The 54,907-nt window shown below is 73.0% G+C and carries 54 protein-coding genes and 1 riboswitch (2 of these 55 running past the window's edge); of the genes, 27 read left to right on the top strand and 27 right to left on the bottom strand.

Annotated elements, in window-relative coordinates:
• The 14 genes from sufB to ACZ4MH_RS29690 form a co-directional block, all read left to right on the top strand.
• Nucleotides 1-1,415 carry the 3' portion of a Fe-S cluster assembly protein SufB gene (sufB, locus tag ACZ4MH_RS29755; RefSeq protein ID WP_351587645.1) on the top strand. Its footprint begins 7 nt before the window's first position, so only the last 1,415 of its 1,422 coding nucleotides appear in the window; the start codon falls outside the window, past its left edge; its stop codon occupies nt 1,413-1,415.
• 84 nt (nt 1,416-1,499) lie between these two features.
• Nucleotides 1,500-2,681 (top strand): Fe-S cluster assembly protein SufD, encoded by a 1,182-nt coding sequence (gene sufD / locus ACZ4MH_RS29750; RefSeq protein ID WP_351587647.1) that lies wholly within the window; start codon nt 1,500-1,502, stop codon nt 2,679-2,681.
• Nucleotides 2,678-3,001 carry a bifunctional 3-phenylpropionate/cinnamic acid dioxygenase ferredoxin subunit gene (locus tag ACZ4MH_RS29745; protein ID WP_351587650.1) on the top strand — a complete coding sequence of 108 codons (324 nt, stop codon included), beginning with the start codon at nt 2,678-2,680 and terminating at the stop codon, nt 2,999-3,001. Before sufD ends, ACZ4MH_RS29745 begins: the two co-directional genes overlap by 4 nt.
• 7 nt (nt 3,002-3,008) lie before the next feature.
• Nucleotides 3,009-3,773, top strand: coding sequence for a Fe-S cluster assembly ATPase SufC (gene sufC / locus ACZ4MH_RS29740; RefSeq protein WP_351587653.1), 765 nt, complete (start codon nt 3,009-3,011; stop codon nt 3,771-3,773).
• Nucleotides 3,770-5,026 (top strand): cysteine desulfurase, encoded by a 1,257-nt coding sequence (locus tag ACZ4MH_RS29735; RefSeq protein WP_351587656.1) that lies wholly within the window; start codon nt 3,770-3,772, stop codon nt 5,024-5,026. The genes sufC and ACZ4MH_RS29735 overlap by 4 nt, the downstream gene beginning before the upstream one ends.
• A gap of 20 nt (nt 5,027-5,046) precedes the next feature.
• A complete protein-coding gene (gene sufU / locus ACZ4MH_RS29730; RefSeq protein ID WP_031065219.1) occupies nt 5,047-5,505 on the top strand; it encodes a Fe-S cluster assembly sulfur transfer protein SufU in 459 nt (152 codons plus the stop codon).
• Nucleotides 5,502-5,867 carry a metal-sulfur cluster assembly factor gene (locus ACZ4MH_RS29725; RefSeq protein WP_351587659.1) on the top strand — a complete coding sequence of 122 codons (366 nt, stop codon included), beginning with the start codon at nt 5,502-5,504 and terminating at the stop codon, nt 5,865-5,867. The genes sufU and ACZ4MH_RS29725 overlap by 4 nt, the downstream gene beginning before the upstream one ends.
• 95 nt (nt 5,868-5,962) lie before the next feature.
• Nucleotides 5,963-8,830 carry an ATP-binding protein gene (locus tag ACZ4MH_RS29720; protein WP_351587662.1) on the top strand — a complete coding sequence of 956 codons (2,868 nt, stop codon included), beginning with the start codon at nt 5,963-5,965 and terminating at the stop codon, nt 8,828-8,830.
• A gap of 129 nt (nt 8,831-8,959) precedes the next feature.
• The gene (locus ACZ4MH_RS29715) at nt 8,960-9,361 is read left to right on the top strand and encodes a hypothetical protein (protein ID WP_351587664.1); all 402 of its coding nucleotides are present in this window, start codon (nt 8,960-8,962) and stop codon (nt 9,359-9,361) included.
• Nucleotides 9,362-9,392: 31 nt separating this feature from the next.
• Entirely contained in the window at nt 9,393-9,785 is a 393-nt protein-coding gene (locus ACZ4MH_RS29710; protein ID WP_351587667.1) for a hypothetical protein, read from the top strand.
• A 67-nt stretch (nt 9,786-9,852) separates the two neighbouring features.
• Nucleotides 9,853-10,173 carry a DMT family transporter gene (locus tag ACZ4MH_RS29705; RefSeq protein ID WP_351587670.1) on the top strand — a complete coding sequence of 107 codons (321 nt, stop codon included), beginning with the start codon at nt 9,853-9,855 and terminating at the stop codon, nt 10,171-10,173.
• Nucleotides 10,173-10,748, top strand: coding sequence for a TetR/AcrR family transcriptional regulator (locus ACZ4MH_RS29700; protein ID WP_351587673.1), 576 nt, complete (start codon nt 10,173-10,175; stop codon nt 10,746-10,748). Before ACZ4MH_RS29705 ends, ACZ4MH_RS29700 begins: the two co-directional genes overlap by 1 nt.
• A 43-nt stretch (nt 10,749-10,791) precedes the next feature.
• The gene (gene dapD / locus ACZ4MH_RS29695) at nt 10,792-11,775 is read left to right on the top strand and encodes a 2,3,4,5-tetrahydropyridine-2,6-dicarboxylate N-succinyltransferase (RefSeq protein WP_351587676.1); all 984 of its coding nucleotides are present in this window, start codon (nt 10,792-10,794) and stop codon (nt 11,773-11,775) included.
• A 95-nt stretch (nt 11,776-11,870) separates the two neighbouring features.
• Nucleotides 11,871-12,677, top strand: coding sequence for an EI24 domain-containing protein (locus tag ACZ4MH_RS29690; protein WP_351587678.1), 807 nt, complete (start codon nt 11,871-11,873; stop codon nt 12,675-12,677).
• Here the strand turns inward: ACZ4MH_RS29690 and ACZ4MH_RS29685 are convergent.
• Nucleotides 12,667-14,496 carry an endonuclease/exonuclease/phosphatase family protein gene (locus ACZ4MH_RS29685; RefSeq protein WP_351587681.1) on the bottom strand — a complete coding sequence of 610 codons (1,830 nt, stop codon included), beginning with the start codon at nt 14,494-14,496 and terminating at the stop codon, nt 12,667-12,669. The genes ACZ4MH_RS29690 and ACZ4MH_RS29685 overlap by 11 nt on opposite strands.
• 245 nt (nt 14,497-14,741) lie before the next feature.
• Between ACZ4MH_RS29685 and ACZ4MH_RS29680 the strand changes: the two genes are divergently transcribed.
• A complete protein-coding gene (locus ACZ4MH_RS29680) occupies nt 14,742-16,223 on the top strand; it encodes a hypothetical protein (protein ID WP_351587684.1) in 1,482 nt (493 codons plus the stop codon).
• A 51-nt stretch (nt 16,224-16,274) separates the two neighbouring features.
• On the opposite strand, the gene ACZ4MH_RS29675 is transcribed toward ACZ4MH_RS29680, so the two are convergent.
• Entirely contained in the window at nt 16,275-16,718 is a 444-nt protein-coding gene (locus ACZ4MH_RS29675; RefSeq protein ID WP_351587687.1) for a hypothetical protein, read from the bottom strand.
• A gap of 14 nt (nt 16,719-16,732) precedes the next feature.
• Entirely contained in the window at nt 16,733-17,890 is a 1,158-nt protein-coding gene (locus ACZ4MH_RS29670; RefSeq protein WP_351587689.1) for a chymotrypsin family serine protease, read from the bottom strand.
• Nucleotides 17,891-18,213: 323 nt separating this feature from the next.
• Here ACZ4MH_RS29670 and ACZ4MH_RS29665 point away from each other — a divergent pair, with 323 nt between their 5' ends.
• The gene (locus tag ACZ4MH_RS29665; protein ID WP_351587779.1) at nt 18,214-19,650 is read left to right on the top strand and encodes an alkaline phosphatase PhoX; all 1,437 of its coding nucleotides are present in this window, start codon (nt 18,214-18,216) and stop codon (nt 19,648-19,650) included.
• Nucleotides 19,651-19,696: 46 nt separating this feature from the next.
• Here ACZ4MH_RS29665 and ACZ4MH_RS29660 read toward each other — a convergent pair whose 3' ends face one another.
• Entirely contained in the window at nt 19,697-20,560 is an 864-nt protein-coding gene (locus ACZ4MH_RS29660; protein WP_351587692.1) for a class I SAM-dependent methyltransferase, read from the bottom strand.
• 95 nt (nt 20,561-20,655) lie between these two features.
• On the opposite strand from ACZ4MH_RS29660, the gene ACZ4MH_RS29655 reads away from it, so the two are divergent.
• Entirely contained in the window at nt 20,656-21,693 is a 1,038-nt protein-coding gene (locus tag ACZ4MH_RS29655) for an MsnO8 family LLM class oxidoreductase (protein ID WP_351587695.1), read from the top strand.
• On the opposite strand, the gene ACZ4MH_RS29650 is transcribed toward ACZ4MH_RS29655, so the two are convergent.
• Complete coding sequence (locus ACZ4MH_RS29650; RefSeq protein WP_351587698.1) at nt 21,678-21,902, bottom strand: GntR family transcriptional regulator; 225 nt, start codon at nt 21,900-21,902, stop codon at nt 21,678-21,680. The genes ACZ4MH_RS29655 and ACZ4MH_RS29650 overlap by 16 nt on opposite strands.
• 137 nt (nt 21,903-22,039) lie before the next feature.
• Here ACZ4MH_RS29650 and ACZ4MH_RS29645 point away from each other — a divergent pair, with 137 nt between their 5' ends.
• A complete protein-coding gene (locus tag ACZ4MH_RS29645) occupies nt 22,040-22,330 on the top strand; it encodes a hypothetical protein (RefSeq protein WP_351587701.1) in 291 nt (96 codons plus the stop codon).
• Here ACZ4MH_RS29645 and ACZ4MH_RS29640 read toward each other — a convergent pair.
• The 3 genes from ACZ4MH_RS29640 to ACZ4MH_RS29630 all read right to left on the bottom strand — a co-directional run bounded on the left by ACZ4MH_RS29640 (nt 22,305) and on the right by ACZ4MH_RS29630 (nt 24,912).
• Nucleotides 22,305-23,585, bottom strand: coding sequence for a TerD family protein (locus tag ACZ4MH_RS29640; RefSeq protein ID WP_351587782.1), 1,281 nt, complete (start codon nt 23,583-23,585; stop codon nt 22,305-22,307). The two genes, ACZ4MH_RS29645 and ACZ4MH_RS29640, sit on opposite strands and share 26 nt — an antisense overlap.
• Nucleotides 23,586-23,690: 105 nt before the next feature.
• The gene (locus ACZ4MH_RS29635) at nt 23,691-23,963 is read right to left on the bottom strand and encodes a GlsB/YeaQ/YmgE family stress response membrane protein (RefSeq protein WP_351587703.1); all 273 of its coding nucleotides are present in this window, start codon (nt 23,961-23,963) and stop codon (nt 23,691-23,693) included.
• Nucleotides 23,964-24,102: 139 nt separating this feature from the next.
• Entirely contained in the window at nt 24,103-24,912 is an 810-nt protein-coding gene (locus tag ACZ4MH_RS29630) for an NAD-dependent epimerase/dehydratase family protein (RefSeq protein ID WP_351587706.1), read from the bottom strand.
• Nucleotides 24,913-25,093: 181 nt separating this feature from the next.
• Between ACZ4MH_RS29630 and ACZ4MH_RS29625 the strand changes: the two genes are divergently transcribed.
• A complete protein-coding gene (locus ACZ4MH_RS29625; RefSeq protein ID WP_351587708.1) occupies nt 25,094-26,293 on the top strand; it encodes a hypothetical protein in 1,200 nt (399 codons plus the stop codon).
• Between the two features lie 37 nt (nt 26,294-26,330).
• Here the strand turns inward: ACZ4MH_RS29625 and ACZ4MH_RS29620 are convergent, their stop codons facing one another.
• Nucleotides 26,331-27,101 carry an IclR family transcriptional regulator gene (locus ACZ4MH_RS29620; RefSeq protein WP_351587711.1) on the bottom strand — a complete coding sequence of 257 codons (771 nt, stop codon included), beginning with the start codon at nt 27,099-27,101 and terminating at the stop codon, nt 26,331-26,333.
• A 121-nt stretch (nt 27,102-27,222) separates the two neighbouring features.
• On the opposite strand from ACZ4MH_RS29620, the gene ACZ4MH_RS29615 reads away from it, so the two are divergent.
• Together ACZ4MH_RS29615 and ACZ4MH_RS29610 are read left to right on the top strand one after the other, a co-directional pair.
• Nucleotides 27,223-28,749 (top strand): aldehyde dehydrogenase (NADP(+)), encoded by a 1,527-nt coding sequence (locus ACZ4MH_RS29615; RefSeq protein ID WP_351587714.1) that lies wholly within the window; start codon nt 27,223-27,225, stop codon nt 28,747-28,749.
• Between the two features lie 23 nt (nt 28,750-28,772).
• The gene (locus ACZ4MH_RS29610; RefSeq protein ID WP_351587717.1) at nt 28,773-29,303 is read left to right on the top strand and encodes a GNAT family N-acetyltransferase; all 531 of its coding nucleotides are present in this window, start codon (nt 28,773-28,775) and stop codon (nt 29,301-29,303) included.
• Here ACZ4MH_RS29610 and ACZ4MH_RS29605 read toward each other — a convergent pair.
• Nucleotides 29,278-29,931 (bottom strand): class I SAM-dependent methyltransferase, encoded by a 654-nt coding sequence (locus ACZ4MH_RS29605; protein WP_351587720.1) that lies wholly within the window; start codon nt 29,929-29,931, stop codon nt 29,278-29,280. The genes ACZ4MH_RS29610 and ACZ4MH_RS29605 overlap by 26 nt on opposite strands.
• A 181-nt stretch (nt 29,932-30,112) precedes the next feature.
• On the opposite strand from ACZ4MH_RS29605, the gene ACZ4MH_RS29600 reads away from it, so the two are divergent.
• Entirely contained in the window at nt 30,113-31,198 is a 1,086-nt protein-coding gene (locus ACZ4MH_RS29600; protein WP_467754771.1) for an aminotransferase class V-fold PLP-dependent enzyme, read from the top strand.
• Between the two features lie 95 nt (nt 31,199-31,293).
• Complete coding sequence (locus ACZ4MH_RS29595; RefSeq protein WP_351587725.1) at nt 31,294-32,361, top strand: alkene reductase; 1,068 nt, start codon at nt 31,294-31,296, stop codon at nt 32,359-32,361.
• Nucleotides 32,362-32,445: 84 nt separating this feature from the next.
• Here ACZ4MH_RS29595 and ACZ4MH_RS29590 read toward each other — a convergent pair whose 3' ends face one another.
• Nucleotides 32,446-33,753 (bottom strand): alpha/beta fold hydrolase, encoded by a 1,308-nt coding sequence (locus tag ACZ4MH_RS29590; RefSeq protein WP_351587728.1) that lies wholly within the window; start codon nt 33,751-33,753, stop codon nt 32,446-32,448.
• 139 nt (nt 33,754-33,892) lie between these two features.
• Here ACZ4MH_RS29590 and ACZ4MH_RS29585 point away from each other — a divergent pair, with 139 nt between their 5' ends.
• Nucleotides 33,893-34,459 (top strand): sigma factor, encoded by a 567-nt coding sequence (locus ACZ4MH_RS29585; RefSeq protein WP_351587731.1) that lies wholly within the window; start codon nt 33,893-33,895, stop codon nt 34,457-34,459.
• Nucleotides 34,459-35,517, top strand: a complete 1,059-nt coding sequence (locus tag ACZ4MH_RS29580) for a maleylpyruvate isomerase family mycothiol-dependent enzyme (RefSeq protein ID WP_351587734.1) — start codon at nt 34,459-34,461, stop codon at nt 35,515-35,517. Before ACZ4MH_RS29585 ends, ACZ4MH_RS29580 begins: the two co-directional genes overlap by 1 nt.
• Nucleotides 35,518-35,644: 127 nt before the next feature.
• Here ACZ4MH_RS29580 and thpD read toward each other — a convergent pair whose 3' ends face one another.
• The 4 genes from thpD to ectA form a co-directional block, all read right to left on the bottom strand.
• A complete protein-coding gene (gene thpD / locus ACZ4MH_RS29575) occupies nt 35,645-36,544 on the bottom strand; it encodes an ectoine hydroxylase (protein ID WP_351587737.1) in 900 nt (299 codons plus the stop codon).
• Between the two features lie 74 nt (nt 36,545-36,618).
• Nucleotides 36,619-37,023, bottom strand: coding sequence for an ectoine synthase (locus ACZ4MH_RS29570; RefSeq protein WP_351587740.1), 405 nt, complete (start codon nt 37,021-37,023; stop codon nt 36,619-36,621).
• Between the two features lie 84 nt (nt 37,024-37,107).
• A complete protein-coding gene (ectB, locus tag ACZ4MH_RS29565) occupies nt 37,108-38,376 on the bottom strand; it encodes a diaminobutyrate--2-oxoglutarate transaminase (RefSeq protein ID WP_351587743.1) in 1,269 nt (422 codons plus the stop codon).
• 55 nt (nt 38,377-38,431) lie between these two features.
• Nucleotides 38,432-38,998, bottom strand: a complete 567-nt coding sequence (gene ectA, locus ACZ4MH_RS29560; protein ID WP_351587746.1) for a diaminobutyrate acetyltransferase — start codon at nt 38,996-38,998, stop codon at nt 38,432-38,434.
• Nucleotides 38,999-39,408: 410 nt separating this feature from the next.
• Between ectA and ACZ4MH_RS29555 the strand changes: the two genes are divergently transcribed.
• Nucleotides 39,409-40,500, top strand: a complete 1,092-nt coding sequence (locus ACZ4MH_RS29555) for an amidohydrolase family protein (protein ID WP_351587749.1) — start codon at nt 39,409-39,411, stop codon at nt 40,498-40,500.
• A 119-nt stretch (nt 40,501-40,619) separates the two neighbouring features.
• On the opposite strand, the gene ACZ4MH_RS29550 is transcribed toward ACZ4MH_RS29555, so the two are convergent.
• From ACZ4MH_RS29550 to ACZ4MH_RS29530, 5 genes are all read right to left on the bottom strand, one after another.
• Complete coding sequence (locus ACZ4MH_RS29550; protein WP_351587752.1) at nt 40,620-41,642, bottom strand: bile acid:sodium symporter family protein; 1,023 nt, start codon at nt 41,640-41,642, stop codon at nt 40,620-40,622.
• A gap of 72 nt (nt 41,643-41,714) precedes the next feature.
• Complete coding sequence (locus ACZ4MH_RS29545) at nt 41,715-42,746, bottom strand: cytochrome d ubiquinol oxidase subunit II (RefSeq protein ID WP_351587755.1); 1,032 nt, start codon at nt 42,744-42,746, stop codon at nt 41,715-41,717.
• Between the two features lie 11 nt (nt 42,747-42,757).
• Nucleotides 42,758-44,152, bottom strand: coding sequence for a cytochrome ubiquinol oxidase subunit I (locus ACZ4MH_RS29540; RefSeq protein ID WP_467754775.1), 1,395 nt, complete (start codon nt 44,150-44,152; stop codon nt 42,758-42,760).
• Nucleotides 44,153-44,340: 188 nt separating this feature from the next.
• A complete protein-coding gene (gene cobC, locus ACZ4MH_RS29535; RefSeq protein ID WP_351587761.1) occupies nt 44,341-45,378 on the bottom strand; it encodes an Rv2231c family pyridoxal phosphate-dependent protein CobC in 1,038 nt (345 codons plus the stop codon).
• Nucleotides 45,375-45,857: a cobalamin biosynthesis protein gene (locus ACZ4MH_RS29530; protein WP_351587764.1), complete on the bottom strand. Its 483-nt coding sequence runs from the start codon at nt 45,855-45,857 to the stop codon at nt 45,375-45,377. The genes cobC and ACZ4MH_RS29530 overlap by 4 nt, the downstream gene beginning before the upstream one ends.
• Before the next feature lie 152 nt (nt 45,858-46,009).
• Between ACZ4MH_RS29530 and ACZ4MH_RS29525 the strand changes: the two genes are divergently transcribed.
• Nucleotides 46,010-46,702, top strand: coding sequence for a ZIP family metal transporter (locus tag ACZ4MH_RS29525; protein ID WP_467754774.1), 693 nt, complete (start codon nt 46,010-46,012; stop codon nt 46,700-46,702).
• Between the two features lie 23 nt (nt 46,703-46,725).
• Here the strand turns inward: ACZ4MH_RS29525 and ACZ4MH_RS29520 are convergent, their stop codons facing one another.
• The 7 genes from ACZ4MH_RS29520 to ACZ4MH_RS29490 form a co-directional block, all read right to left on the bottom strand.
• The gene (locus tag ACZ4MH_RS29520; RefSeq protein WP_467754770.1) at nt 46,726-48,087 is read right to left on the bottom strand and encodes a cobyrinate a,c-diamide synthase; all 1,362 of its coding nucleotides are present in this window, start codon (nt 48,085-48,087) and stop codon (nt 46,726-46,728) included.
• Nucleotides 48,088-48,115: 28 nt separating this feature from the next.
• On the bottom strand, nt 48,116-48,712 hold the full coding sequence (cobO, locus tag ACZ4MH_RS29515) for a cob(I)yrinic acid a,c-diamide adenosyltransferase (protein WP_351602275.1): 597 nt from the start codon (nt 48,710-48,712) through the stop codon (nt 48,116-48,118).
• Nucleotides 48,712-50,814 carry a putative cobaltochelatase gene (locus ACZ4MH_RS29510; protein WP_467754769.1) on the bottom strand — a complete coding sequence of 701 codons (2,103 nt, stop codon included), beginning with the start codon at nt 50,812-50,814 and terminating at the stop codon, nt 48,712-48,714. Before ACZ4MH_RS29510 ends, cobO begins: the two co-directional genes overlap by 1 nt.
• A gap of 50 nt (nt 50,815-50,864) precedes the next feature.
• On the bottom strand, nt 50,865-52,433 hold the full coding sequence (locus ACZ4MH_RS29505) for a cobyric acid synthase (RefSeq protein WP_351602103.1): 1,569 nt from the start codon (nt 52,431-52,433) through the stop codon (nt 50,865-50,867).
• Complete coding sequence (locus tag ACZ4MH_RS29500) at nt 52,430-53,398, bottom strand: cobalamin biosynthesis protein (protein ID WP_467754768.1); 969 nt, start codon at nt 53,396-53,398, stop codon at nt 52,430-52,432. Before ACZ4MH_RS29500 ends, ACZ4MH_RS29505 begins: the two co-directional genes overlap by 4 nt.
• Nucleotides 53,399-53,535: 137 nt before the next feature.
• Nucleotides 53,536-53,734, bottom strand: a riboswitch (cobalamin riboswitch).
• Between the two features lie 155 nt (nt 53,735-53,889).
• Nucleotides 53,890-54,138: a hypothetical protein gene (locus ACZ4MH_RS29495; protein ID WP_351601684.1), complete on the bottom strand. Its 249-nt coding sequence runs from the start codon at nt 54,136-54,138 to the stop codon at nt 53,890-53,892.
• A gap of 31 nt (nt 54,139-54,169) precedes the next feature.
• Nucleotides 54,170-54,907, bottom strand: partial view of an inorganic phosphate transporter gene (locus ACZ4MH_RS29490; RefSeq protein WP_351601687.1) — the 3' portion only. The gene runs 510 nt beyond the window's last position; 738 of the gene's 1,248 nt are visible here — the last part of the coding sequence; the start codon falls outside the window, past its right edge; the stop codon is at nt 54,170-54,172.

Genomic DNA, 54,907 nt, shown 5'->3' with positions numbered 1-54,907 from the left:
TCCCCACGGAGACTGCTCACCCCGAGCTCGAGGGTCTGGGCAACTACGAATACGGCTGGGCCGACTCCGACGTCGCCGGCGCTGCCGCCAAGCGCGGCCTCTCCGAGGAGGTCGTCCGCGACATCTCGGCGAAGAAGAACGAGCCGGAGTGGATGCTCAAGCTCCGCCTGAAGGGCCTGAAGCTCTTCGGCAAGAAGCCCATGCCGAACTGGGGCTCGGACCTCTCCGGCATCGACTTCGACAACATCAAGTACTTCGTCCGCTCCACCGAGCAGCAGGCTGCCAGCTGGGAGGAGCTGCCGGAGGACATCAAGAACACCTACGACAAGCTCGGCATCCCGGAGGCGGAGAAGCAGCGCCTGGTCGCCGGTGTCGCCGCGCAGTACGAGTCCGAGGTCGTCTACCACCAGATCCGTGAGGACCTGGAGGAGCAGGGCGTCCTGTTCCTGGACACCGACACCGCGCTCAAGGAGCACCCGGAGCTCTTCAAGGAGTACTTCGGCACGGTGATCCCGGCGGGCGACAACAAGTTCGCCTCGCTGAACACCGCGGTGTGGTCCGGCGGCTCGTTCATCTACGTGCCCCCGGGCGTGCACGTCGACATCCCGCTGCAGGCCTACTTCCGGATCAACACCGAGAACATGGGCCAGTTCGAGCGGACGCTGATCATCGTCGACGAGGACGCCTACGTCCACTACGTCGAGGGCTGCACGGCGCCGATCTACAAGTCGGACTCGCTGCACTCGGCCGTCGTGGAGATCATCGTGAAGAAGGGCGGCCGCTGCCGCTACACGACGATCCAGAACTGGTCGAACAACGTCTACAACCTGGTCACCAAGCGTGCCGTGGCCTACGAGGGCGCGACCATGGAGTGGGTCGACGGCAACCTCGGCTCCAAGGTGACGATGAAGTACCCGGCCGTCTACCTGATGGGCGAGCACGCCAAGGGCGAGACCCTGTCCATCGCCTTCGCGGGCGAGGGCCAGCACCAGGACGCCGGTTCCAAGATGGTCCACATGGCGCCGAACACCTCCTCCAACATCGTCTCCAAGTCGGTGGCGCGAGGCGGCGGCCGGACCTCCTACCGCGGCCTGGTCGAGATCGGCGAGGGCGCGGCGGGCTCCAAGTCCAACGTGCTGTGCGACGCCCTGCTGGTGGACACCATCTCCCGCTCGGACACCTACCCCTACGTGGACGTCCGCGAGGACGACGTGTCCATGGGCCACGAGGCGACCGTCTCCAAGGTCAGCGACGACCAGCTCTTCTACCTGATGGCGCGCGGCCTCTCCGAGGACGAGGCCATGGCGATGATCGTGCGCGGCTTCGTCGAGCCGATCGCCCGTGAGCTGCCCATGGAGTACGCGCTGGAGCTCAACCGGCTGATCGAGCTGCAGATGGAGGGTTCGGTCGGCTGACCGACCGTCCCGGGGGCCGGGAGCGCCCGGCCCCTTCCGTCCGCAGCACAATTCTTGACCCAGAAAGTGAGCACTACGACAGCCATGGCTGAGGCTCAGAACTTCCCGGCGGGCTCCGCCACCGCCGGCTCGATCGCGGTGGCCGCGGAGTCCACCGTCGCCACCCGGATGAGCGCCCCGCCGTCCTACGACGTGGCGGACTTCCCCGTGCCGCACGGCCGCGAGGAGGAGTGGCGCTTCACGCCGCTGGAGCGCCTGAAGGGCCTCCACGACGGCACCGCCACCGCCACCGGCGGCGTCACGGTCGAGATCGACGCGCCGGAGGGCGTGACGGTCGAGACCGCGGGCCGCGACGACGCGCGGGTCGGCAAGGCCGGCAAGCCCATCGACCGGGTCGCCGCGCAGGCGTACAGCTCCTTCGAGAAGGCCTCCGTGGTCTCCGTGCCCAAGGAGACCGTGCTCAGCGAGCCCATCCGCATCGCCGTCCGCGGCGAGGGCGGGGTCGCCTACGGCCACCAGGTCATCGAGCTGGGTGCCTTCGCCGAGGCCGTCGTCGTCATCGACCACACCGGTGACGCCACGCTCGCCGCCAACGTCGACTACCTCCTCGGCGACGGCGCCAAGCTGACCGTCGTCTCCGTCCAGGACTGGGACGACAGCGCGGTCCACGCGGGTCAGCACAACGCCCTGGTCGGCCGGGACGCGTCCTTCAAGTCCGTGGTCGTCACCTTCGGCGGCGACCTGGTCCGGCTGAACCCCCTCGTGACGTACGCGGGCCCCGGCGGTGAGGCCGAGTTCTACGGCCTGTACTTCACCGACAACGGTCAGCACCAGGAGCACCGCCTCTTCGTCGACCACGAGGCGGCCAACTGCCGCTCCAACGTCGTCTACAAGGGCGCCCTCCAGGGCCAGGACGCGCACGCCGTCTGGATCGGCGACGTCCTCATCCGCGCCGCCGCCACCGGCACGGACACCTACGAGCTCAACCGCAACCTCGTCCTCACCGACGGCGCGCGGGTGGACTCGGTGCCGAACCTGGAGATCGAGACCGGCGAGATCGTCGGCGCCGGCCACGCCTCGGCGACCGGCCGCTTCGACGACGAGCAGCTGTTCTACCTGATGGCCCGCGGCATCCCCGCCGACGAGGCCCGTCGCCTGGTGGTCCGCGGCTTCTTCGCCGAGCTGGTCCAGCAGATCGGCCTGCCGGACGTCGAGGAGCGCCTCCTCGCCAAGATCGATGCCGAGCTGGAGGCGTCCGTAGCATGACCGCCGCCTTCGTACGAGCCTGTGGGCTGAGCGAGCTCGAAGAGGACACCCCCAAGCGGGTCGAGCTCGACGGCACCCCGGTCTCGGTCGTCCGCACCGAGGGCGAGGTGTTCGCGATCAACGACATCTGCTCGCACGCGAACGTCTCCCTCTCGGAGGGCGAGGTGGAGGACTGCTCCATCGAGTGCTGGCTGCACGGCTCCAGCTTCGACCTCCGCACCGGCAAGCCGTCCGGCCTTCCCGCGACGCAGCCCGTCCCCGTATACCCCGTAAAGATCGAAGGGGACGACGTGCTCGTCTCCGTCACCCAGGAGTCCTGAGTTCCCCATGGCAACGCTTGAGATTCACGACCTGCACGTCTCCGTCGAGGCCGAGAACGGCCCGCGCGAGATCCTGAAGGGCGTCGACCTGACCGTGAAGCAGGGCGAGACGCACGCCATCATGGGCCCCAACGGCTCCGGCAAGTCCACCCTCGCGTACTCCCTCGCGGGTCACCCCAAGTACACGATCACCGGCGGCACCGTCACCCTCGACGGCGAGGACGTCCTGGAGATGTCCGTCGACGAGCGCGCCCGCGCCGGCGTCTTCCTCGCCATGCAGTACCCGGTCGAGGTCCCCGGCGTCTCCGTCTCCAACTTCCTGCGCACCTCCGCCACCGCCATCCGCGGCGAGGCCCCCAAGCTGCGGCTGTGGGTCAAGGAGGTCAAGGAGGCCATGCAGCGCCTCAACATGGACCCGGCGTTCGCCGAGCGCAACGTCAACGAGGGCTTCTCCGGCGGTGAGAAGAAGCGCCACGAGATCCTCCAGCTGGAGCTGCTCAAGCCGAAGATCGCGATCCTCGACGAGACCGACTCCGGCCTGGACGTCGACGCGCTGCGCATCGTCTCCGAGGGCGTCAACCGCGTCCGCGAGTCCGGTGAGGTCGGCACCCTGCTGATCACCCACTACACGCGGATTCTCCGCTACATCAAGCCCGACCACGTCCACGTCTTCGCCAACGGCCGGATCGCCGAGTCCGGCGGCCCGGAGCTGGCGGACAAGCTGGAGGCCGAGGGCTACGAGGCATACGTGAAGGGTGGCGCTACCGCGTGACACAGCTGCCGGGCCTCCTCGACACAGAGGCGATCCGTAAGGACTTCCCGATTCTGGGCCGCGAGGTCCACGAGGGGAAGAAGCTCGTCTACCTGGACAGCGCCGCGACCTCGCAGACGCCCAGCCAGGTCATCGACGTGCTGAGCGAGTACTACGAACGCTACAACGCCAATGTCCACCGAGGCGTGCACGTGCTCGCCGAGGAGGCCACGGCGCTGTACGAAGGTGCTCGCGACAAGGTCGCCGAGTTCATCAACGCACCGAGCCGGGACGAGGTGATCTTCACCAAGAACGCCTCGGAGTCGCTCAACCTCGTCGCGAACATGCTGGGCTGGGCCGACGAGCCCTACCGCGTGGACCACGAGACCGACATCGTCATCACGGAGATGGAGCACCACTCCAACATCGTGCCGTGGCAGCTGCTCTCGCAGCGCACGGGCGCGAAGCTGAAGTGGTTCGGGCTGACCGAGGACGGCCGGCTCGACCTCTCCAACATCGACGAGCTCATCACGGAGAAGACCAAGGTCGTCTCCCTGACCCTGGTCTCCAACCTGATGGGCACGGTCAACCCGGTCGAGGCGATCGTCCGCAAGGCGCAGGACGTCGGCGCGCTCGTCGTCTTCGACGCCTCGCAGGCCGCGCCGCACATGCCGCTGGACGTCCAGGCGCTGCAGGCCGACTTCGTGGCCTTCACGGGCCACAAGATGTGCGGCCCGACCGGCATCGGCGTCCTGTGGGGCCGCCAGGAGCTGCTGGAGGACCTGCCGCCGTTCCTCGGTGGCGGCGAGATGATCGAGACCGTCTCGATGAGCTCCTCCACCTACGCCCCGGCGCCGCACAAGTTCGAGGCCGGTACGCCCCCGATCGCCCAGGCCGTCGGCCTCGGCGCGGCGGTGGACTACCTCAACTCCATCGGCATGGAGCGGATCGCCGAGCACGAGCACGCGCTCACCGAGTACGCCGTCAAGCGGCTGCTGGAGGTCCCCGACCTGCGGATCATCGGCCCCACCACGGCCGAGGACCGCGGCGCCGCGATCTCCTTCACGCTCGGCGACATCCACCCGCACGACGTGGGGCAGGTGCTCGACGAGGAGGGCATCGCGGTCCGCGTCGGCCACCACTGCGCCCGCCCGGTCTGCCTGCGGTACGGAATTCCTGCGACGACACGAGCGTCGTTCTATCTGTACTCCACCCCGGCCGAGGTCGACGCACTGGTCGCCGGCCTGGAGCACGTCCGTAATTTCTTCGGATGAGGACGAGGACTGACTGACCCGTGAAGCTGGATTCCATGTACCAGGACGTCATCCTGGACCACTACAAGCACCCGCACGGCCGGGGCTTGCGGGACGGCGACGCCGAGGTGCACCACGTCAACCCGACCTGTGGCGACGAGATCACCCTGCGCGTCCGCCTGGACGGCGCGACCATTGAAGACGTGTCGTACGAGGGCCAGGGCTGCTCCATCAGCCAGGCCAGCGCGTCCGTCCTCAATGAACTCCTGGTCGGCAAGGAGCTCGGCGAGGCGCAGCGGATCCAGGAGACCTTCCTGGAGCTGATGCAGTCCAAGGGCCAGATCGAGCCCGACGACGCCATGGAGGAGGTGCTGGAGGACGCCGTCGCGTTCGCCGGCGTCTCGAAGTACCCCGCCCGCGTCAAGTGCGCCCTCCTGAGCTGGATGGCGTGGAAGGACGCGACCGCCAAAGCCCTCTCCGAGGAGGCGAAGACCGCATGACCGAGAACGCAAGCGCCGCGGAGACCGTTGAGGCGCCCGCCGCGGCCCTCAAGCCGGCCTCCGAAGAAGAGGTCCGCGAGGCCCTGTACGACGTCGTCGACCCCGAGCTGGGCATCGACGTCGTCAACCTCGGCCTGATCTACGGCATCCACATCGACGACGCCAACATCGCCACCATCGACATGACGCTCACCTCGGCGGCCTGCCCGCTGACCGACGTCATCGAGGACCAGGCGAAGTCCGCCACGGACGGCATCGTCAACGAACTGCGGATCAACTGGGTCTGGATGCCCCCGTGGGGCCCGGACAAGATCACCGACGACGGCCGTGAGCAGCTGCGGGCGCTGGGGTTCAACGTCTGACGTTTCCCGGCCGCCGAGCCGCACACAACCAACCGATGGGGTACTACGCTGAGTAGTGCCCCATCGGCTTTTCCGGGGACGAGGACGGCGCGACGATGACGGCTGACGACGTCGGCCGGAGCGGTGCCACTGCCCAGACCCTGCTACTGGACCGCCGGGCCGAGCAACGGACGATTCACGACACCCTCACGGCCTTCGCGGCCGCTCCCAGCGCGCGGCACGGACCGCTGCTCTTCGCCGGCAGGCTGGGGCTCGGCAAGAGCACCCTGCTGGAGATGGTCCGGCAGGAGGCCCGGGAACTGGGCCTCACCCACCTCGATGCGTGCGGCTTCCCGCACGCCGGCCGGGCCTACCTCATGGCACGGCAGTGGTTCCTCGCCGAGGCGCGCCCCCTGCTGCTCCAGCCGCTGGAACGCAGCGTGCTGGGGCTGGAGACGCAGGGCCGGCTGGTCGACCGCGGCGTGAACAGCATCCTGCCCGCCCTGGAACGCGCGGACGCCTTCGACGCGCTCGACGCCCTCAGCAGCCGCGTGGCGTATCTGCGCGGCCCGCTCGTCCTGCTGCTGGACGACGCGCACTGGGCCGACCGGAATTCCGTCGACTGGCTGCACCGGCTCCTCAGACAGCAGCCGACGGCGCCGGTACTCGCCGTCCTGGCGTGCAGCCCCGAGGAACCCTCGCCCACCGAGCGCTCGCTCGGGGAACTGGCCACCCTGCCGGGCACCGTGCACAGGGAACTGCGTCCGCTCGCGTTCCCCGCCGTCCGCGCGCTGGCCGGCACGCTGTTGGGCGAAGAGCCCGACGCCGCGTTCAGCAGCGCGCTGTACCGGGCCACGGGGGGCGTGCCGCTCAGCGTCGTCGACACCCTGCGCAGGGCGGCGGCGGAGGGAGTGCGGCCCACCGCGAGCGCCGCCGGCCTGATCGACCAGTACGCGATGACCGGGATCGGGCAGGGGCTGCTGCCGCGGCTCGGCCGGCTCGGCCCGGCGCACCTCCGGATGGCGCAGGCAGTGGCGGTACTGGGCCCGAACGCCACCCTCAGCACGGCCGGACGCCTGGCAGGGCTCCCCCCGGCCAGGGCCGCCCAGAGCCTGGACCGGCTGCGCGACGCCATGGTCCTGGACCCCGAGCGGGTGCAGTTCGACCACCCGCTCTACGCCAAGGCCGTCTACGACGCGATTCCCAGTGGCGAGCGCGGTGGGCTGCACGCCCGGGCCGCCCGCCTGCTCACCGATGCCGGACACGGCCCCGAGGTGGCCGCCGTGCACGTCATGGCCGCTCCGCCGGACGGCGATCCCTGGGCCGTCGAGCAGCTGCGCGCCGCCGCCGCCCGGAGCCTGGCCGCGGGCGCTCCCGAGGACGCCGACCGGCTGCTGGCCCGCGCCCAGGACGAACCCCCGCCGTCCGGCCTCCTCGCCGACCTCCACTACGAGCGCGGCGTCGCCACCTACCCCATCGATCCACAGCAGTCGGCCGTCCACCTCCGGGCCGCGCTCGGCGACACCGGACCGCACGAAGCCGCCGTCCGGCTGCTGGCCAAGGCGCTCGCCCACGAGAACCGGCTCGCCGAGGCCGTCGGCCTGCTGGAGAAGGAGTACCGCAGGACCGGACGGCCCAGCAGCAGCCGGCAGCGGCTGATGGCCGAGTGCTTCCTGTGGAGCGCGTTCTGGGAGGAGGAAGGGGACGCCGGCCCCCGCCACCGGCTGCTGCGCCGGCTGTGCGACCGGATCACCACCAGCACGCCCGAGACGCGCCGGCTGCTGATCCTCCGCGCCTGGTACGCCACGCTGCGGGGCGAACCGGTCGCCACCGCGCTGCGCGCCGTACGGCTGGGAACGGCTGTGGGCCTGGTGTGGACCGGTGACGACGGCGACTTCGACTGCGGTGTGCTGGCGGCGCTGGTGTACCTGTACTGCGGCCGCACCCGCCGCGCGGAGGAGATGCTCGACGCCGGCATCGCCGAACTGCGCGGCCGGAACTGGTCCGGCGGCCACCTCGCCCTCGCCCGCAGCTCGCGCGCCCTGGTCCTGCTGCACACCGGCCGGCTGGCCGCCGCCCAGAGCGAGAGCGAGCACGCGCTGGACATCGCCGCGGGGCTGCGCCCGATGACACATGCGCGGTGGTACGCCCTGAGCACCGCGATCAGCGTGCTGCTGGCCCGCGGCAAAACGGCGGAAGCGGCGGAGCTGAGCGCCCGCGAGCGGTTCACCGAGCCGTTCCCCTCGGCGGTCGTACTCCCCGCCCCGCGCTGCGTGCTGGCGGAGCTGCGGATCGCGCAGGGCCGCACCGCCGAGGCCGAGGCGCTGCTGACCGCGGTGCGCGAGCGGCAGACCGCCCGGCACGCGGAGAACCCCGCGGGGTGCCCGTGGCAGCCGCTGCTCGCGCTGGCCCTGAGGGGACGCGACCGGGAGGCGGCCCGCGCACATGCCTGGCAGGCGGTGGAGCGCGCCCGTGAGTTCGGTGTCCCGACGGCCACCGGAACGGCGCTGATCGCGGCCGGAATCGTGGCAGGAGGCGCGGACGGGCTGCCGCTGCTGGCGGAGGCCGTCGAACTGCTGCGGTCCACGGACGACGCGTACGCCTATGCCAGGGCCCTGACCGAATACGGGGACGCGCTGCGCAGGACAGGGCGGACGACCGAGGCCCGGGAGGTGCTGCGCACCGCACGGTCGGTGGCGTGCCAGGTCGGCGCCGAGGGGCTCGCCGAACGGGCGCTGGCCGCACGGCGGCTGGCGGGCGGACGGGAGCGGACACCGGTCGGCCCCGGGCTGGAAGGGCTGACCGAGCGGCAGGTCGAGGTGGGCGCCCTGGCCGCCGCCGGGCTGACCAACAGGGCCATTGCCACCCGCCTGAACATCACCGCGCACACCGTCAGCAAGCACCTCACGGAGATCTACAAGCACCTGGGTGTCACCCGCGAAACGCTGCGCGACCTGCCCTGGCCGCCCGTCGATCCCTGGTAAGCGGAACGTCCGCTTAAGAGTAGAGGGGGGTCGGTAATCGACGCCCCGCCTCCATATGCCGCACGCTCAGAACGTAGGGATCCGGCCGGACCGGCTCCGGGACGGCGGACCGGGCGAAGGGGGTTGGGCATGTGGCATCCATGGCGAGGAGCGGCGGCTCGCGGCAAGCGGGTCGGATGGGAAGAGAAGACGTACCGGAAGGGCCTGGACGCCGTGCGGCGCAATGATCCGGCCGTGGCCCGCAGGTACTTGGAACGGCTGCTGAGCGCCGCCGACGCGCCGTCCGCCGCCTGGTCCAGCAGCGCGGCGAGGGGGCTGTTCACCTTGGCGGGGCTGGACGCGGCCGAGGGCCTGCTGCTCACGGCGAGCTCGCGCTACGCCGCCAGTGCCGGCGTGCTGGAGAGCGCGCGGAACCGGGCCGAGCGGGACGGGGACGAGGAAGAAGCCTCCCTGCTCGCCGAGTTCCGCGACCTCGCGCGCTCGGTCGCGGGCGACCTGGCGGCGAACTGCGGTGTCGCGTTCCGCGGCTGAAGCAACAAGGAAGAGCAGGAGGGCCGAAGGAATGCTGGGCATATCGGCCGGCCGCTCGCCACATGTGCGCTGGCGGGGCGAGATTCGGCTGCGCAAGAGCGACAGGGGTGGCGAAGGCGGCTTCTCCCTGGATTCGGTACCCCCGTCGGCGACCGCCGTCGACGACGACCTGCGCATGTACCCGAGCGGCATCAGGGTCGCGACCGGCCGTTGTGTGGACCTGGGGCCGGGCGTCGTGGCTCCGCAGGCGGCCGTGGTCAGGAAGGCGCTGGCGGCCGCCTTCCCGGCCGCTCTCTGTCTCGTGCCCGTACGGCCCTTGGAGCGCTGGGTCGCCATGGTCACCCGCCGGGGCCGGATCGCCCTCGTGCGGCCCATGGCCGAGGACGCGCAGGTGGTGGTGGTCCTGGTCCAGGTATGGGAGTGACCGCGCCGGACAGTGCGGCGCACCATGTTGTGTACGCCCGTACGCATCGTTGTGTACGCTCGTACGTATGGCCTATGTGACGCTTGGCGCGGCAATCCTTGTGGAGGTGCTGGCCACGACGGCGATGAAGTACAGCGACGGGTTCACGAAGCTGTGGCCCTCGCTCGGCACCGCGGCGGGGTACCTGATCGCCTTCGTGCTGCTCGCGCAGACGCTGAAGACGATGAGCGTGGGGACCACGTACGCCATCTGGTCGGGGGCCGGGACCGCCGTGATCGCGGCGATCGGGATGCTGTTCCTCGGGGAGGCGGCGAACGCGGCGCGGCTGATCGGGATCGTACTGATCATCGTCGGCGTGGTCGTCCTGAATCTGGGCGGGGCGCACTGATGCCGCGGCGGTACGACCCCGAGCGGCGGCAGCGGATCATCGACGCGGCGATCCGGGTGGCCGAGGAGCGCGGCATCGGGGCGCTCAGCCACCGCGTGGTCGCCGCGGCGGCGGACGTGCCGCTGGGCTCGACGACGTACCACTTCGCCTCGCTGGACGACCTGCTGGTGGCCGCGCTGCGGCAGGTCTGCGGCGAGCCGGGGACCGCGGTGGAGAGCTGGACGGAGTACCTGGAGCGGGACGCGCCGCTCGCGGACCGGATCGCGGACCTGCTCCGGGCGTACATGGACGACAGCCGGCGCGGGAGGGTGCGGATGGAGTACGAGCTCTACCTCGCGGCGCTGCGGCGGCCAGCCCTCCAGGAGGTGGCCGCCGAGTGGCTGGACGGCACGCTGGAGGTGCTCGGCCGGTACACCGACCCCGGCACCGCGCGGACGCTCGGCGCGCTGATCGACGGGATGCTGCTGCAGCTGCTGCTCACCGACCGGCCGTTCGACCGCGCGGAGGTACGGGCCGAGGTGGCGCGGGTGGTCGGCGAGGAGCCCGTACCGGGCGGTCGTACGTCTGACCGCTGAGACCGGTTCGCCAGGCCGGGGGCCCGCCGGTTAGGTTTTCCGCATGACCGAAGCTACCTCCCGTACGACCGGCGCCGTCGCCGCCGGACTCGCCACCGTCGCCGCCGACGGCACCGTCCTGGACACCTGGTTCCCGGCGCCCGAGCTCGTCGCCGAGCCCGGCCCGGCCGGTACCGAGCGGCTGACCGCCGAGCGCGCCGCCGAACTGCTCGGCGAGGCCGCGCCCAAGGCGCTCGGCCCCGACGCCCGCCGCGGCGTGGAGATCGTGGCCGTGCGCACGGTCATCTCCTCCCTGGACGACAAGCCGCTGGACACGCACGACGTCTACCTGCGCCTCCACCTGCTCAGCCACCGTCTGGTGCAGCCGAACGTCCAGAGCCTGGACGGCATCTTCGGTCTGATGGCCAACGTCGCCTGGACCTCGCTCGGCCCCGTGGCCGTCGACCAGCTGGAGACCGTGCGGCTGAACGCCCGCGCCGAGGGCCTGCACCTCGCCGTGTACGGCGTCGACAAGTTCCCCCGGATGACGGACTACGTCGCCCCGGCGGGCGTCCGCATCGCCGACGCCGACCGGGTCCGCCTCGGCGCGCACCTCGCGGCCGGCACCACCGTCATGCACGAGGGCTTCGTCAACTTCAACGCCGGCACGCTCGGCACCTCCATGGTCGAGGGCCGGATCAGCCAGGGCGTCGTGGTCGGCAACGGCTCCGACATCGGCGGCGGCGCCTCCACCATGGGCACCCTCTCCGGCGGCGGCAAGGAGCGCATCCGCATCGGCGAGCGCAGCCTGGTCGGCGCGGAGGCCGGTGTGGGCATCGCGCTGGGCGACGAGTGCGTGGTCGAGGCGGGCCTGTACATCACCGCCGGTACCCGCGTGACCATGCCCGACGGCCAGATCGTCAAGGCCGCCGAGCTGTCCGGCGCCGACAACATCCTCTTCCGCCGCAACTCCACCACCGGCGTGGTGGAGGCCCGCCCGAACAACGCGGAGTGGGGCGGCCTGAACGACGTGCTGCACCACAACTGACGCGTACGGTGCGCCGGCCGACGGCCCGTGCGATCCGGAACCTCCGGATCGCACGGGCCGTCGGCGCTGTCAGTGGTCCCCGCTAGTCTTGCCGTATGCGTGATCTTGTGGCGGGGCTGGGGTACTGGGGCAAGGGGCAGCGCTGGGTCGCGCGGCACGGCCGGTGGTGGGGGTTCGGGCTGCTGCCCGCGCTGCTCACGCTCGTGCTGTACGCGGTCGCGCTGACCGGCTTCTTCTTCTGGGCGGACGACCTCGCGGCCTGGGCGACGCCGTTCGCCGACGGCTGGGGCTCGCCCTGGCAGGGGCTGCTGCGCGGGCTGTTCGTCGCGCTGCTGGTCGCGGGCGGCCTGCTGCTGTCCGTGCTGACCTTCACCGCCGTCACGCTGCTGGTCGGCGACCCGTTCTACGAGTCGCTGTCGGAGAAGGTGGAGGAGTCCGAGGGGGACTGCCCGGAGGGGCCCGGCCTCTCGCTGTGGCGGGAGATATGGATCGCGCTCAAGGACAGCGTGTACGTCCTGCTGCGCGCGGCCGGCTTCGGGCTGCTCTTCTTCCTGCTGGGATTCGTGCCGGTCATCGGCCAGACCGTGATCCCGGCCATCGGCTTCTGCGTCTCCGGCTTCTTCCTCACCCTGGAGCTGAGCTCGGTGGCCCTGCAGCGCCGCGGGATACCGGTGCGCGAGCGGCTGCGGCTGCTGCGCGGCCGCAAGGCGCTCGCCGTCGGCTTCGGCACCCCGCTCGTGCTGCTCTTCCTCGTGCCGTTCGTCGCCGTGGTCCTGATGCCGGGCGCGGTGGCGGGCGCGACGCTGCTGGCACGCGACCTGGTGGGGGAGCCGATACGGGAGCAGGGGCCCGAGGGCGGCGCGGGAGAGGCCCCCGCGCCGCACCCCGGATTCACGGCCTGACGCGCAGCACCTGCGGGTCGTGGTCGCTGGCCTGGTCGGCGAACTCGGCGTTGAGGTGCACGATGTCGTAGTCGGCGCGGGACAGCGCCGGGCTGGTCAGCACGTGGTCCAGCGCCTGGGAGTTGCCGTTGTAGACGTAGCCGTAGCGCTCGGCCTTCGGGAGCCGGTTCACCTGGTCGGTGAGGACGCCGCCCGCGGTGAGCTTCTTCAGCGCCGGGGAGAACTGGTAGTCGTTCAGGTCGCCCGCGACGATCACGGCGGCCTTCCGGTCGACGGCGAGCACGTCCGACACGAAGCCGTGCACGGCCTCGGCCTGGGCGGTGCGCTGGGCCTCGGAGGTGCGGGCCGGCGGCTGGAAGCGGCTGTCCAGGCCCTGGTCGCCGCCCTTGGAGTTGAAGTGGTTGGCGACCACGAAGACCGGCTTGCCCTGGAAGGAGAACTGGGCGGCGAGCGGCTTGCGGCTGTCCTTCCAGGCCGCGTTGGCCGGGTCGATGCGGCCGGGGGAGGCGGAGAGCGCCGGGCGGCCGTCCTTCTTCTCGACCTTCACCGGCGTCGTCGCGTCGCCGCCGGGCGTGTCCGTGAAGGAGACCCGCTCGGGGTTGTAGAGGAAGGCGACGCGGATGTTGCCGCCGGGCTGGCCGCCGTCCTGGTCGTCGGCCGGGTCGATCTGCCGCCACTCGTAGGCGGGGCCGCCCGCCTTCTTGATGGCGTCGGTGAGCTTCTTGAGCGTGGCGCCCGCGGTCACCACCGAGTCGTTCGTGGGCCCGTTGTCGTCCTGCACCTCCTCCAGGGCGACGACGTCGGGCGAGGCGAGGTTCTTCACCAGCGCCTCGGCCAGCCGGTCGAACTTGGCCTGCGCGGTCTTGGGCGAGAGGTTCTCCACGTTGTAGGTGGCCACCGAGAGCTCGTCCGCCGACTGCTTGCGGGTGGTCTCGCGGGCCGGCCCGTGGTCGGCGAGCGTGCCCAGGTCGCTCGCCTCGATCGTGTAGCCGCCGAAGTTGTCGTAGTCCAGCGGCCCGGCGGTGGTGCCGGTCAGCGCGTCGCCGACGTCGGCGACCGGGAAGGGCCGCTCGGCGAACGGGATCAGCGAGGTGATCTTGATCCGGCCGGGGTTCGGATCGGCGTACGAGCCATACAGCGTGCCGCCGCGTGCGGTGCGGTTGTGGCCGGACTCGGCGGTCACCCACAGCTCGTTGTGGGTGTTCGTGGGGCCGACGACCGGCGCGTCGGAGACCGCGACCCGCATGCCCTCCAGCGACTCGTAGCGGTCCAGCGCGTAGCTGCGGGGGCGCAGCTTCAGCGGCTCGATGTCCTTGCCGCCGTTGTCCGGGGCGTATCGATTCGGCACGGACCCGGGGGTCAGCGTGAACGCCGCGGGGAGACGATTCTTCGCCGAGCTCACCGTCCATTTCGCGCCAGTGATCTCGGTGACGGACTGCAGCCCGGCGTCCTTGCCGCCGGGGTAGTACTCGCTGACCGTGCCGGTCACCTCCACCGCGTCCCCCACGGCGACCTCGGGGGTCTGCTTCCCGGTGAAGACGAAGACGGCCTCGCTGGTGGCCGGGTCGCGGTCCGGCTGCGGGTCCTGGAACCAGAAGCCGCGCGCGGACCCGAAGGCCCGTACGGCGGTGACGACGCCCGGCACCCCGGCGACCTGCTTCCCGGCCAGCGGGGATATTCGGGTACCGCCCTGGATGTCGTGGATCCTGGCGTCGGCCGCCGCGGCGGACTGCGGGACGGCGAGCAGGCCGGCGGCGAGGGCCGCGGCGGCTGCCGAGGCGAGCGTGAGCGGTCTGCGGAGCGTTCGGCGGGACGGCATGGTGGCCTCCGGAAGCGTGGGGAAACGAGGGAGGAACTGCGTATCGGAGACGGTCCGCTACGCGCGTCAATCTCTTGTGTGCCGCCGGTAGTTGTCAATACTCGCCCGGTGCACGGCGCCGGGCGGGCCGGTGAACCGCCCGTCAAGGTGGACCGGGCGGGCCGGTGAACAGCCCGGGATCATCACGATTCCGTCTACGCTTGGCGACGCACCAGCAGTAGTCCGCCCGAGGAGCTGAACCTTAGATGTCCGACGAGCGCCCCACCCTTCCCCCGGTGCGGCTGCACCCCGAAGCGGAGCTGGCCAGGGACGCGCTGAGCGCCCCCCTCTTCGCCCGAGCGGCGAAGCTCGCCCGCTGGGCCGAGCGCGAGGTACCGGTCGGCGTCGGCGGCGACCTCCTCGAAGAGCAGCTCGCCGAGGCCGCCGTCCACCTCGGCCTGGCCGTCGACGAGGACGGCACCGGCTACGCCGCCGAGGCGTGGCAGCTGGCCGTGGACACCGGCCTGGTCGAGATCGACGAGCACGCGGGCGAGGACGAGGACCTGCCCGACGGCGCCCCCTCCGGCACCGCCACGCCCGGCGAGGAGCTGCGCCTGCTGACCGCCGGCAGCCCCCAGGACGTGCTGGCCATCTGGCTCGGCGGCATGGAGACCGTACTGGCCGACGCCGCGGCGCCCGACCTCGGCGACCTCGTGGAGCAGATCGCCGAGGGCGGCGAGCTGGACCTGGACTCCATCGACTGGAATCCGGAGGACGAGGCCGAGCTGCTGGACGGCATCCTCGGCAACCTCTACATGCTCTGCGCGCTGGCCGAGGACCCGGAGCAGAGCGTGCCGCTGCCGGCGCTCGCCGCTTCCATGATCGTCCCGGCCGACATGGACGAGCCCACCGACGACATCCTCGAAGAGGTCTCCGAGGCGATGATGCGCCTGGACGACCAGTTCCGGGTGCTGGAGCCGATCGGCCTGGTCGCGTACCAGCCGGTGGACGAGGCGCTCATCGAGGAGCTGGACGAGGACGGCGAGACCGTACGGTCCGCCGAGCCGCTGGAGGAGGAGGACGTCAGCCGGTACGGCATGGTCCGGCTCACCCCGCTCGGCATGTACGCGGTCCGCGCGCGGATGCTGGACGCGGGCGTCGAGGCCCCGGCCGTCGGCGACCTCGCGGGCAAGGGCGCCGACGTGCTGCTCGGCGCGCTGCCCGACTACCCCGAGACGCTGGCGCAGGCCGAGTCCGAGCAGTGGCTCGCGGCCCGCGACGGCCTGACCGCGGCCCGGGACCTGCTGGCCGCCGCGCGCGGCGACGACGACCGGGCGCCGCAGCGCCGGCTCGCCTGCCAGCAGACCCTGTCGCTGGTCGGCCCGGAGGCCGAGCCCGCGCTCCGCGAGGTACTGGACGACCGGCAGCTGGGCGGGCTGGCCCGGGTCTGGCTGGCCGAGCACGGCGCGGCCGGCATCCCCGAGCCCTCCCAGGAGATGATCTTCTGGCTGACCGTGGACACCCTCGCGGCGCAGCTGGGCACCGCCGACGAGGACGCGGCAGAGCTGCGGGACCTGGTCGAGGGGCTGGTCGGTCAGCACACCGGCTTCTTCGACGCGGTCTGGCGGGTCGACCACCCGGCCACCGCCGACGTCCTGGAGGCGATGGGCCGGCTGCACCCGGACAAGAAGGCGGCCAAGGAGGCCCGCAAGGCGGCCTTCAAGGCCCGCTCCAAGAAGGACGGCTGACGGCCCGTCGGTACTGGGTGGTCCCGGCGGGCCGCCGGTCCGTCGGGGCCCTCAGCACAAGTACTGCGTCGTGTGCGGGAAGGACGCGGACTGGCCGTTGAAGCCGTACGTACCGCGGTAGGACAGCGGCACCTGGAACTGGCCGACGACCGTCATGCTCTGGGCACAGGTGCCCGATCCGCCGGGGCGTGCGGCCCGCAGCACCAGCCGGGGGCCGAGCTCGCCGCCGGTGATGTCCCACGGGGCGCCGCAGATGCCGGAGGTGATCCGGCCGCCGGTGACGACGTGCGGGTAGGTGTTGGGGTTGTAGGTCACCTCCATGTCGAAGGTGAGCGCTCCGTTGTTGAGCCGCATCTTCGCGGTGACCCGCAGCGCCTCGGCCGATACGTCGCGCTGCGCGGCGAAGGCCTCGTCGCGCGTCTTGACCTCGGAGCCCTGGGCGTTGATGAACCGGTGCTCCCGCCCCTGGCCCTGCTTCCTGGCTGCGCTCGTCATGGCTTCGCTCCCCGTCAGGCCAGTTGCTCGGCGATCTCGACGCGCAGCAGCGCGCGGACGTTCTCGATGTGGTTCGCGATCGTGACCTGCTGCGACCCCGCGAAGAGCAGCCCGACGGCGACATTGTCGACCGAGGTGATCAGGGAACCGGAGTCCCCGCCTGCCGACATGTTGGTGGTGATGATCTGGTCCTTGAAGCGCGCGGTGCCGGCCGTGCCGTACGAGACGTCGATGGTCGCGTCGGTGGAGAGGATCCGGCCGATCGTCAGGTTGGTGGTCCGGCCGACCTTCTTCACCCGGTCGCCCACCGCCACCTGTGTCTTGCGCCGCCAGGCCCGCGGCGGGCCGTTGAAGTACTGCTGGCGGGTGGCGTCGTGGAACTCCACCTTCGCCAGCGCCGCGTCCACGATGTTGTTCTGCTGCGTCAGCGGGACCTGCGGCGCGAACTGGATCGCGACGAAGCGGGTCAGCGTGCCGATCCGGTCGGCCGGGTCGAGGCCGCCGTCCGCGGGGCCGGGCTGCACCACGGGGGTGCCCAGCGGCGCCCGGTTGGCGTCCGCGAGCACGTGGTTGTTGCTCATGATGTAGTACGTCGCCGGGATGCCGGTGCCGGGCTCCGGCGGGTTGATCTGCGCGTCGGGCAGCAGGTCGTAGACCACGCTGCCGAGCGTGCCCGCGGTGATCCGCACGCTGCCGACCGAGAAGCCGGCCGGGCACGGGCGGATCTTGCGGGTGAGGCGCTGCGGCTCGGCGGCCGTGCGGAGCCGGCCGAGTTCCCGGCCCAGCTCGTCCAGCAGCGGCCGGTCCAGCAGTGAAGTACCGCCGTCGGGGCCGAAGCCGGACTGCTCCTCCGTGCCGCCCGGTGCGGTGAGGCGGGGGTGCTGGGCCGCGACGTGGCCGACGGCCACCACGTCCGTCGGCGTGCCGTCGTCCATCTCGTGCGGGACCACGTCCCGTTCGGACAGCACCGACTCGGGGACCTTCTGGGTCACGAAGACCAGGACCGCTTCCTCGCCCGTCGGCTCGCCGCCCGTCCACTTCACGCCGTGGCCGAAGCCGACGACGTTGGCGAGCGGGTGCTGCGGGTTCATGAAGTCCGCCAGCGCCTGTTGGCGTGCGGTGTCAGGGACCTGTCCGCCGGTGGGGCCGCGCATCATCTCGGGCTGGTTCACACCAGACCACCTCTTCCCCGGTGGGCGACCCGGCGCCCGGCCGTGCGCGCGCCGGGCAGGCGGGCGACGGCTCCCGGGGCGGGGACCGCGTGTGCGTGGGTAGGCACTGTCTATTGCCGGGCAACGCGGCGGTCAAGGCGGAAAGCCAGAAATCTTGTAGTTGGCGGTGGGATGCCGTGGATGACCTTCTTTGCCATGGTTCTCCGTCGTGCGGAGAAACGGTTCCTGGACGTCGTGTCCCGTTCAACTGGTGTTCGGCGACGCACGGGAACGTGTGCCGCGCAGACACAGGGGACTAGGAACCGGCCATCTTGGAGACGACAATGCCGCTCACCCGCAGGGACTTCGCCAAGCGCTCCGCGTACACCGGCGCCGGAGTGGCGCTGGCCGGCAGCGTCGGGGTGCTGGCCACCGCGCCCGGCGCCGTCGGCGCGGAGGCGCAGCACGTTCCCGCAGGTCAGGACGGCGCGCGCCTCGGCTACGGCCCGCTGATCGAGGACCCGAAGGGCATTCTCGCGCTGCCCGCCGGCTTCAGCTACAAGATCATCACCCGGACCGGCGTCACCAAGCTGGAGAGCGGCGAGTACACGCCCTCCAACCACGACGGCACCGCCACCTTCGAGGGTCAGCGCGGCGCGACCCTGCTCGTGAACAACCACGAGCTCAAGGGTCCGCGCGCCGACTGGCCGCACCCGGTGCCGCTCACCCGGGGCCACGTCTACGACCCGGCCGCGTCCGGCGGCTGCACGGTCGTCGAGGTCGCGCACGACGGCTCGCACGTGAGCGAGTGGGTGGGCATCGCCGGCACCTCCACCAACTGTGCGGGCGGCCGCACACCTTGGGGCACCTGGCTGTCCGGTGAGGAGACCGAGGACAAGGCCGGCGACCACGGCATGACCAAGGATCACGGGTACGTCTTCGAGGTCGACCCGTACGACCAGAAGGCCAACCGGGACCCCAAGCCCGTCAAGGCGTTCGGCCGGTACCCGCACGAGGCCGTCGTCGTCGACCCCAAGCGCGGTCATGTCTTCCTCACCGAGGACGCCTCCGGCCCGAACGGCCTGCTCTACCGCTGGACCCCGCCGCAGGGCTTCAAGCACGGCCGCGGGCAGCTGCGCACTCTGGCCGACAATGCCGGTGTGCTCGCCGCGTTCAAGTGCTTCGACTCCGGCGGCCGCTTCGTCGACGACCTCTCCCGGGCGACCGAGCCCGGCACCGTCTACGGCGTGGACTGGGTCGAGGTCCCGGACCGGGACGCCCGCACCACTTCGGTGCGCAAGCAGTTCAAGGACGGCGAGGTCACCCGCGCCCGCAAGCTGGAGGGCATGTGGTGGGCGGACGGCGGCGTGTACGTCGTCTCCTCCTTCGCCCGCGAGGAGAGCCCGGTCCAGCACGACGGCCAGGTGTGGTTCTACAACCCGGCGCGCCGCACGCTGACCCTGAAGGTCCGCTTCGGCGTCAACCCGCACCCCGAGCAGGACGGCGCCTTCGACGGCCCCGACAACATCAGCGTCTCGCCCTACGGCGGGCTGATCATCGCCGAGGACGGCGAGGGCGTGCAGCACCTGTTCGGCGCCACCGAGGACGGCCGGACCTACCCCGTCGCGCGCAACGAGCTGAACATCGGCACCGCGGAGGAGCCGGAGTACAGCGAGTTCACCGGGCCCGTCTTCTCGCCCGACGGGAAGACCCTGTTCGCCAACATCCAGGAGCCGGGCATCATGCTCGCGATCACCGGTCCTTGGCGGCGGCAGCGCTGACCGGTCGCCCGACCGGCCGGGCCGGGGGGAGCCCGGCCCGGCCGGATCAGCCGGTTTCCGGGCTCTCCGGCCGGTCGGCGGTGAGCACGTAGTAGTCCAGCAGCCCCTTCTCGTACGCGGTCAGGAACCGGCGCGGCCACAGGTCGCGCAGCTCGGGGACCTGGCCGAGGTACCGGTCGTACGCGGCCCACACCGATTCCCCGATCGTCCGGATCCGCAACTCCGACAGCCCGGCCGCCGCCAGCGTGGCGGTCACGTCGTCCGCCACGTGGGCGAGGTCCAGGCCGTCGGCGTAGGTGGGCAGCAGTCCGGGCAGCGCGCGGGCGGCCTCCTGGTGGGTGGCCAGGAACGTCGTCAGCACCAGCCGGCCGCCCGCGCGCAGCACCCGCGCCGCCTCGCGCGCGAAGCCGGGCACGTCGGGGAAGTGCTGGGCGGCCTCGACGGAGAACAGGCAGTCCACCGAGGCGTCCGGCAGCGGCAGCCGCTCGGCCGCGCCGCGCCGGTAGTCCAGCCGCCCCGGGTGCGCGTCGCGTACAGCGGCGTTCCGCTCCCGTGCCCGGGCGACCTGGTCCGGATGCACGTCCACCCCCAGGACCGAGCCGAAGCCGTACTCGCACAGGGCGAGGGCCGAGCCGAGCCCCAGCCCGCAGCCGACCTCGACGGCGTCCTGCCCCTCCGTACGCTCGAACGCGCGCAGGACCAGTCGGTACAGCTCCTGCTCCGTACGGATCCGGTCGCCTTCGGTCAGCGGACCGTCCTTCGGCGCGTCCGCCCAGTACCCGAAGTTGATGAACCCACCGGCGAACGCGGGCACATGACTGAGGTCGAAGGTCCCGTAGATCTCGTCGACAGGGGCGGGGACGGGCGCGGGGGAGGGGGCGGGGACTTCGGGTGGCTGGTCGGCGGGCATCCGGGCTCCTCGCGTGCGGCCGGGCGGACGCCGGGACGCCGGGGCGGCCCGCCGGACGTCCGGAATCCTGGGCGGCGGAAAACGTTGTACGGAAGGTGAACTCGACGACAGCGGCCCCACGATTCTCGGTCCTGGACCGGTCCCGCACCAGAGCCGGACGGCCGCAGGCCGAAGCCCTCCAGGAAACCGTGCGCTTCGCCCAGCAGGCGGAGAAGCTCGGCTACCACCGCTTCTGGGTCTCCGAGCACCACAGCGTGCCGGGTGTGGCCGGTTCCGCGCCCACCGTCCTCGCCGCGGCCGTCGCCGCGGCCACGGAGCGGATCCGTGTCGGTACCGGCGGCGTGATGCTGCCCAACCACCGGCCGCTGGTCGTCGCCGAGCAGTTCGGCGTGCTCGCCTCGCTCTTCCCCGGCCGGATCGACATGGGCCTGGGCCGCTCGGTCGGCTTCACCGACGGCATCCGCCGGGCGCTGGGCAGCGGCAAGGACGCCACGGCGGACTTCGGCGCCCGGCTCGCCGAGCTGACCGGCTGGTTCACCGGCACCCAGACCGCCCACCCGCAGGTCCACGCCCGGCCCGCCGAAGGACTGACCGTCCCCGCGTTCGTGCTGGCCACCGGGGCGGGCGCGGACATCGCCGCGGAGGCCGGGCTCGCGCTGGTGATCGGCGACGTGCGCGGCCGGGAGGCGCTGGTGCGTGCCGTCGAGCGCTACCGGGCGGCCTTCCGGCCCTCCCCGCTCTGGGAACGGCCGTACGTCGTCGTCTCCGCGACCGTCGCGGTGGCCGCCACCACGGAGGAGGCCCGCCGGCTGCTGCTCCCGGAGGCGTGGTCGATGGCGTACTCCCGGACGCACGGGGTCTTCCCGCCGCTGGAGCCGGCCGAGGCCGTACTCGCCCGCGAGTCCACGATGACCGCCAAGGAGCGGCAGCTCTACGAGGCGGCGCTGGCCGGCCAGATCCACGGCACGGAAACCGAGATCCGCCCGGCCGTCACCGACCTGCTCGCCACCACAGGCGCCGACGAACTACTGGTCACCACGAGCACGTACGACCGCGCCGCGCAGCTCGACTCTTACCGACGGCTGGCGGCGGTGGCCGAGCTGGGTCGCGGGGTCGCTCAACCCGTGACGTAGCTGCCGGCACCCAGGACCGTGCGCAGGCGGCCCTCCTTACGGAGCTGAACGACGGCCTTCTGGACCGTCGACTGGGTTACGCGGTACTCAGCGGCCAGCGTGACCGTGCCGGGGAAGCGTTCACCAAGGTCCCACTCTCCGGCATCGAGACGACGGCGGAGGTCAGCGGCCACTTGCGGCCAGACCGGCACTGAGCGATCAAGGTCCATACCTACAGCGTGCGCGGAGCCGCGTCAGCGTGCTACCGCGTAACCGCGATACCGCGTAAGGTTGGGCCCGAAAGGGCCCCGGCGGCCGGATCGCACCCGGCCCCGGGGCATGGCCGACGCTACGAAGGAGCGACGACATGGAGACCCTACGACGGCTGCCGTGGACCGAGGAAGGGCGGGCGGCCTACGTGCCGTTGGGCGACGGCATCGTGAATCACCTGGCCGATGTCATGGAGGCCGAGATCCTGGGCACGGCGAAGGCCGACGTGTCCCGGGCTCGCGCGCTGGTCGGCGACTCGGCAGCCTCCAGGACGGAACTGTGCAGGGCCGTCCAGTACCTGGCTTGTGCGGTCGAGGACGCTGCCCTCGTCGCCGACCTCCGTGCGGAGCGACTCGCCTCCGTCAGAGCGCCTGGGCGGCCGGTTTGACCATGCCGCGGACCGTGCGGGAGTCGACGAACTCGCCCAGGGCCGTCATCTCCCACTCGCCGCTGTACTGCCGGATCAGCTTGGCCATCAGTACGCCCGTCCGCTTCTCCGAGCCGGTCAGGTCGAAGCGGACCAGCTCCTCGCCGGACTGGGCGTCCAGCAGGCGGCAGTACGCCTTGGCGACGTCGGTGAACTTCTGGCCCGAGAAGGAGTTCACCGTGAAGACCAGGCCCGTGACCTCCGGGGGGAGGCCGCCGAGGTGGACCGTGATCGCCTCGTCGTCGCCCGCGCCCTCACCCGTGAGGTTGTCCCCGGAGTGCTGGATCGCGCCGTTGAGGATCGCGAGCTTGCCGAAGAAGCAGTTGTCGATCTTTTTGCGGTCCGGGCCGTACGCGATCACTGACGCGTCGAGGTCGATGTCCTTGCTGCGGAACGCGGGCTCCCAGCCGAGGCCCATCCGGACGGAGGAGAGCAGCGGTTGGCCGCCCTTGACCAGGGAGACGGTCTGGTTCTTCTGGAGGCTGACGCGGCCCTTGTCGAGGTTGATCTTCCCCGCACTGGCGGGGGACGGTGCCGGGGCCGGCGGCGGCGCGGGGGTGCCCAGGGAGCCCGGGGCGCCGGGGACGGCGGTCGGCGGGGCGAGCGGGGCGGGGGCGCCGGTGGGCGGGCCCCACTGGCCGGCGCTCGGCGCGCCCGGGTGCGGCGGCGCCGGGGGCGTGGCGGGCTGCTGCGGCGCGACGGGCGCCGCGACCGGCGCCGCGGGCTCCTCGACGCTGACGCCGAAGTCCGTGGCGATGCCCGCCAGGCCGTTCGCATAGCCCTGGCCCACCGCGCGGACCTTCCAGGCGTCGCCGCGGCGGTACACCTCGACCACCACCAGGGCGGTCTCGGAGCCCAGCTGGGGCGGGGTGAACGTGGCGAGCACGCTGCCGTCGTCGGCGCTGCGGACCGTCGCCGTCGGCTCCGTGCCGGCGAAGGTGGCGCCCGGCGCGTCGAGGCTCGCCGTGACGACGATCTTGTCGATGCCGGGCGGCACGGCGGCGGTGTCCACCGTGATCGTGTCGCCGCCGCCGCTCGTGCCCGCGGTGTGGGTCACGCCCGGACCGCTCGGTTGGTTGTAGAAGACGAAGTCGTCGTCGGAGCGGACCTTGCCGTCGGGGGTCAGCAGCAGGCCCGACACGTCCAGCCGCACGGGAGCGGTGACGTCCACCGCGACCCGCGCTGCGGAGAGCGGGAGATTCGAGCCAGGAGTCATAGCGGTCATGCCCCCAGTAACGACCGGCACCGCTTTACGGTTCCATTACCCGCTCGATCCTCCGCCGGCCGTGGGACGCGCGCCTCAGTACCGAGGCGCGCCGTATCAGTTCCGGGCGCGGGAGTTCCCGAAGAGCAGCCGGTAGATGATCAGCAGGACCAGGGCGCCGGCGATGGAGGCGACCCACATGGCCGGGTCGAAGAAGTCCTTCGGTATCGGGCGGTCGAGGAACTTCGTGGAGAGCCAGCCGCCCACGAAGGAGCCCACGATGCCGGTCAGGGTGGTGCCGACCAGGCCGCCCGGGTCCCGTCCAGGCAGCAGGACCTTGGCGATGACGCCGGCGACCAGCCCCAGTACGAGCCAGCTGACGATGCCCATGATGGTGTTCCTCGTTCCTGCAAGGGGTTGTTACGCCTTCAAGGACGCGAGGACACCGCCCGAAGTTCCGTGCGGTATGCCACCACCGGCCACGACCAGCCGACACCGGCCGCCATCGGCCACCGACGGGCGGCGGACCTCAGTACGGCCAGATCGGCGGGTCCGTGCAGAACGCGCCGCCCAGGTGCGCGTGTTCGGGGTTCTCCGGGTCCAGCTCGCCCTGCGCGGCGAGGAGTTCGGCGGCGTACTCCTCGGAGTCGTCCTGCGGCTCGTAGCCGAGCGCGCGGGCGCTGCTCAGGTCCCACCACAGCCGGGTGTTGGCGGAGGAGCCGTAGACGACGGTGTGGCCGACCTCCTCGGCGGTGAGGGCCGCGTGGAGGAGCCGGGCGCAGTCGGCGGGGCTCATCCAGATCGACAGCATCCGCACGGACGTGGGGCGCGGGAAGCAGGACCCGATGCGGACGGAGACGGTCTCCATGCCGTGCAGGTCCCAGTAGAGCGCGGCCAGGTCCTCGCCGAAGCCCTTGGACAGCCCGTAGAAGGTGTCGGGGCGGCGCGGGGTGTTCACGGATATCGCGGCCGAGCCGTCGCGCGGGCGCGGCGTGAAGCCGACGGCGTGGTTGGAGGAGGCGAAGACGATCCGCCGCACGCCTTCCTCGCGCGCCGCTTCGTAGAGGTGGTACGTGCCCTCGATGTTGGCCTTCAGGACCTTCTCGAAGGAGGACTCCAGGGAGATGCCCGCGAGGTGGATCACCGCGTCGACACCGTGCACCGCCTTGCGCAGCGCCTCCCGGTCGGCGAGGTCGGCGACGATCGCGTCCGGCTCGCCCTCGATGGGCAGGCGGTCGAAGAGCCGCAGTCGGTAGCCGTACGAGGGCAGTAGTTCGCGCATCAGGGTGCCGAGGCCGCCGGCGGCTCCGGTGAGCAGGACGGTGCGGGGTGCGGTCATGGGCGTCAACGTAAAGAAGGGACGTGCTCCGGTCAAGATGGTGGACGGGTAAGGGCTCTTGACCCGCAGAGTGCGCTGTTTTAGCGTCGTCGCGTTCACTCACATGGACACCGGCCATGGATGCGTCTGCACAGCGTCTGTGTACGCGTCTCTGCGGTTGTGGTTCTTCGAAGGGATCTCGATGCGCGCCGCCGCCTTTCTCTACCCGTGGGACGTCGTCGGGGACCCGGACGCCGCGCGGCGCATCGCCGGGCTCGGCGTCGGGCAGGTCACCCTCGCCGCCGCCTACCACTCCACCCGCGCCCTCACCCCGCGCCACCCGGAGCACCGCGTCGTCACCGCCCGGCACTCCGCCGTCCTCTACCCGCCGTCCCCGGGGCGTTGGGCCGGCCGTGCGCTGCGCCCGTATGCGCAGGACTGGGTATCGGGGCCCGACCCGTACGCGGCGGCCGCCCGGGCGCTCACCGACGCGGGCCTGGAGGTGCACTCCTGGGTGGTGCTGGCGCACAACTCCCGGCTGGGCGCCGAGCACCCGGAGTCCGTCGTCCGCAACGCCTACGGGGACGCCTACCCCTGGGCGCCCTGCATCGCACGCCCCGAAGTGCACGACTACCTCGTCACCCTGGCCGCCGAGGCCGCCGTACGGCCCTGCACCCGCGGCACCGAACTGGAGTCCTGCGGCTGGTACGGCCTCGCCCACCTGCACGCGCACGACAAGACCGGCGGCGTCGGCCTCAGTGGCGCGGCGCAGTACCTGATGTCGCTGTGCTTCTGTACGGAGTGCCGGCAGGGGTACGCGGCGCTGGGCGCCGACCCCGAAGAGCTGCGCCGCGCCGTGGTGCGCGCGCTGGCCCCGGTGTGGGCGGGCGGCGGCGCCGGGGGAGCGGGTGACCGTGCGGGGGAGTGGGCCGAGGTGGCCGAGGCGCTCGGCAAGGAGTACACGGCGGTGGTCGCGGGCTGGCGGGACCGGGCCGCCGCGCGGCTGCAGCGCGACGCCGTGGCCGCCGTACGGGCCGCCGCCGGGCCCGACTTCCGCGTCCTGCTGCACGCCGACCCCGCACCGCACCGCTGCGGCGCCAACGCGGGCGTCGACCCCGAGCGGATCTTCGACCACGCGGACGGGGTGGTCGTGCCGTGCACCGGGAGCGCGTCGGACCGTGCCGCGGCGCTGGCGCCGTTCACGGGGCGCGGCGTCCGTGCCGCGAACTTCACGGTCGTCCGGGGCATGGGCGGCAGCCCGGACACGCTCGCGGCCGACGCCGCCCACGCGGCCGCGTCCGGCGCCGACGAGCTGCGGCTGTACCACGCGGGCCTGGCGTCCGACGTGGACCTGGAGGAGGTCCGTACGGCCCTCACGGAGCTGAGCGGCTCCGGCGCCTGAGCGGCCACGGCCGCGCAGAAGGCAGAAGGCGGAAGTACTACAGGCGGCGCGTCGCCAGCGTCAGCCGGTCCCGGGCGTCGAAGAGCGCGTCCTTGACCATCTGCTCGTGGGCCGGGGTGAGCCGGGCGACCGGCACCGAGCAGCTGATGGCGTCGCGGGCCGGCGTGCGGTACGGGATCGCCACCCCGAAGCAGCGCAGCCCGAGGGTGTTCTCCTCGCGGTCCACGGCGTACCCCTGCTCCCGTACCGCGTGCAGCTCCTCGATCAGCGCTTCGCGGTCGGTGGTGGTGTGCTCGGTGAGCGAGGGAAGCGTCTCCGGGAGCATCTTGCGCACCTGCTCGTCGGTGTGCGTGGCGAGCAGGGCCTTGCCGAGGGACGTGGAGTGCGCGGGCAGCCGGCGGCCGACGCGGGTGAACGGGCGCAGGTAGTGCTGCGACTGACGGGTCGCCAGGTAGACGACGTTGGTGCCGTCCAGGCGGGCCAGGTGGATGGTCTCGGTGGTGTCGTCCGAGAGCCGGTCCAGGGTGGGCCGGGCGGCGGCCACGACCTCGTCGCCGTCGATGTAGGACGTGCCGACGAGCAGGGCGCGCACCCCGATGCCGTACCGCGTGCCGGTGGCGTCCGTCTCCACCCAGCCGAGGTCGACGAGCGTGCGCAGCAGCATGTAGAGGCTGGACTTCGGATAGCCGACGGCCTCCTGGACGGAGGCGAGGCTGTGCATCCCGGGGCGGCCCGCGAAGTACTCCAGCAGTTCGACCGTCCGCACCGCGGACTTGACCTGTGATCCCCCGGTCTCGGCAGCCGGCATCGCCCTTGACCCCTCAGTTCGGACAGTCATAGAGTCCCAGAGTATTCATACTCCGGGACGAAGTTCAGTATATCGAACAACGCCCGGACTGCAGAAGTACTCGGCCCGGGAGGAATGCACGGTGGCAGCACCAGTCTGGAGTGTCGACCCCCGCAGCGGGAAGCAGCGCGAGGAGGTTGCGGCCGAGGCCACGGCCGAGGAGGTCGACGCGACCGTACGCGCCGCGCACGAAGCCCGCGGCTCGCTCGCCGACCGGACCGTGCGCGCCGCCTTCCTGCGCCGCGCCGCCGACCTGCTGGACCAGGCGGGCGAGGCGGTCATCGAGGCCGCCGACGCCGAGACCGCGCTCGGCCCGGGCCGCCTCACCGGAGAACTGACCCGGACCACCTACCAACTGCGCGCGTTCGCGGACATCGTCGACGAGGGCGCCTTCCTCGACGTGCACATCGACCACGCGAACCCGCAGCTCGCCCCGCCCCGCCCCGACCTGCGGCGCTACAAGATCCCGCTGGGTGTGGTCGCGGTCTACTCCGCCTCCAACTTCCCGCTGGCCTTCTCGGTGCCCGGCGGCGACACCGCCAGCGCCCTGGCCGCGGGCTGCCCGGTCGTCGTCAAGGCGCACCCGGACCACCCCGCCACCTCCGAGCTGTGCGCGGCCCTGCTGCGCCGCGCCGCCGCCGAGACCGGCCTCCCCGAGGCCGTGGTCGGCCTGGTGCACGGCTTCGACGCGGGCGTGGAGCTGGTCCGCCACCCGCTCGTCTCCGCCGCCGGCTTCACCGGCTCGGTACGCGGCGGCCGCGCGCTGTACGACGCGGCGGCGGCCCGCCCGCACCCGATCCCCTTCCACGGCGAGCTCGGCAGCCTCAATCCCGTCGTGGTCACCCAGGACGCCGTCGAGGAGCGCGCCGAGCAGATCGGCGCGGGCCTGGCCGGCGCGATGACGCTGGGCGTCGGGCAGTTCTGCGTCAAGCCGGGCCTGGTGCTGGTGCCCGAAGGCGCGGCCGGCGACGGGCTGGTCAAGGAGCTCACCGCCAAGGTCAGCGACACCGAGTCGGGCGTGCTGCTCGACCACCGGATGCGGGACGCCTTCCTCGCGGGGGTGCAGGCCCGCGCCCAGCTCCCCGACGTGGAAGCCCCGGTGACGCCCGGCGCGGGCGGCGAGCACACCGTGTCCGCCGGCTTCCTCACCCTGCCCGCGGCCCGGCTGGCCGCCGACGGCCCGCACGACCTGCTCCTGGAGGAGTGCTTCGGCCCGGTGACCGTCGTCGCGCGGTACGCCGACGACGCCGAGGCGACCGCCGTCCTCGGCCGGCTGCCGGGCAACCTCACCGCCACCCTGCAGCTCTCCACCGCCGAGGGTGCGGGCGAGGGCCGCGGCGGCGAACTGCTCGCCGAGATCACCGCCCTCGCCGGGCGCGTCGTGGTCAACGGCTGGCCCACCGGCGTCGCCGTGTCCCCCGCCCAGCACCACGGCGGCCCCTACCCGGCGACCACCTCCACCTCCACCTCCGTCGGCGGCACGGCCATCGAGCGCTGGCTGCGCCCGGTCGCCTACCAGGACACCCCGCCCGCGCTGCTGCCGCCCGAGCTGCGCGAGGAGAACCCGCTCGGCCTGCCCCGCCGGGTCGACGGCGTCCGCGAGGCGTAGCCGGACGGACGGGACACGACACCGTGCGGAATGCCGCGAGCGGCCCGGACCTCACCGTCCGGGCCGCTGCCCCGCGTGACCTCGACGCGCTGGCCGCGCTGCACTCCGGGGCGCGCGCCCGGTACTTCAGCGCCCGGCTGCCCGAAGCGCTCCTGGACACGCCCGCCGAACGTGCCCGTTCGCGCGAGACCTGGGAGCGGGCCCTGGCCTGCCCGGTGACGACGGTGCTGTGCGCCGAGCGGTCCGGCGCGCCGGTCGGCGTCGCCGCGTACCGGCCCGGCAAGGACGTGCCCCCGGACGGCGTCGAGCTGAGCCAGCTGCACGTCGATCCGGGCCACTGGCGCAGCGGCGTCGGCAGCGTGCTGCACGACGCCTGCGTCGCCGCCTGGCACGCGGCGGGCCACCCCCTCGCCCGGCTCCAGGTGTACTGGCACAACCGCCGGGCCCGCGACTTCTACGCCCGGCACGGCTGGCGGCCGGACGAGGGCCGCCGCCCGGCCCCCGACGACACCCACCTCAGCCTGGCGCTCACGCTGACTGCCGGCGCGCGATGAGCTGGAGCCGGCGTACGGAGTGACCGTGCAGCGCGCCGACGGTGTCGGTGCGCTCCTCGGCGACGGCGAAGCCGTGCATCCGCAGCAGCCGCCGCAGCTGCTCCGGCTCGTGGTGCCGCACCACCGCGCCGTCCTCGGTGCGGAAGACCCCGTAAGCCCCGAACTCGTCCTCGTACGCGGCGTACCGGGCACGCGCGCGCGGATCGGTCTGCAGCGGTACGTCGCTGAGGTGCACCAGCCCGCCCGGGCGCACCACGCGCGCCAGCTCCCCGAGGAGCGCGCGCTGCCCGGTGTCGTGCACCACCCGGCCGAGCGCCGCGAAGAGCAGCGCCGCGTCGTGGCGCCCGTCCTCGAAGGGCAGCGGCAGCCCGGGGCAGTGCGTGAGCGGCAGCCCGGGGTGCTCCCGCCGCCCGCGCTCGACCAGCGTCCGCGACCCGTCCACGCCCTCGGCCGCGTACCCCAGTGCGGCGAGCGCGGCCGTGCGCCGGCCGCTGCCGCAGCCGAGGTCCAGCACCCGCGCGCCGGGTGCCAGCTGCGACCGGAGGGCAGCGGGGTCGAAGGGATGGCCGACGGCGGGGTCGGTCCCGGCACTCTCCCAGGAGCCGAGACGTTCTTGCGGCGTAGTCATGCCCGGACCGTACCGGCGCAGGACGGCGCGGACGGCCGATGCACGGCAAGTGCATCGCCGAGCGCCGGAGGATAGCGCAAAACCGCCCATGGGTGCGTAAAACTGGTCCCTCCACCCCGACGGAGACGCCTTCCGGGCCCCTCTCCAAGCCGTCCTTTGAGCCCGGCCAAGAACTGTCGGGATGGACGCCGGGCCGTGCAACGATCACAGTGGTGCAATGACGCAACAGCGACTGGGCGGCGCGGAGTTCGCGCCCGAGACGACCTATCTGAACACCCCCGCCAGCGGCCTGCTGCCCGCGAGGACCAGGGCGGCGCTGCGCGACGAGATCGACGTCGCCACCTCGTACGGCACGATGGGCCACGACTACTTCGGCCCGGCGGACGCGGCGCGGGCTTCCTTCGCGCGGCTGCTGCACACCACCCCGGACCGGGTCGCCGTCGGCGGCTCGGTGGCCGTGTCCTGCGCGCTGATCGCCGCCTCGCTGCCCGAGGGCGCCGAAGTACTGCTCCCCGAGGGCGAGTTCAGCTCGGTGGCCAACCCCTTCTCGATGCGGCCGGGGCTGCGGGTGCGCACCGCGCCGCTGGAGGGGCTCGCCGACGCGGTGCGACCGGACACCGTGCTGGTCGCCTTCGCCGCGGTGCAGGCGCTGGACGGCCGGATCGCCGATTTTGCGGCCGTCCGGGACGCGGCCCGCGCGCACGGCGCCCGGACGCTGCTGGATGTGACGCAGGGCGCGGGCTGGCTGCCGCTGGACGCCCGGGAGTTCGACTATGTCGTGGGCGGCGCCTACAAGTGGCTGCTGTGCCCGCGGGGCGCGTCGTTCCTGGTGGTCGGCGCGGACGCGCCGAAGCCGCCCGCGGTGCACGCGGGCTGGGTGGCCGGCGCCGACCCGATGCGGTCCAACTACGGCCCGATCGAGCGGCTCGCCGAGGACGCCCGCCGGTACGACGAGCCGCCTGCCGTCCTCTCGTACGTCGGAGCCCGGCACTCCCTCGCGCTCCTCGAAGAGATCGGGGTGGCGGCGGTGCACGCGCACAACACCGCGCTGGCCGAGCGGTACCGCGCCGGCCTCGCCGAGCTGGGGCACGAGCCGCTGCCCGCACCCGGCTCCGCGATCGTCACCGTCCCCGGCCTCGCGGACGCGCACGCACGGCTGGCCGAGGCGGGCGTCGTGGCGGCCGTACGGGCGGGGAAGCTGCGGGCCGGCTTCCACCTGTACAACACGGCGGACGACGTGGACCGGCTGCTGAAGCTGCTCAAGTAGCAAGCGGGACCGGTGAGTTGGGGGTGTCGGGAATGTCCCGGCGGCAGGCCGTGTTGGGGACCGGTGACCGCACAGGCTTTTGTGAAAGGAACGCCTTGACCACTGCTTTCGACCCCGTCGACCTGGCCGGGCTGACGCTCGCCAACCGCCTCGTCATGGCCCCGATGACGCGCAACCGCGCCACCGCCGACGGCGTGCCCACCCCGTCCATGGTCCGCTACTACACCCAGCGGGCCTCGGCCGGCCTCATCATCACCGAAGCCACCCAGCCGAACGTCGTGGGCCGCGGCTACCCGCTCACCCCCGGGCTGCACACCGCCGAGCAGATCGCGGGCTGGCGTACGGTCACCGACTCCGTGCACGCCGCGGGCGGCAAGATCTTCGCGCAGCTGTGGCACGGCGGCCGCATCGGCCACCCGGTGCTGCTGCCGGACGGCCTGATACCGGTCGGCCCCTCGGCGGTCGCCGCCGACCAGCAGGTCTTCACCCAGGACGGCATGAAGGACTGCGTCGTCCCGCGCGAGCTGACCGACGACGAAGTACGCGAGACCATCGCGGACTTCGCGGTCGCCGCGCGCAACGCCATCGAGGCGGGCTTCGACGGCGTGGAGATCCACGGCGCCAACGGCTACCTCATCCACCAGTTCCTCTCGCCCGCGAGCAACCTGCGCACCGACGAGTGGGGCGGCTCGGACGAGGCCCGCGCCCGGTTCGCCATCGAGGTCACCAAGGCCGTCGCGGCGGAGATCGGCGCGTACCGCACCGGCCTGCGGATCTCGCCCGGCAACCCCTTCAACGGCATGTCGGAGCCCGAGCCCGAGGCCACCTACACCGCGCTGGTCGAGGCCGTCGCGCCGCTGGGCCTGGCCTATCTGCACACCTGCGACGTGTGGGACGCGGACCTGCTGGCGCGGCTGCGGAAGCGCTTCGGCGGCACGTTCGTGCTGAACCCCGCCACCAAGGGCCGGCCCACCGGGCCCGAGGAGCTGTCCCTGGTCGAGGAGGGCGAGGCCGACCTCCTGGCGTACGGCGCGCTGTTCCTCGCCAACCCCGACCTGCCCGCGCGCCTCGCGGCCGGCGGCCCGTTCAACGAGCCGGTACGGGAGAGCTTCTACGGCGGCGACGACAGCGGCTACGTGGACTACCCGGCGCTCACCGGCTGACCGCCGGCACGGGGGTGCCCGGGCGGGTGGCCGCGCCCTAGGGGGTGTCTTACGGCCATCCGCCCGGACCGCCGACCGAAGCCGTCACACCTCCCCGCGCACCATCCGCAGCAGCCGGTCCAGCACGGCGCCGTCGCTCGCGGTCAGGCCGTCGTGCTCCCACTCGTTCGTCAGCCAGACCCGCAGGCCCCGGATGCGGTCCGCCGTGCGCAGCGCGTGCTCCCGGTCGACGTACATGTCGTCGGCGTACACCGCGGCCGCGACCGGCACCTCGTTGGCCGCCAGCCGCTCCGCGTCGTACAGATCGGGCCAGTCCGTCCGCTCCGCCAGCGCCTGCGCGGTCTCCTTCAGCGGGCGCAGCGCCGGGTCGGTGTCGAAGAGCCAGGGGAAGATCGTCTCGCCCGTGAAGTACACCGGGCCGCCGTCCGCGAGGGCCCGGTCCGCGTCGAACTCCGGGAACTCCGGACGGACGCGGTGCGCCGCCCAGCCGGTGCCGGCCGGATCCACCGACCGCTGTCCGTAGATCGACTCGTGCAGCACGGCGAACATCGGGTGCGCGGCAAAGGACACCTGGGCGCGTACCCGCTCCAGGAACACGTCCGAGAGCTCCGGACCGCCGACGCCCGGCACCCACGCCTCGTCGAGGATGTCGTGCAGCACGTACGAGCCGCCGCCGGCGCCGAGCAGCATCCCCAGCGTCTGGAACATCTCCGCGGTCAGCGGGCCGCCGCCCGGCAGCCGGACGTCGTGCGCGCGCAGCCGCGCGACGATCCGCCGGACCGCTTCGACGTCCTGCGGATAGCGGGCGTAGTGGGCCGCGTTCTTGCGCGCGATGCGGGGATAGGCCGCCCGGTAGACGTCCTGTGCGGTCGCGTCCAGGCCGGGCAATCCACCGGTGATGAAGGCCTCGCGCAGCCCCTCGGGCGCGGACGAGAGGTAGTGGACCGTGCAGAAGCCGCCGAAGCTCTGGCCCAGTACGCTCCACCGCTCCTCGCCGATCAGGTGGCGGCGGAACAGCTCGGCGTCGCGCACGATGGAGTCCGCGCGGAAGTGGGCGAGGTGGTCGGCCTGTTCGCAGGGGCCGCCGCGGCGGGCCAGGGTCTGCCGGTTCGCGGGCGTGGAGCGGCCGGTGCCGCGCTGGTCCAGCAGCAGGACGCGGTACTCGCGCAGCGCGCGGTCCAGCCAGGACTCCCGGGCGAGCGGGCGCGGCGTCGTCAGCCCGGGGCCGCCGCGCAGATACAGCAGCCACGGCAGCCGCTCGTGCTCCCGGCCCGCCGCCACGGCCTCGCGCCCGCAGACCTCGATCCGCTCGCCGTCCGGGCGCGCGTGGTCCAGCGGGACCTGAAGGACGTGGTCGGTCAGGACGATCCCCGGCCGCCGGTCGACGGTCATGGTGCTCCCTCGGTTCGAGTCGTTCGCGTGTGTCCGCTTGTTCCCTGCCGGAACGGCGCCAGGTCAGGCTAGCCTCGCCCGGGCGCCGGGCAATTCGGCCGGGCGGACGGCTACCGCGCGGCGGCGCGGCGAGCTACGAATGGCAGCACGACCTCACGAGGTGGTGCCGGTGGACCGGAGAGCCGCTAGTTCGTCAACCCCGCCGCGCGACGAGGACCTGCACCGGCGCCTGGTGTACGGCGACGAGTCCGCCCTCGGCGAGGTGTACGACGCCTTCGGCGGGCTGGTGCACGCCGTCGCCCGCAGCGTCACCCGCAGCACGAACGCCGCCGAGGACGTCGTCCAGGAGGTGCTCACCCAGCTGTGGGCCCGCCCCTACGCCTTCGACCCGGCCCGCGGCTCGCTGCGCGCCTGGCTCAGCATGTTCGCCCACCGGCGGGCCGTCGACCGGGTGCGCGACGAGGAGCGCGAGCCCGTGGCCGCGCTCGCCGACGCCGCGCTGCTCCACGCCGCGCTCGCCGAACTCCCCCTGGCCCAGCGGCAGGTGCTCCACCTGGCGTACTTCGCGGGGCGCACCTACCGGCAGGCCGCGGTGGAGCTGGGCATTCCCGAGGAGACCGCCAAGACCCGGCTGCGCGCGGCGCTGCGCAGCCTCGCCGACCGGCTGGCCGACCCGCCGGATCCGGCCGTCGAGAGAGGCATCTGATGGGCTGGGACCCCGCGGAGGAACACCCCGAGATCGACGCGCTGCTCGCCGCCTGGGCGCTGGACGCGGTGATGTCCGGCGACGAGGAACGCATCCGCGCGCACGTCGAGGACTGCGCGGAGTGCGCGGAGGAACTGGCGCGGCTGCGGGAGGCGGTGCACCGGCTGGACGGGCCGCCTCCCGAGCCGGCCAAGGGCGGCAAGCGGGGCGCGGACAAGGTCGGCCGGGGGCGGCTGATGGCGTCGGCACGCGCGGCGCGCACCGGGCACGACGCGCCGGCCGCGCACGCCGCTCCGTACGCCGCGGCGGTCGCGAGCCTGGAGGCGCTGCTGCGCGAGCTGGACGGTACGCCGGCGCGCTGGGGGACGCCGGTGGTGCACGACTGGGACGTACAGGGCACGGTCGCGCATCTGATCGCGGCGGACGAGCCGCTGGCCGAGCGGCTGGGGCTGCTGCCGGTGACGCGCGCCGAACCCGGGGGAGCCGGGGACGCGGCGCCGTGGGAGGTGCGCTGGGCTGCGCGTACGGAAGAGGTGGTGACGTACGAGCACACCCGGCCGCCCGCCGAGACGGCCGAGGCGTGGCGGACGCAGGCGCACGGGCTGCTGGACCTGCCCGAGGCGCGGGAGGCGGAGCCGGCCGCGCTGTCCACGGCGCTGATGGGCCGCCGGCTGCCGGTCGCCGACCACTATGTAATCAGGGCGTTCGAGACCTGGATCCACACCCGGGACATCGGGCGGGCGCTCGGCCTGGGCGTGCCCGCGCCGCCGCCCGTGCACTTGCGGCGGCTGGTGGCCCTCGCGGTGCGGATCCTGGACCTGGCGCTGGGGGACGGGGCCCGGCCCGTCCTGCTGGCGGTGGAGGGCGAGGCGGGCGGCGACTGGGTACTGGGCCCGGCCGCCGAGCCGGTCGCCGCCGAACTGGTCCTGGACGCGGTCGACCTCTGCCTGCTGGTGGGCGGCCGGCTCACCCCGCAGGAGGTGAGCCGGGGCCAGGCAGGCGACGCGGCCGCCGCTCAGCATGTGCTGGCGACGGCCGCGTCACTCGCCTGGTTGTGAGCCGGAGACCCCTGGGGGACCCAAGGCCCCCCGGCCCGTAACCGGGCGCCTCGTCACGAGGGAGAGGACACCACGGGATCGCGTCTCCTACGGGACGTCTCACAGGAGGCGTCTCGTGCGGGACGGTTCACTTGACCGGGGTGAAGTCCCGGGCACCGATGTACTCCGGGCGCCGCACCGGGGCCGCGAACGGCTCGACCGCGGCGTTCTCCACGCTGTTGAACACGATGAAGACGTTGCTCCGCGGGTACGGCGTGATGTTGTCGCCGGAGCCGTGCATGGCGTTGCAGTCGAACCACGTCGCCGAGCCCGCCTTGCCGGTGAACAGGCGGATGCCGTGCCGGTCGGCCAGCTTGGTCAGCGCCTCGTCCGTCGGGATCCCCGCGTCCTGCATCTGCAGGGACCGCTTGTAGTTGTCCTTCGGCGTCTCGCCCGCACAGCCCAGGAAGAACTTGTGCGAACCCGGCATGATCATCAGGCCGCCGTTGGTGTCGTAGTTCTCGGTCAGCGCGATCGAGATGGACACCGTGCGCATGTTCGGCAGGCCGTCCTCGGCGTGCCAGGTCTCGAAGTCCGAGTGCCAGTAGAACCCCGAGGCACCGAAGCCCGGCTTGACGTTGATCCGCGACTGGTGGACGTAGACGTCCGAGCCGAGAATCTGACGGGCGCGCCCTACCACGCGCGGGTCGGAGACCAGCTTGGCGAACACCTCGCTGATCTTGTGCACCTCGAACACGGACCGGACCTTGTCCGACTTCGCCTCGACGATCGAGCGCGGGTCGGCCTTGACCTCCGGGTCATGGGTGAGCCGGTCCAGCTCGGCGCGGTACACCGTGACTTCGTCCGGCGTCAGCAGTTCCTCGATGGCGAAGAAGCCGTCGCGTTCGAAGTCGCTCAGCTCGGACGGCTGGAACGGGCCTGCCGTGCCGGGCTGCGACCACACCACCGGATCCTGGCGCGGGGTGATCACCTCGGTGGCCCCACGGGTCGGGTACAGGTCGGCGGTGCGCTCGGGTGCGGTGGTCATGGTGTTGCCTTCCTCTCCTCTCGTACGTGCCTTCCTCAACTGCCGGACGGGGCAGCGGGCCTGATCCAGCGGCGTCAGCTCGCCTCGGGCTCGGTGAGCAGCGGGTACACGCCGTTCTCGTCGTGGTCCTCGCGACCGGTGACCGGCGGATTGAAGACGCACACGCAACGGAAGTCCGTCTTCGGCCGCAGGGTGTGCTTCTCATGGCCGTTGAGCAGGTACATCGTGCCGGGCTCGATCCAGTGCTTCTCACCGGTCTCGCGGTTGGTGAGCTCTGCCTCGCCCTCTACGCACAGTACGGCCTCGATGTGGTTGGCGTACCACATGTCGGTCTCGGTGCCCGCGTAAAGGATGGTTTCGTGCAGCGAGAAGCCGACACCCTCCTTGGCGAGCACGATGCGCTTGCTCTCCCACGTCCCCGAAGCGGACTTGACGTGGCGGTCGGTGCCCTCGATGTCCTTGAACGAGCGAACGATCACGTGGTTCAAAACCTTTCTGTTCTGCGGGTGGTGAGATCCGCGAGGGCCGGCCGGCGGGCTGCCGGCCGGCCCCGTACACGTCGGTCAGACGCAGTCGCGGACCGCGCGGGCGAGGGTGCGCAGCCCCTCGTCCAGCTCATCGGGGGTGGTGGTGAGCGCCGGCAGCAGCTTGACGACCTCACTCTCCGGCCCCGAAGTCTCGATCAGCAGGCCCAGCTCGAAGGCCCGCTTGGCGATTTTGTTGGCCAGAGTCTTGTCCTCGAACTCCATGCCCCAGACCATGCCGCGGCCGCGGAAGTCCACGCCGGCCCGCGGGTGCTCCTCGGCGATGGCCCGCAGGTGGGACTCGATGATCTCGCCGCGGGCGATGGTCTGCTTCTCCATCTGGCCGTCGGCCCAGTACGTGTCCAGGGTGGCGGCGGCGGTGACGAAGGCGGGGTTGTTGCCGCGGAAGGTGCCGTTGTGCTCGCCCGGCTCCCAGACGTCCAGCTCCGGCTTGAAGAGCGTGAGCGCGAGCGGCAGACCGTAGCCGCTGATGGACTTGGAGACCGTGACGATGTCCGGCACGATGCCCGCCTCCTCGAAGGAGAAGAAGGCACCGGTGCGGCCACAACCCATCTGGATGTCGTCCACGATGAGCAGCATGTCACGGCGCTTGCACAGATCCGCGAGGGCGCGCAGCCATTCGGCGCGGGCGACATTGATGCCGCCCTCGCCCTGGACCGTCTCGACGATCACGGCGGCCGGCGTGTTGAGACCGGAACCCTGGTCCTCCAGCAGCCGCTCGAACCAGAGGAAGTCCGGGTAGCGGCCGTCGAGGTAGTGGTCGAAGGGCATCGGGGTGCCGTGCACCAGCGGGATGCCGGCGCCGGCGCGCTTGAAGGCGTTGCCGGTGACCGCGAGCGAGCCGAGCGACATGCCGTGGAAGGCGTTGGTGAAGGACACGATCGACTCGCGGCCCTTGACCTTGCGGGCCAGCTTCAGCGCGGCCTCGACCGCGTTGGTGCCCGTCGGGCCCGGGAACATGACCTTGTACGGCAGGTCGCGCGGCCGCAGGATGACGTTCTGGAAGGACTCCAGGAAGGCCCGCTTGGCCGTGGTGGACATGTCCAGGCCGTGGGTGACGCCGTCCCGCTCGATGTAGTCGATCAGCGCGCGTTTCAGGACCGGGTTGTTGTGGCCGTAGTTCAGAGACCCGGCGCCGGCGAAGAAGTCGAGGTAGGCGTGGCCGTCCTCGTCGTACATGCGGCTGCCCTGCGCCCGGTCGAAGACGGTGGGCCAGCTGCGGCAGTAGCTCCGCACCTCGGACTCGACGGTTTCGAAGACGCTCAGATCCGGCTGGGTGATGGTCACAGCTGCTCCTGGGATGTGGGGTGTGACAGAGAGGGAAGTCTTGGGGTGCGCGCGCTCAGCGCACTGGCTGGGCAGGGGCGGCGAAGGGGCCGATGTGGTGCAGCACCTCCGGCTCGTGACCCTCCTCGGGGAACAGCCCGGCGTCGAAGAGGACCTCGCGCTCCACGGAGGCGCCGTGGCGCTCCGCGAAGGAGGCGAAGAGCCGGTTCGATGCGGCGTTGTCGGGCGAGATCGTGGTTTCGAGGCGAGTGATGCCCTGCTCCTGCGCGACGCGGCCGGCGAGGCCGTCCAGGAGAGCTGCCGCCAGCCCGCGGCCACGGTGCGCGTCGTCGACGGCGACCTGCCACACGACGAGGGCCTCGGGGCGGGCGGGGCGGATGTAGCCGGTGATGAAGGCGGCCGGCTCGCCCTTCGCGTCGCGTGCGACGACGGAAGTGGCGGCGAAGTCACGGCACCACAGCAGGTAGCTGTAGGAGGAGTTCAGGTCCAGCGTGCGGGAGTCCCGGGCGATGCGCCAGATGGCGGCCCCGTCCTCCACTCGCGGGGCATCGAGCTTGAAGCCCTCCGGCATTTCTCTGAATTCGCTTCGGGCACGTGCAAGGTCTGCTTGTGCGGCGGTCATGCGAATTAAATTTACCGAGGGAAATTCGAAATTGCATCGCGGGATGGGGTTACGGAGACGGGGGGTTCTGTGTTATCGCGCGGGGGCGTACGGGCGCACGGAAGACCCTTGGGATGTCTTGGTTTGCCCGGAAAATACGGGGCAAATCAGTCCGGCTGTGGGGTCGGTCACATGTGCGTAACGGCCGCGAGATCCGTCCGAATTACGGGACTTGCGGGTCACCCGAATCGACGCGTTTGAGCTGCGGAAAAGCGGGCAGAAGAATACGGGAAGCTGCGCACCTGAAGAATTGGCAATTCTCTGGTAACAGGTGTACAGCAAGGAAAGCCCGGAGCGCCATGGGGTTTCCGGGATTCTTCCTCGGCGACCGTCCTGTCCAGCGCTTCACGCCCGGCTCGTACAGTGCGTGCATGAGCGATAGCGCGGTGCTGCACATCAAGGGGAGGGTCCTGGCCGGGCCGGACGACGTACGGGACGGCCTGTGGGTCGTCGGCGGACGCGTCAGTTACGAGCGGCCGCCCGGGGCGCGGGACGTCACCACCATCGAGGGCTGGGCGCTGCCGGGCCTGGTCGACGCCCACTGCCACGTCGGCCTGGACGCGCACGGCGCGGTCGACGAGGCGACCAGTGAGAAGCAGGCGCTCACCGACCGCGAGGCGGGCACCCTGCTGATCCGCGACGCCGGCTCGCCCGCCGACACCCGCTGGATCGACGACCGGGAGGACCTGCCGCGGATCATCCGCGCCGGCCGTCACCTCGCGCGCACCCGCCGCTACATCCGCAACTTCGCGCACGAGATCGAGCCCGAGGACCTGGTGGCGTACGTCGCGCAGGAGGCGAAGCGGGGCGACGGCTGGGTCAAGCTCGTCGGCGACTGGATCGACCGGGAGACCGGCGACCTCGCGTCCTGCTGGCCGCGCGGCGCGGTCGAGGCCGCGATCGCCGAGGCGCACCGGCTGGGGGCACGCGTCACGGCCCACTGCTTCGCCGAGGAGTCCCTCGCGCCCCTCGTGGAGGCGGGCATCGACTGCATCGAGCACGCCACGGGCCTGACCGAGGAGACGATTCCGCTCTTCGCCGAGCGCGGCGTCGCGATCGTACCGACGCTGGTCAACATCGCGACCTTCCCGCAGCTGGCGGCCGGTGGCGACGAGAAGTACCCGCGCTGGGCCGACCACATGCGGCGGCTGTACGAGCGGCGCTACGACACGGTACGGGCGGCGTACGACGCGGGGGTGCCGGTGTACGTCGGTACGGACGCGGGCGGGTCGCTCGCGCACGGTCTCGTCGCCCAGGAGGTCGGGGAGCTGGTCAAGGCCGGGATTCCGGCCTTGGACGCGCTCTCGGCGACGGCTTGGGGGGCCCGGGAGTGGCTCGGGCGGCCGGGCCTGGTGGAGGGCGCGTCGGCCGACCTGGTCGTGTACGAGTCGGATCCCCGGGAAGACGTACGGGTTCTCGGTACGCCGCGGCGGGTGATTCTGCGGGGGCGGGTGGTGAGCTGACCATCCTTCCCCCCGCTGCGGGCAGTCGTGCCTCTGGGGCGGCACGGGTGGGCGCAGCGGCACCCACCGGCAGGTAGCCGAAAACGCTCCCCGGCCACCCCGGCGCCCTGGCGGTGAGGCTACGCGCCTGCGCTCATCCGATCGCGGCGCGCCATCCACGCCGCCACCACCGCGCCCGAGATGTTGTGCCACACGGAGAAGACCGCCGCAGGCAGCGCCGCCGCCGGGCTGAAGTGGGCCGTGGCCAGGGACGCCGCCAGGCCGGAGTTCTGCATGCCGACCTCGAAGGCCATGGCCCGGCTCGCCGGGCGGCCCAGCCGGGCCAGGGTGCCCGCGCCGTAGCCGAGCGCCAGGCCGAGCCCGTTGTGCAGGACCACCGCGAGCAGCACCAGCGCCGCCGCGTCCTTGATCTGCGCCGCGCTGCCCGCCACCACGACCAGCACGATCACCGCGATGGTCAGCGCGGAGAGCCACGGCAGCGCGCGCAGCACCCGGCCGATGAAGCGGCCCGCGACCAGCCGGACCAGCAGCCCGGCGACCACCGGCAGGAGCACGGTCTTGAGGATGTCGGTCACCATCACCCCGGCGTCCACATGCATGAACTGCCCGGCGAGCAGATACGTGAGCGGCGGGGTCACGAAGGGCGCGACCACGGTGGAGACGGTGGCGACCGAGACCGACAGGGCCACGTCGCCGCGGGCGAGGTAGGTCACGACGTTGGAGGCCGTACCGCTCGGGGCGCAGCCGACCAGGATCACGCCGGCCGCCAGCGCGGGCGGCAGGTCCAGCACGGTGGCCACCAGCCAGCCCAGCCCCGGCATGATCACGTAGTGCGCGACCAGGCCCAGGCCGACCGCCCACGGCCGCTTGGCGACCGCGGCGAAGTCCGGGACGGTGAGCGTGAGGCCCATCGAGAACATCACGACGCCGAGCAGCCAGGGCACGGAAGGGGCCCAGCCGGTGAAGTGCGACGGCCAGACCAGGCCGATCAGCCCGGCCACGATCACGAGCAGCGGGAAGAGCGTGACGGCGCGCCGCGCGGCGCGGTCGGAGGCGGGGAGGTCGCCGGTCCCCGGCGCGTGCGGCGCGGCGGGCGCGGGCCCCTCGGACGCCGCCTTCTGGTTCGTCTGCTCGTTCGTCACGTCGGCACCTTACGGCGACCTTACGTGTACGGAGCAACGGGGTTCCGGATGGTGGACGGGGAGCGCGGCTGCTCACGGGCCGCCCCCGGCCTCTTCGTGGGCCCGCTCCGGGGCGGCGGGAGCCGCACGCTGGAAGATCGCGTACAGCCACCACAGGGACGGCACGAGCAGCACGGCGCCCACCGCCAGGCAGATCAGGCACGCGGTCAGCACGGACGGCTGCGCCGCCGCGCCCGCCACGGTCACATCCGGTACGAGCACGGCCGGGTACTGCGCGGCGCCCCACGCCCACAGAATCAGCGCGACCGCGAGCGCGGCGAGCACGCGGGCCGCGGCCGGGCGGCGGCGCAGCACGGCCAGCCCCGCCACGCCCGTGCACGAGCTGAGGATCACCAGCGGCAGCGCCCGGTGGGTCAGCCCGTGGAACAGCCGGGGCGCGTCCGCATGCAGTACGGCGATGCCGACCAGCGCGACGACACCGGCGAAGAGTCCGCTCGCCACCGCCCGGCGCCGGAACCACCGCACCAGCCCCGCGTCGCCCTCCCGCGCCGCGTCCGCGCACAGGTAGACGGCCGCCAGATGCCCGCAGGTCAGCACGGCGAGCACGCCGCCCAGCGCCGAGGTGGGGTTCAGCCAGCTGGTGAGGACGTCGCCGCGGGCCAGGCCCGGCGGCACCCGCCCGGAGGCCACGCCGCCCGCCACCGTGCCGAGGAAGAACGGCGTGACGACGGAGGAGACGGCGAAGCAGGCGCCGAACAGGCGCTGCTGCCACAGCTCCGTACTCGCCTTGCGGAACGCGAAGGCGGCGCCCCGCGCGATGATCCCCAGCGCCGCCAGGGTCAGCGGGATGTACAGCGTGGAGAGCACGGCCGCGAAGACGCCGGGGAACCCGGACCACAGCAGCACGATCACGAAGATCAGCCAGACGTGGTTGGCCTCCCACACCGGCCCGATCGTGTGCTCCATCAGGGACCGCCGGGGCCGCCCGGGGCCCGCCCGGCCGGCCAGCAGGTCCCACAGGCCGGCCCCGAAGTCCGCGCCGCCGAAGAGCGCGTAACAGGTCAGCCCCAGCCACATGACCGCGAGCATGGTGTCGGCAAGCATGGCCCGTCCCCTCAGACGACCGGTGACCGCTGCACGTCGCTCTCCTGCGGGGCGGCCGGTACCGGCCGTTCCCGGGCGAGCCGGCGCAGCACGTAGACCGTGGCCACGGTCATCGCCGCGTACACGACCAGGACCAGCCACAGCCCGTTCATCAGGCCCGGCGCCGGGTTCACCGCCTCCCGTACGGTCATCACGCCCTGCACGACCCACGGCTGGCGGCCCAGCTCCGTGACGACCCAGCCGCACTCCAGGGCCACCACGGCGGCCGGACCGGTCAGCGCGGCGGGCCACAGGTAGAGCCGCATGCCGCGCACCTCCAGGAGGCCGGCGGCGCCCGTACGCCGGCGCCACCACCACGCCACCGCCAGCAGCACCCCCATGGCCAGCAGGAACATCCCGGCCAGCACCATCACGTCGAACGCCAGGTGGACGGCGGTCACGGCCGGCCACTGGGCGCGCGGGACCTTCTCCAGGCCCTGGACGACCGTGCCGGGGGAGTACCCGATGAGCAGCGACAGTCCGCTGGGGATCTCCAGCCCGTACTGCAGCCCGCCCGTACCGGCGATCCCGCCGAGCGTGAGCGGTACGTGGTCGGCCGTGCGGTACACGCCCTCCATGGCGGCCAGCTTCACCGGCTGGTAGTCGGCGACGAACCGCGCCGCCCAGTCGCCCACGACGAGCTGGAACGGGGTGACCAGCGCGCCGAGCGACAGCGGCAGGAAGAAGCCGGTGCGGTGGTAGCGGCCGTCGCGGCCGCGCAGCAGCGCCACCGCGTAGACGCTCGCCGTGAGAAACGCGGCGACCATCAGGGCGGCCAGGATCATGTGCACGGTCTGCGGCGGCGCGGCCGGGTTGAGCATCGCCGCCCACGGGTCGACGGACGTCACCCGCCCGCCATGGACCGTGAACCCGCGCGGCTGGTTCATCCAGGCGTTCGCGCACACCACGAAGAACGCGGACGCCACCCCGGCGACCACGATGGGCAGCCCGGTCAGCATGTGCTGCCGCGGCGGCAGCCGGTCCCACGCGTACAGGTAGATGCCCAGGAAGATCGCCTCGATGAAGAAGGCGATGCCCTCCAGGGCGAACGGCAGGCCGATGACCTGCCCGAACCTGCCCATCAGGCCCGGCCAGAGCAGGCCCATCTCGAAGCTCAGGATGGTCCCGGAGACCGCGCCGACGGCGAAGAGGACGCCCATCGCGCGGGCCCAGCGCCGCGCGAGCAGCTGGACGGCCGGGTCGCCGGTGCGCCGGCCGAGCCACTCGGCGGCCAGCGTGAGCAGCGGCAGCCCGACGCCGAGGCACGCCAGCACGATGTGCCAGGCGAGCGAGAAGCCCATCTGGGCGCGGGCCGCCGAGAGGTCGCCCCGGGTCGAGGCGTCGGCGAGGCGGAAGGCGTCGGACAGCGGCGCTTCGAAGAGGCGCGCGGCGGCGGTGGACAAGGAGCCCCCCATGGCGGACTCTGACGGCGGACGACTGGATCGCAGTACCCGCGCCCTGCCCGGCGAAACGGACATACCGCCGACCGTGCGGCGCCGTCACCCGGGCGTGTGCCTCCTGTGCCGCCGGAGGCCCCAGAACCCCGGAGAGGGCCTCAGACCGCCTTCGCCAGCGCCGTCACGAAGCGGTCGGTGGTGTCCCGGTCCCGGACCGCCAGCCGCAGCCACTCGGCGCCCAGCCCCGGGAACGTGTCGCCGCGCCGGACCGCGAAGCCCAGCTCCCGCAGCCGCTCCCGTACGCCCGCCGCGTCCGGCAGCCGGATCAGCACGAACGGCCCCTCGGCCGGCCCCACCACCGTGACCTTCGGGAACTCGCCCAGCCGCGCGATCAGGTACGCCCGGTCGGCCGCGATGGCCCCGGCCGCCTCAGCGGCCTCCGCGAGCGCCTCCGGGCCGCTGCACGCCTCCGCCGCGGTGAGCGCGGGCGAGGAGACCGGCCACAGCGGCTGGACCCGCTCCAGCGCCTCGATGATCTCCGGGCCGGCCAGTACGTACCCGATGCGCAGCCCGGCCAGCCCCCAGGTCTTGGTGAGGCTGCGCAGCACCACCAGGCCCGGCAGGTCCGTACGGGAGGCCAGGGACTCCGCCTCGCCCGGCACCGCGTCCATGAACGCCTCGTCGACGACCAGCGTGCGGCCCGGCCGCGCCAGCGCCGCCACGGCCTCCGCGGGGTGCAGCACGGAGGTGGGGTTGGTCGGGTTGCCGACGACCACCAGGTCCGCGTCCTCCGGTACCGCCTCCGGAGTCAGCCGGAAGCCGTCCTCTTCGGTGAGCAGCACCCGCCGCACCGTGTGCCCGGCGTCCCGCAGGGCCGCCTCCGGCTCGGTGAACTGCGGGTGCACCACGACCGGACGCGCGGCGCGCACGGCCCGCGCGAGCAGCACGAACGCCTCGGCGGCCCCGGCCGTCAGCAGCACCCGGGAGGCCGGGACCCCGTGCCGGGCGGCGACCGCGGCGCGCGCGTCCGCGCCGTCCGGGTACGCGGCCAGCCCGTCCAGCGACGCGGCGATCCGGGCCTTGAGCCAGGCCGGCGGGGTGCCCGTACGGACGTTGACGGCCAGGTCGGTCAGGCCGGCCGCGGCGCCGCGTACCTCGGCGTCCCCGTGGTGGCGAAGGTCGGGCAGGGTGGTCACGGCGTCTCCTCGTGCGTGCGTACGGTCGGATGCGTGCTGCTGTCGTGCGGTGCGGCGCGGCGGGCGACCGCGCAGGTGGCCCGGGCCGCGCCGCCGTCCGCCGGCGCGGACTTCCGCTTGGGCACGGCCAGCGTGCCGCCCGGACCCGCGGCGGCCAGCGCGGCGGCCTCGGCGACGGACGGCGTCCCGGCGGCCGCCAGCACCGCGCCCGAGGGATGCGGCACCGGCACGGCGGCCAGCACGGCGGCCGGGTACGACCACAGCTCCACCCCCAGCAGCGCCGCCGCGGCCACCGGCCCCGGCTCCCGGGCCCTGGCGTCCACGGTGGCCAGTGCGCGCACGGCGGCGAGCGGCAGCCCGGCCTCCGCGAGCACCGCTTTGACCAGCGCCGTCAGCTCCTCCGCCGGTACTCCGGGCCGTGCGCCGATCCCCACCGTCAGGTCCCGCCCGGAGCCTTCCGCTTCACGCTCAGTGGGCATGGCGGGTCCTTTCAGCAGGGCGGAGCCGGACATGCGGGACCGGCCGGGGATCGTTAAGCAGGTGACACGGGTACCGGCACCGGTACACCTCCGGGCACGGCGGCGGAAGGGGCGAGACAGTGCCTGTGGTCATCGCGGTCGGCGCGTTCCTGATGACGCTCATCGGCGGCTGGGTCGCCCACCGGGTCACCGACCGCCGCCATCTCATCCTCGGCCTCGCCGGCGGCCTGATGCTGGGCGTCGTCGGCCTCGACCTGCTGCCGGAGGCCCTGGAGGCGGCCGGTGTACGGCTTCTCGGCGTCCCCGCCGCGCTGCTCTGCTTCGTACTGGGCTTCCTGGCCGCGCACGCCGCCGAACGGCTGCTGGCCGTACGGAAGGCCGCGCACGGCATGGACCCGGAGGAGCGCGTCCCGCAGGTGGGGCTGACGGCCGCCGCCGCCATGGTCGTGCACAGCCTCATGGACGGCTTCGCGATCGGCGCCGCGTACCAGGTGGGCAGCGACATGGCGGTGGCCGTGGCGCTCGCCGTGATCGCCCACGACTTCGCCGACGGCTTCAACACGTACACGATCGCCAGCCTCTACGGGAACGCCCGGCGCAAGGCGCTGCTGCTGCTCGGCGCGGACGCGGTGGCGCCGCTCGCGGGCGCGGCGATCACGCTGGCCGTCACCCTGCCGGAGCAGCCGCTCGGGTTTTACCTGGGCTTCTTCGGCGGCGTCCTGCTCTACCTCGCGACCTCCGACATCCTGCCCGAGGCCCACCACGACCACCCCGCCCTGTCGACGCTGGGCTGTACGGCCGCCGGCGTGGGCTTCATGTGGCTGGTGGTCGGCCTGGCGGGCTGAGAACAGGGACGCCGCCGCACGCATCAGGCGCTCGCCGCCCACGCCGCGGCCCGCGCCGCCAGCCGGTGCGCGAGCGACGGCTCGGCGGCCCAGTGCACGTGCAGGTACGAGGCGTGCACGCCGCCCTGGACGAAGCCCTCGGTGCGGCGCTCGGGACGGACGAAGCCCCAGGCGGGGCGCTCGCCGGTGCCCGGCTCCAGCACCGTGCGGTGGAACTCGTGACCGCGCACCCGGGTCCCGGCCGCCGCCAGCGCGCTGTCCTCGATGGCCACCGCCTCCCGGTAGCCCAGCGTCAGCCGCTCCGACATCCGCCCGTCGGCCGGCAGCACGCCGCACATCGGCCTGCCGTCCAGCGACCGCGACAGGTACAGCAGGCCCGCGCACTCCGCGGCGACCGGCGCCCCCGCGGCCGCCAGCCGGGCGACCTCGGCGCGCAGCGGTGCGTTCGCCGACAGCTCCGGCGCGTACACCTCGGGGAACCCGCCGCCGATCACCAGCCCGGCCGTGTCCGGCGGCAGCTTCTCGTCACGCAGCGGGTCGAACGTGACGACCTCGGCGCCCGCCGCCGTCAGCAGCTCGGCGTGCTCCGCGTACGAGAACGTGAAGGCGGCGCCGCCCGCGACCGCGATCACCGGCCGGCCCGCCGCGGGCACGTCCGGGGCCGCGGGCTCCCACGCGGGACCGGTCAGCTCCGGCGCGCTGCGCGCCAGCGCCAGCAGCCCGTCGAGATCGCAGCCCTCGCGGATCTGCGCCGCCTGCGCCTGTACGGACTCCACCGCCTCCGGGGCCCGCTCCGCGACCGGGACCAGGCCCAGGTGCCGGGCGGGCGTACGGACCTGCGGCGCGCGCCGCAGACAGCCCAGTACCGGCACGCCCGCACCGCCCAGCGCCTCGCGCAGCAGCGCCTCGTGCCGGTCGGAGCCGACCTTGTTCAGGATCACCCCGGCGAGCCGGACCTCCGGGTCCCAGGACGCGAAGCCGTGCACCAGCGCCGCCACCGACCGGGACTGCGAGGACGCGTCCACGACCAGGACGACCGGCGCCCGCAGGAGCTTCGCGACCTGCGCGGTCGAGCCCAGCTCGCCCATCCCCGAGGCGCCGTCGAACATGCCCATGACGCCCTCGACGAGCGCCAGGTCCGCGCCCGCCGCGCCGTGCAGGAACAGCGGCTCGATCCGCTCCGGACCGCACAGGTACGCGTCGAGGTTCCGGCCAGGCCGCCCGGTGGCCAGCGCGTGGTAACCGGGGTCGATGTAGTCCGGGCCCACCTTGTGCGGGGACACCGCGAGGCCCGCCTCGCGGAAGGCCGCCATCAGTCCGGTGGCGACGGTGGTCTTGCCGCTGCCCGAGGAGGGCGCGGCGATGACCAGACGGGGAATGTTCACTGCTCGCTCACTCGTGTACCGGTACCGGTCACCACTCGATGCCCCGCTGGCCCTTCTGGCCCGCGTCCATCGGGTGCTTGACCTTCGTCATGTCGGTGACCAGGTCGGCGAAGTCCACCAGCTGCTCCGGCGCGTTGCGGCCGGTGATCACCACGTGCTGGGTGCCGGGGCGGTTCCGCAGCACCTCGATGACCTCGTCGGTGTCGATCCAGCCCCAGTGCATCGGGTAAGCGAACTCGTCCAGCACGTACAGCTTGTACGACTCCGCCGCCAGGTCCCGCTTGACCTGCTCCCAGCCCTCGCGGGCCGCCTCCTCGCTGGACTCGATGTCGCGCTGCACCCAGGACCAGCCCTCGCCCATCTTGTGCCAGGCCACCGTGCCGCCCTCGCCGGTCTCCCCGAGCACCTTCAGCGCCCGCTCCTCGCCGACCTTCCACTTCGCGGACTTCACGAACTGGAACACCCCGACCGGCCAGCCCTGGTTCCAGGCGCGCAGCGCCAGCCCGAAGGCGGCGGTGGACTTGCCCTTGCCGGTGCCGGTGTGGACGAAGACGAGCGGGCGGTTGCGGCGCTGACGGGTGGTGAGGCCGTCGTTCGGTACGACGGTCGGCTGTCCCTGCGGCATCAGGCGGCCCTTCGGTGAGTGGTGTCGGTGACGGTGCGGACGAGCGCGGAGACGCTGTCCGCGCGGAGTTCGTCGAGGGTGACGGCGGTGCCCTGCAGATCGCGGGCCAGCTCGCCGGCCAGGCCGAGTCGCACGGGCCCGGCCTCGCAGTCCACGACGACCGAGGCGGTGCCCTCGGCGGCCAGCAGCCGCGCGGCCTTGGCGGCGCGCGGACGCGGCTCCACGCCGCCGGTCGCGCGGCCGTCGGTCACGACGACCACCAGCGGGCGGCGCGAGGCGTCCCGCAGCCGCTCCACGCGCAGTACTTCATGGGCCTTCAGCAGGCCCGCGGCCAGCGGCGTGCGGCCGCCGGTCGGCAGCTGCTCCAGCCGGGCCGCGCCCGCCTCCACGGAGGAGGTCGGCGGCAGCGCGAGCGCGGCCTCCGCGCCACGGAAGGTGATCATCCCGACCTTGTCGCGCCGCTGGTACGCGTCCAGCAGCAGCGACAGCACCGCGCCCTTGACCGCGGTCATCCGCTTCCGCGCCGCCATCGAGCCGGACGCGTCCACGACGAAGAGGACCAAGTTGCCCTCGCGGCCCTCGCGTACGGCCTCGCGCAGGTCGTCGCGGCGGACGAGCAGCCCGCGGCCGCTGCGCCCGCGCGCCTTCTGGTGCGGCGCCGCGGCCTGCACGGTCGCCGCCAGGTGCAGCTTGCCGAGCGCGCCCTGGGGGCGGCGGGAGCCGGTGGTACGGCCGTGCGCGGTACGGGCCCGCGAGCGGCGGCCGTCGGCGCCCTCGCCGAGCCCCGGCACGTCCAGCCGCCGGGTCTTGAACGGCTCGGCGGCGCCTACCGCGGCCTTCTCGGGCGCGGTCCCGCCCTCTGCGGCCTCGTTCTCTGCGGCCTCGTTCTTGGGCTGGGCGGGCTGCTCCTGGCCGCGGTCCGAGCGCTGGTCCGGTACGGAGGGCTGCTCGGGGCCCGCGTCGGCGCCGGACGGCGGCGGCGCGTCGTCCGGGCCGTCCTGCGGCGGCAGCCCGCCGCCCCCGTCAGGACCCCCGCCGTCCGGCCCGTCGTCCGGGCCCTCCGGCTCCGGGTCCGGCTCCTCGTCCTCCTGCGGCCCGAACTCCTCCAGCGTCTGGTCGAGCTTGTCCTCGTCCAGGCCCGGGGCGTCGAAGGGATTGCGGCGGCGCCGGTGCGGCAGCGCCAGCAGCGCGGCCTGCCGTACGTCGCCCTCGGTGACCTCGGCGCGGCCCGCCCAGGCGGCCAGCGCGGTCGCGGTACGCGCCATCACGATGTCGGCGCGCATACCGTCCACCTCGAAGGCCGCGCAGGTCGCGGCGATCTGGCGGAGCGCGGCGTCGCCGAGCACGACGTCCGGGAGCAGCGCCCGGGCCGTGGCGATCCGCTGCCGCAGCGCCTCCTCCTCGGCGGCCCAGCGCGCCGCGAAGCCGGCCGGGTCGGCGTCGTACGCCAGCCGCCGCCGGACCACCTCGACCCGCTGGTCCGGCTCACGGGACGCGGCGACCTCCACGGTCAGCCCGAACCGGTCCAGCAACTGCGGCCGCAGCTCGCCCTCTTCGGGGTTCATCGTCCCGACGAGCAGGAACCGCGCGGCGTGCCGCACGGAGACGCCCTCGCGCTCGACGTACGAGGCGCCCATGGCGGCGGCGTCGAGGAGGAGGTCGATCAGGTGGTCGTGCAGGAGGTTGACCTCGTCCACGTACAGGATGCCGCGGTGGGCGTGCGCGAGCAGGCCCGGCTCGAACGCCTTGACCCCCTCGGACAGGGCGCGCTCGATGTCGAGCGAGCCCGCCAGGCGGTCCTCCGAGGCACCCACCGGGAGTTCGACCATGCGGGCCGGACGGGCTTCGGCGGGGCTCACCTCGTGCGGCCCGTCCGGGCACTCCGGGTCCGGACCGGCGGGGTCGCAGCTGAAGCGGCAGCCGGCGACCACCGGGACGTCGGGCAGCAGATCCGCCAGCGCGCGCACGGCCGTGCTCTTGGCGGTGCCCTTCTCGCCGCGGACGAGGACCCCGCCCACCGCCGGGCTGACCGCGTTCAGCAGCAACGCCAGCCGCAGGTCGTCCATGCCGACGACAGCGGTGAACGGATACCGGGTGCTCACGTACGGATCACTCCTTCGAGTGGCTTTCGTTGGCTTCCCCTCGGGCGCGCTCACGGCGCCCCCGGCGGGACGAACGGCAGCCCCGCGGGCACCCCGTCCTCGATCAGCCGCAGCAGGGCCGCGGTGTCCGCGTGTTCTTCGATCAGGTCGCCCAGCGCGTCGAGCTGTTCCTCGCGCAGCGCGTCGAAGCAGGTGTCCGGCGCGGGCACGAACGCGCGCCCCGCGTCGGCGGCCACCCGGCGCAGGAAGGCGCGCCGGAAGCCGTCGCTCTCCAGGGAGCCGTGCCAGTGCGTGCCCCAGACGGAGCCGACGCGGCAGCCGTCCAGGAAGGCTTCGTCGCCCGCGCGGACCTGGGCGACGCCGTGGTGGATCTCGTACCCCGCCACCGGCTCGCCCAGCGCCTCGCCCGCCGGCCGCGCGAGGGTCTTCTCCGCCGCGAACCGCACCCGTACGGGCAGCAGTCCGAGCCCGTCGACGGCCCCGGCCCGCGACTCCACCTCGTCCTCGATGTGCTCGGCGAGCATCTGGAAGCCGCCGCAGATGCCGAGCACCGGGCGGCCTTCCGCGGCGCGGCGGGCGATCGCGTCCGCGAGGCCGCGCTCGCGCAGCCACTGCAGGGCCCGTACGGTCCCGCGGGTGCCGGGCAGTACGACCAGGTCCGCGTCGGCCAGCTCCTCGGGCCGGTCCACGAAGCGCACCACGACGCCCGGTTCGGCGGCGAGCGCGTCGACGTCCGTGAAGTTCGACATCAGGGGGACGGCGGCGACCGCGACGCGCAGGACGTCGCTGCCGTGCGGCGGCGCCACGACGCTCTCGCGGACCGCGCCCCGCAGGGACACCCGCAGGCCGTCCTCCTCGTCGATGCCGAGCCCGTGCCGGAACGGCAGTACGCCCAGCGTCGGCCGCCCGCTCAGCTGCTTGAGCATGTCCAGGCCCGGCTCCAGCAGCGTCACGTCGCCGCGGAACTTGTTCACCAGGTAGCCCGCGATGTGCGCCTGGTCGGCCGCGGAGAGCAGCGCGGTGGTGCCGAAGAAGGACGCGAAGACGCCGCCGCGGTCGATGTCGCCGACCACGACGACGGGCAGGTTCGCGGCGCGCGCGATGCCCATGTTCACGATGTCCGTGCGGCGGAGGTTGATCTCGGCCGGGCTGCCCGCGCCCTCGCAGATCACCGCGTCGTGCGTGCGGCGCAGCTCGGTCAGGCAGTCGGTGACCGTGCCGAGCAGCTGCTCCCGGCGGCCCGCGTACAGCGTCTGCCCGGGGGACGCCCCCTCGGCCCCGCCGAAGTATCCGCGGGCGCTCATCTCGCCCACCGGCTTGCCCAGCAGGACGACCTGGCTGCTGCGGTCGCTGCCGGGCTTGAGCAGTACCGGGTTCATCAGCGCGGTCGGCTCGACACGGGCCGCCGCTGCCTGCATGGCCTGCGCCCGCCCGATCTCCGCGCCCTCGCGCGTCACGAACGAATTGAGCGACATGTTCTGCGCCTTGAAGGGCGCGACCTTGACGCCCTTGCGGGTCAGCCAGCGGCAGATGCCCGCCGTGACCACGCTCTTGCCCGCGTCCGACGTCGTCCCGGCGACCAGCAGGCCGCCACCGAGAGTCCTGTCCGTACCGCTCACCGGGATCTCCTCGCCTTCCGCGCTCCGCGCACCGCGCCCACGGCGATCCGCGCCCCGACCGTCGTCACCAGCGCCAGCGCGCTCACCCGGCGCGACAGCCGCACCGCGCGCGCGATGTCCGCGCCGTCGACCGCGCGTGCGCCGTCGTTGAGCACCGGCCGGTGCTCGACCCGCCCCGCGTAGGCGAGCGTGCCGCCCAGCCGTACGCCGAGCGCGCCCGCGAACGAGGCTTCCACCGGGCCCGCGTTGGGGCTCGGGTGCCGCTTTCCGTCGGCCCGCCAGGCGCGCCACGCGCCGCGCGGGTCGGGCCCGGCGACGGTGGCCAGTGCGGCGGTCAGCCGGGCGCCGGGCCAGCCCGCCACGTCGTCCAGCCGGGCCGAGGCCCAGCCGTACCGGCGGTAGCGCGCCGACTTGTGCCCCACCATCGCGTCGAGCGTGTTGACGGCACGGAAGGCGACCAGCCCCGGAACGCCGCCCACGGCGCCCCAGACCAGCGCGCCCACCACCGCGTCGGAGGTGTTCTCGGCGACGGACTCCACCACCGCGCGGGCCATCTGCGGCCCGTCCAGTGCCTGCGGGTCGCGGCCGCACAGGTGCGGCAGCCGCTCGCGCGCCACGTCCAGATCGCCGGCCTCCAGCGCGCTCCCGATGGCGCGCGCCTCCCGGCCCAGCGTCGTACCGCCCAGCACGGCCCAGGTGGCGGCGGCGGTCAGCGCGATGCGGGCGGGGGCGCAGTTGCGTACGGCACGGGAGAGCAGCGCGGCGCCCACGGCGGCCCCGCCGGCGCACAGCGCGGTGTGCGCCGCTCCGTATCCGCGGTGGTCGCGCCACAGCCCGCGCTCCACGGCGCCCGCGGCCCGCCCGAAGGCGGCCACCGGGTGGCCGCGGCGGGGATCGCCCACGGCCAGGTCGCCGAGAAAGCCCAGAGCCGCGCCGCACGCATAGGTGGCGTGTTCGGCACGCATCGTCGGATCAGCCCGCCGTCGTGCCTCGGAGGGACGGCCGTACGCGGTCGCGTACCGGGCGTACGGCGCAGGAAGGCAGGGGTCTCGGCTCGGGGCCCGGCATGGCGTGTGTCCTCACTCAGGGTCCGCGCCCTGGCTCGACGTGACGGGCGACGAGAGTCTCCTGGCTCCCGGATCGGCGCTGCCCCCGGCCTTCCAGCCCGTGTCTGCGGCGGGCCGTGGCCTCTTCTGGAGGAGCGCTCCCCGGTGACAGTGGCGGGACCGCGCCGGATTCTCACCGGACTTCCTCATCTGTCGCCGAATGGCACCGGGCAGTCCACCACGTGCCGCGAATGCCCGTCAACTCACCCTTGACCTGCGACGCGGGCGTATGGCAGAGCATGTGGCCGACACCACAGGCCGGGCGCCGGGGAAGCGGGCGGACGACGAAGGCGCCCGGTGCCGCGGAAGGAACCGCGGCGCCGGGCGCCTTCAGGTGCTGCGTGAGTGCCTCAGCCGGTGACGATCAGGAAGATGCCGTAGCCGACGGCCGCGAGGCAGAGCGCGAAGCAGGCGTAGCCGCCGGTGCGGGCCGCGGCGGAGGAGCCGCCGCCGACGGCCGCCGCGGCGGCCGCCTCGCCCTCCTGGCGGGGCTTGCGGGACGTGCCCACGATGCCCAGGGTGAACAGGCCCACCATCCCGACGGTCACCACGAGGGTGGTGCCGAAGACCTGGCCGAGTGCCGCCCAGTCGATGTTCATGGCGTGAGTTCCTTAACGCGAGCGCCCGGCGTCAGCGGACGGCCGAGGCGGCGGGGGAGCGGGAGGCGGACGGGGACTGCGCCGGGATGCCGTCGATGGAGCCGGCGCCGGCCGTGGTCGCGCCCGCGGGCGGCGGGGTGACGGTCTGCAGCGCGGCGGTGACGACACCGGCCGGCTCGACGTCGTTGACGTTGCTGTGGTCCACCGGCTTGCGGCGGGAGGCGGCCCAGATGGCGCCGCAGACCGCGAGGCCGAGGACGGCGACGGCGGTGACGCCCCAGGTGCCCTGGCCGGCCAGGAAGGCCGCGCCCGCGGCCACCAGCGCGGCGGCCGGCAGCGTCAGGCCCCAGGCGATCACCATCCGGCCCGCCGTGGACCAGCGGACCACGCCGCCCTTGCGGCCGAGGCCGGAGCCCATGACCGCACCGGAGCAGACCTGGGTGGTGGAGAGCGCGAAGCCGAGGTGCGAGGAGGCGAGGATGGTCACCGCCGCGCCGGTCTGGGCGGCGAAGCCCTGCGGCGGCTGGATGTCGGTGATCCCCTTGCCCATCGTGCGGATGATCCGCCAGCCGCCCAGGTACGTGCCGAGCGCGATGGCGAGACCGGCCGAGGCGATGACCCACAGGGGCGGGTCGGCGTGCGGGGCGACCACACCGCCGGTGATCAGCGCCAGGGTGATGACACCCATCGTCTTCTGGGCGTCGTTGGTGCCGTGCGCGAGGGAGACCAGGGCGGCCGAGGCGATCTGCCCGGCGCGGTAGCCCTTGGC

Source organism: Streptomyces sp. NPDC026301 (assembly GCF_055567935.1).
This window is presented reverse-complemented; position numbering and strand designations above follow the sequence as displayed.

Bases quoted from the DNA above. Each gene is read 5' to 3' on its own strand.
- ACZ4MH_RS29530 (WP_351587764.1), bottom strand. From the start codon at position 45,857: ATGCCCACTGAGCGTGAAGCGGAAGGCTCCGGGCGGGACCTGACGGTG.
- sufD (WP_351587647.1), top strand. From the start codon at position 1,500: ATGGCTGAGGCTCAGAACTTCCCGGCGGGCTCCGCCACCGCCGGCTCG.
- ACZ4MH_RS29660 (WP_351587692.1), bottom strand. From the start codon at position 20,560: ATGCCCGCCGACCAGCCACCCGAAGTCCCCGCCCCCTCCCCCGCGCCC.
- ACZ4MH_RS29675 (WP_351587687.1), bottom strand. From the start codon at position 16,718: ATGACGAGCGCAGCCAGGAAGCAGGGCCAGGGGCGGGAGCACCGGTTC.
- ACZ4MH_RS29725 (WP_351587659.1), top strand. From the start codon at position 5,502: ATGACCGAGAACGCAAGCGCCGCGGAGACCGTTGAGGCGCCCGCCGCG.
- ACZ4MH_RS29600 (WP_467754771.1), top strand. From the start codon at position 30,113: ATGGACGCCGGGCCGTGCAACGATCACAGTGGTGCAATGACGCAACAG.
- ACZ4MH_RS29710 (WP_351587667.1), top strand. From the start codon at position 9,393: ATGCTGGGCATATCGGCCGGCCGCTCGCCACATGTGCGCTGGCGGGGC.
- ACZ4MH_RS29500 (WP_467754768.1), bottom strand. From the start codon at position 53,398: ATGCGTGCCGAACACGCCACCTATGCGTGCGGCGCGGCTCTGGGCTTT.
- ACZ4MH_RS29605 (WP_351587720.1), bottom strand. From the start codon at position 29,931: ATGACTACGCCGCAAGAACGTCTCGGCTCCTGGGAGAGTGCCGGGACC.
- ACZ4MH_RS29620 (WP_351587711.1), bottom strand. From the start codon at position 27,101: ATGCCGGCTGCCGAGACCGGGGGATCACAGGTCAAGTCCGCGGTGCGG.
- ACZ4MH_RS29555 (WP_351587749.1), top strand. From the start codon at position 39,409: ATGAGCGATAGCGCGGTGCTGCACATCAAGGGGAGGGTCCTGGCCGGG.
- ectA (WP_351587746.1), bottom strand. From the start codon at position 38,998: ATGACCGCCGCACAAGCAGACCTTGCACGTGCCCGAAGCGAATTCAGA.
- ACZ4MH_RS29545 (WP_351587755.1), bottom strand. From the start codon at position 42,746: ATGCTTGCCGACACCATGCTCGCGGTCATGTGGCTGGGGCTGACCTGT.
- ACZ4MH_RS29635 (WP_351587703.1), bottom strand. From the start codon at position 23,963: ATGGGCATCGTCAGCTGGCTCGTACTGGGGCTGGTCGCCGGCGTCATC.
- cobO (WP_351602275.1), bottom strand. From the start codon at position 48,712: ATGCCGCAGGGACAGCCGACCGTCGTACCGAACGACGGCCTCACCACC.
- thpD (WP_351587737.1), bottom strand. From the start codon at position 36,544: ATGACCACCGCACCCGAGCGCACCGCCGACCTGTACCCGACCCGTGGG.
- ACZ4MH_RS29705 (WP_351587670.1), top strand. From the start codon at position 9,853: ATGGCCTATGTGACGCTTGGCGCGGCAATCCTTGTGGAGGTGCTGGCC.
- ACZ4MH_RS29625 (WP_351587708.1), top strand. From the start codon at position 25,094: ATGCGCGCCGCCGCCTTTCTCTACCCGTGGGACGTCGTCGGGGACCCG.
- ACZ4MH_RS29640 (WP_351587782.1), bottom strand. From the start codon at position 23,585: ATGACTCCTGGCTCGAATCTCCCGCTCTCCGCAGCGCGGGTCGCGGTG.
- ACZ4MH_RS29720 (WP_351587662.1), top strand. From the start codon at position 5,963: ATGACGGCTGACGACGTCGGCCGGAGCGGTGCCACTGCCCAGACCCTG.
- ACZ4MH_RS29590 (WP_351587728.1), bottom strand. From the start codon at position 33,753: ATGACCGTCGACCGGCGGCCGGGGATCGTCCTGACCGACCACGTCCTT.
- ACZ4MH_RS29645 (WP_351587701.1), top strand. From the start codon at position 22,040: ATGGAGACCCTACGACGGCTGCCGTGGACCGAGGAAGGGCGGGCGGCC.
- ACZ4MH_RS29650 (WP_351587698.1), bottom strand. From the start codon at position 21,902: ATGGACCTTGATCGCTCAGTGCCGGTCTGGCCGCAAGTGGCCGCTGAC.
- ACZ4MH_RS29715 (WP_351587664.1), top strand. From the start codon at position 8,960: ATGTGGCATCCATGGCGAGGAGCGGCGGCTCGCGGCAAGCGGGTCGGA.
- ACZ4MH_RS29525 (WP_467754774.1), top strand. From the start codon at position 46,010: ATGACGCTCATCGGCGGCTGGGTCGCCCACCGGGTCACCGACCGCCGC.
- ACZ4MH_RS29745 (WP_351587650.1), top strand. From the start codon at position 2,678: ATGACCGCCGCCTTCGTACGAGCCTGTGGGCTGAGCGAGCTCGAAGAG.
- dapD (WP_351587676.1), top strand. From the start codon at position 10,792: ATGACCGAAGCTACCTCCCGTACGACCGGCGCCGTCGCCGCCGGACTC.
- ACZ4MH_RS29585 (WP_351587731.1), top strand. From the start codon at position 33,893: ATGGCAGCACGACCTCACGAGGTGGTGCCGGTGGACCGGAGAGCCGCT.
- ACZ4MH_RS29700 (WP_351587673.1), top strand. From the start codon at position 10,173: ATGCCGCGGCGGTACGACCCCGAGCGGCGGCAGCGGATCATCGACGCG.
- ACZ4MH_RS29495 (WP_351601684.1), bottom strand. From the start codon at position 54,138: ATGAACATCGACTGGGCGGCACTCGGCCAGGTCTTCGGCACCACCCTC.
- ACZ4MH_RS29630 (WP_351587706.1), bottom strand. From the start codon at position 24,912: ATGACCGCACCCCGCACCGTCCTGCTCACCGGAGCCGCCGGCGGCCTC.
- ACZ4MH_RS29685 (WP_351587681.1), bottom strand. From the start codon at position 14,496: ATGCCGTCCCGCCGAACGCTCCGCAGACCGCTCACGCTCGCCTCGGCA.
- sufC (WP_351587653.1), top strand. From the start codon at position 3,009: ATGGCAACGCTTGAGATTCACGACCTGCACGTCTCCGTCGAGGCCGAG.
- ACZ4MH_RS29690 (WP_351587678.1), top strand. From the start codon at position 11,871: ATGCGTGATCTTGTGGCGGGGCTGGGGTACTGGGGCAAGGGGCAGCGC.
- ACZ4MH_RS29680 (WP_351587684.1), top strand. From the start codon at position 14,742: ATGTCCGACGAGCGCCCCACCCTTCCCCCGGTGCGGCTGCACCCCGAA.
- ACZ4MH_RS29580 (WP_351587734.1), top strand. From the start codon at position 34,459: ATGGGCTGGGACCCCGCGGAGGAACACCCCGAGATCGACGCGCTGCTC.
- ACZ4MH_RS29665 (WP_351587779.1), top strand. From the start codon at position 18,214: ATGCCGCTCACCCGCAGGGACTTCGCCAAGCGCTCCGCGTACACCGGC.